Here is a 45679-nt window from a genome sequence, read left to right as displayed (position 1 = left end):
GCCGCGATATTCGAGGCGCCGCAGTCCTTCGATCAGAACCGGGACGATGTTACGTTGCGCAACCGCGCCGACAATGCCGCACATAAATATCAGTTCCTTTGCAGGGGTTGGGTGCCGCGATGGGTAAAAACGCGGCGCGCCGTCAGCTTTTCTTCTTGACCGGACGAACGTAGCCGGTCTTGCCGACCTGCGTCTTCTCGTTCAGCACGAGGAGATTCTCCTCGACGTCTTTCCATACCGTCGTGCCCGCCGCGATCGTGACGCCGCGTCCGACGCGCACCGGCGCGACGAGCTGCGTGTCGGAGCCGACGAACACGTCGTCTTCGATGATCGTGCGGGACTTGTTCGCACCGTCGTAATTGCACGTGATCGTGCCCGCGCCGATATTCACGCGCGCGCCGATATCGGCGTCGCCGATATACGTGAGGTGATTCGCTTTCGAGCCGTGACCGAGCACCGCGTTCTTCACTTCGACAAAGTTGCCGACGTGTGATTCGTCCTTCAGCGTCGCGCCCGGGCGCAGCCGCGCGTACGGTCCGAGCATGACGTTCGCGCCGACGTCCGCACCTTCGATATGCGTGAATGCGTCGACGCGCGTGCCCGCGCCAATCGTCGCGTTACGGATCACGCAGTTCGCCGCGACCGTCACGTTATCGCCCAGCGTGACGGTGCCTTCGAACACGCAGTTCACGTCGATCGAAACGTCGCGGCCGCATTCCAGCGTGCCGCGCACATCGATACGCGCCGGATCGGCCAGCGTGACGCCCGCCACGAGCAGCGCTCCGGCCACGTTGCCCTGATGAATGCGTTCGAGCTGTGCAAGTTGCTGCTTGCTGTTGACGCCGAGCGTTTCCCACTCTTCGTCCGGCTGCGCGGTCACCACGTCGAGACCGCTTTCGATCGCGAGTTCGACCACGTCGGTGAGGTAGTACTCGCCCTGCGCGTTGTCGTTCTTCAGCGATGCAAGCCAGCGCGTGAGTTGCTGCGTCGGCGTGACGATGATGCCGGTGTTGATTTCCGCGATTTCCAACTGCCCGGGTGTCGCGTCTTTCTGTTCGACGATGCGCAGCACCTTGCCGTTCGCATCGCGCACGATGCGGCCGTAGCCGGTGGGATCGTCGAGCGTCACGGTGAGCACGCCGTAGCCGCCCTGACCCGCGCGGTCAGTCAGGCGCTTTAGCGTGCTCGCGCGCGTGAGCGGCACATCGCCGTATAGCACAAGCGTGGGCACGGAAGGATCGAGCAGCGGCAGCGCCTGCTGCACGGCATGCCCCGTGCCGAGCTGCTGCTCCTGCACCGCGAACTGCACGTCGGGCGCCCCGACGGCGCTGCGCACGGCCTCCGCGCCATGACCGATCACGACGACGAGGCGGGTCGGGTCAAGCGTGCGGGCAGTATCGATGACGTGGGACAGAAGCGGCCGGCCGGCCAGTGGATGCAGTACCTTGGGCAGCGCGGAACGCATGCGCTTACCGGTGCCTGCCGCCAAAATGACTATATTCATGGCGCCGACGAGGGATCGAGTTGGAAGCCGTCAATGTTAGCACGCGCATCCCGCTATCGAAGACGCCCCCTGCCCGGCGCGGCCACCGCCGTTGCGCAAAACCCACCGATGCGACGCACCGGGTGATTTCCCTGGCCGGCCAGGTGAATACCGGCTGGCTTTCCGCCATTCACGCATTTCCTTCGGCCGGCATGGCGCACGCACGCCAAGTGCTTGATTTGTATTTGGATGTATCATCTGGGGCTCTGCCCGGTACCGCTTTTCGACGCCTTTTCCCTGCGTCCACGCACCACCGGCAATCTTCACTCTGTTGCGTGCCTGCCATGAAAGCCTCAAACAATTTTTTCCGCCTCGAAACCCGGTTGCAGTCGCAGGTCGGCAAGGCGATCGCCGACTTCAACATGATCGAGGACGGCGACAAAATCCTGACGTGCATGAGCGGCGGCAAAGACTCGTACACGATGCTCTCCGTTCTGCTCGCGCTGCAAAAGCGCGCGCCGATCGACTTCGAGATCATCGCGATGAATCTCGACCAGAAGCATCCCGGCTTTCCCGAGGAAATCCTGCCGCGGTATTTCGAGTCGATCGGCGTGAAATACCGGATCGTCGAAGCGGACACGCATTCGATCGTCAAGGAGAAGGTGCCCGAAGGCAAGACCACCTGCTCGCTGTGCTCGCGTCTGCGTCGCGGCGTGATTTACCGCACGGCGAAAGAGCTGGGCGCCAACAAGATCGCGCTTGGGCACCATCGCGACGACATCGTCGAGACGTTTTTCCTGAACCTGTTCTTTGGTGGAAAGATGAAGGCGATGCCGCCGAAGCTCGCCACCGACGACGGCGCGCACATCGTGATCCGGCCGCTCGCGTACTGCAAGGAATCGGATATCGCGACGTACGCGCGTGCGATGGAATACCCGATCATTCCGTGCGACCTGTGCGGTTCGCAGGAAAATCTTCAGCGCAAGAAAGTGAAGGACATGCTGACGCAATGGGAACGCGACACGCCAGGCCGCGTCGACAACGTGTTCCGCGCGCTGTCCGATGTCGTGCCGTCGCATCTCGCCGACACCAGCCTGTTCGATTTCCGCGCGCTCGCATCGGGTCTCGCGAAGATCGACGAAGCCTCGCTCTTCGGCGATACGTCCTACACGCAGACGGCGCTCGTGTTCTCGCATTCAAGCGAGAACCGCATCGAGTTCGTGCGTCCCGCGGCGCGCGCCGCTGTCCCTGACGTTAGCGCAGCGGCTGGCAATGCAGCCGGCGCTTAATCTTCCCTGATCCGAAAGACTTCGACGCCGACGGCGTCGCAGTCCGGATACACATCCGGCTTTTCTGTCGAAATGCGTGCCGCGCGCACCTGCGGATGCGCGAGCATGGTCTTGACGAGATCATCGCAGAGCGTTTCCTGCAGATGAATGTGGCCCTGTTCGACGCGACGTGCGATGGTCGAGCGCATGAAGTCATAGTCGACGACTTCGCTCAATCTGTCCGCTACGGGCGTGGACAGTGCGAGCGGCACGTATAACTCCACGTTGATCACGACGCGCTGCTCGCCGCGCTTCTCGAAGTCATGCACGCCGATGTTGATATGCACTTCGTAATTGCGCAGAAAGAGCCGGCGACAGTCGGCGAGGCGGGGATGCGAGAGAGCGTCGAGCATGATCGTTCCAGTGTCGATAGAAGCGTGCGGACACGCAAGGAGCGCTTCGTACGGCGAAGGTCTGAAAGCCTTCGCGTGCGTTCAGGCGCCCGTCAAAAACATTACGTCGCGCGGCAGCGGCACGAGATGCTGGCCGCCGTCGACGACCAGCGTCGAACCCGTCACACCCTGCGCATCCGCTAGATACAGCGCAGCCGCGACCAGATCCTCCGGACGCGAAGCCCGGCCAAGCGGTGTGACCGCATGCGACTCGGCGAAACCCTGCGGCGTTTGATCGGCGGATTGCAGCGTAAGCCCTGGCGCGAGCCCGACCACGCGCAGCTTCGGCGCGAGCGCCTGCGCGAGCGCGACGGTTGCTGTCTGCAGCGCCGCCTTCAGCACCGTATATGAAAGATAGTCCGGATTCATGTTGTACAGCTTCTGGTCCAGCACGTTGATGACGCAGCCGCGCAGCGATTCGTCGCTGCACGCGGCTTGCGGCGTCGCTTCATGCAACATGCGCGCCAGCACGAGCGGCGCCGCCAGGTTGATCGCCGTGAGGTGCAGCAACCGTTCATAGCCGACGTCGTTCGCCGCGTCTTCAACAAAGAGCGACGCGTTGTTGATCACACACGCGGGACGCCCGAGCGTGGCAATGCAATCCGGTACCAGCTTCAGGACCTGTGCTTCGTCGGCGAAATCCGCGTGGAGCGCGACCGCACGACGGCCGAGCGCGACGATCTCCTCGACCACTTCATCCGCTTCCTCGCGGGACGCGCCGTAATGCACGGCCACGTCCCAGCCTTTCGACGCGAAGCCGATGGCGAGCGCGCGGCCGATCCGACGGGCGGCGCCGGTGATCAGGACGACGCGCGCGGGGATGCCGTGGGCGCTGCCGACGTGTGAAGTGCTGGAAGAGTCGGTCATTTACAATATGCGGATGAATCCGAAAGCTCACGAACCCGATAGTTTACCTGCTCCTGGCCCGGCTGCGCTTGCGCAATCGGAGGCGCTGGTCGCGCAGATCCGCGCGGAGATCGACGCGAACGGCGGCTGGCTGCCGTTTCAGCGCTACATGGAGCGTGCGCTGTACGCACCGGGTCTTGGCTATTACAGCGGCGGCGCGATGAAGTTTGGGCGCCGCGCAGAGGACGGCAGCGATTTCGTCACCGCGCCCGAACTGTCACCGCTTTTCGCCGCGACGCTCGCACGACCCGTGGCGGAGACGCTGGCCGCAAGCGGCACGCGTGCCGTGATGGAATTCGGCGCCGGCACCGGCAAACTCGCGGCAGGGCTTCTAAATGAACTTGCGGCACAGGACGTCGAATTCGATACGTATTCGATCGTCGATCTGTCGGGCGAGTTGCGTGAGCGTCAGCGCGCGACGATCGAAGCGGAAGCGCCCGCGCTGGCTGCGAAGGTGCGCTGGCTGGATGCATTGCCCGAGCGCTTCGAGGGTGTCGTGATGGGCAACGAAGTGCTCGACGCGATGCCGGTGCGGCTCTTTGCCCGTACCGATGGCGTGTGGCATGAGCGCGGCGTGACCTGGCGCGATGGTGCGTTGACGTTCGAGGACCGGCCGGTTGGCGCGACTGCCGACATGGCCTTTCTCGATTCTCTCGAAGTGGAAGGCGACTACGTTGCTGAAACGCACGAGGCCGCGCTGGCCTTTACGCGGACGATCTGCATGATGCTTGAGCGTGGCGCCGCGTTTTTTATCGACTACGGTTTTCCGCGCCACGAGTATTACCATGCGCAGCGCGCGCAGGGGACGTTGATGTGTCACTACCGGCATCGTGCGCATGGTGATCCGTTTTTGTATCCCGGGTTGCAGGACATTACCGCGCACGTCGAGTTTTCTGGCATCGCTGAAGCGGGTGTCGATACGGGGGCCGATCTGCTTGGGTATACGTCACAGGCGAGGTTTCTGCTGAATGCCGGCATTACCGATGCGCTTGGCGATCTCGATCCTTCGGATATCAAGCGGTATCTGCCTGCGGCGAATGCAGTGCAGAAGCTGCTCTCTGAAGCCGAGATGGGAGAGCTTTTCAAGGTGATCGCGTTTTCGCGCGGCATCGATGAAGGGATTGCCGCGTTTGCGGGCGGCGACCGGTCACATTCGCTTTGAGCGCGATGTCATGATCCGCTGGTTACTCACGACTTTTATTGCTGTAGCCGTTTTGTCCAGGTGCTGGCCGTGGCTCAGGAAGGTTGGCATCGGGAGATTGCCAGGGGATGTCACCCTCAGGTTTGCTGGGAAAGAGTACCCTTTTCCCTTCATGTCTACTTTGGTCCTGAGTTTGGTTTTGTCTTTTATCGTTCGGATGGTTTGAGGTTTTTTTTGCCCCTTTGGCGGGGCGGCATTTTCGCTTTTTCGTGCCGAAGCTGTGTGTTTGCTTTGGCCTTTCCTTGTATTCATGTCGGTCTATTAGCGTCGCCCCTGTGCGGGGCGGCACCTACTTTTCTTTGGCTTGCCAAAGAAAAGTAGGCAAAAGAAAGGCGCTCCGACAACTCATCTTTTCCTGGTGTGTCATCGCCGGGGAATGGCAACCCACGAAGTGTCGCCCCCACACTTCACACGGCATCGGTCCCCGCGCGATTCCGTCCCGCGCGCGGTCCATGTCCGTGACAAAGCAGTCATCCACCCGACTCCGCGCTACGCGCATCGCCGACCGGCATAACGCTCTCCGAGCGTTCGCGCTGGCGCCGGCATCCGCACTCGCACGCGTGCACACATTTGCAAACGCACTCACATCTGCAAACGCACTCACATCTGCAATCGCAATCGCGCGCTCAATCGCGATCGGCGATCTCCGGCCCCTGATGCCGGCGCCATCGAACGGCCATTCCGCGACGCGCGTAGCGCGGAGTGGGATGAATGAGCCCTGTGTCACGGGCGGTGCTGTGCGGGAGATCAGATCGTGCGCGGACCAGCGCGGCCTGGAGCTCGAGGGCGACGCCTCACGGGGTGCCATTCCCGACGAATGACGCACCAGGAAAAGGTGAGTTTTCGAAGCGCCTTTCTTTTGCCTACTTTTCTTTGGCAAGACAAAGAAAAGTAGGTGCCGCCCCGCACAGGGGCAACACTAATAGACCGACATGAATACAAGGAAAGGCCAAAGCAAACACACAGCTTCGGCACGAAAAACCCAAAATGCCGCCCCGCCAAAGGGGCAAAAGCAAACCCCTAAACAGATTCCCCAAGAGCCAAACCAACCCCCTGAACCCTCTCCTGCCGAACGGCATCTTTAATCAGAGAAGGCCGGTCAGCAAACCGGCTGGCAACCGCCCCTCCATCCACAGCTCGCGCAGCAACAAGCGCGATACGCAGCCGCTCAGCCTGCGGATACTCCCGCGTCGCAAACCCCAGCCGACCGCGCGCATCCGCCTCGCATGCCTGCAACGCCTCGGCAAACCGCGCGGGTTTCCTCAACGCATCGCATCGCTCGAACAACCGCACAAGCCCGGCCGGCCCGGTCTCCATCACGCGATGAATATTCCCATGCTCACGCGCCACCAGCACCGCCAGATCGCGACACTCATTCGGCACCCGCAACCGCTCGCACAAAGGCTTCAGCAAATCGACACTACGCCCCTCGTGCCCAATATGCCGCGGCAACACATCCTCAGGCGTCGTCGCCTTGCCAAGATCATGCGTCAACGCGGCAAACCGGACCGTCAACGCGTAACCCTGCGCGGCAGCATGATCCAGAACCATCATCACATGCACGCCCGTATCGACCTCGGGGTGGTAATCCGCGCGCTGCGGCACGCCAAACAGCGCATCGATCTCCGGCAACACGCGCGCCAGCGCGCCGCATTCCCGCAACAGTTCAATCATCCGCGAGGGCTTCTGCTCCATCAATCCGCGTGACACTTCCTGCCACACGCGCTCCGGTACCAGTGCATCCACCTCGCCCGCCACCACCATCCTCTGCATCAGCGCCATCGTCTCCGGCGCAACAGTGAAACCGGCAAAGCGCGCCGCAAACCGCGCAATGCGCAAGATCCGCACCGGGTCCTCAAGAAACGCATCGCTGACATGCCGGAACACGCGATTGCGCACATCAGCCTGTCCGTTGAACGGATCGATCACGGGACCGGCAAGCTCGCCGTCAGGACGCACCTCGCGCGCCATCGCATTGATCGTCAGATCGCGTCGCGCCAGATCCTCCTCAAGCGTCACATCCGGCGCGTAGAAAAACTGGAAGCCGTGGTAACCCGCCGCTGTCTTGCGCTCGGTGCGCGCAAGCGCATATTCCTCATGCGTCTGCGGATGCAGGAACACAGGAAAATCCTTGCCGACAGGTCGAAAACCCTGTGCCACCATCTGCTCGGGCGTCGCGCCAACCACCACGTAATCGCGGTCCTTGACGGGCACGCCCAGCAATTCGTCGCGAATCGCGCCGCCCACGGCGTAGATATTCATGCGCAAACGTCGTAGTGCGGCACGCGATGTGTCTCACGCAACGCGTCATCGATCCACGCGCGTACGGCCGGATGCTCTGTCACGCGGCGCGCGTAAGCAGCGGCACCCGCGGAAAGCGCAGGCTGCCATGTGTTGAAGCGCATCACGACCGGTGCGTACATCGCGTCCGCAATGCTGAAGTCGCCAAACAGGAACGGGCCGCCATGCTGCGCGATGCAGTCGCACCACAGGGCGTCGACGCGTGCGATATCCGCAAGCGCTTCCGGCGTCGCGCCCTTGCCCGGAAACGACGCACGGATGTTCATCCACATCGACGAACGCAGCCCGACAAAACCGGAGTGCATCTCGGCGCTCACGCTGCGCGCCTGGGCACGCGCGGCCGCGTCGCGCGGCCACATCGCGTGCTGCGCAAACTGCTCGGCAAGCGTCTCGCAGATGGCAAGCGAATCCCACACATGTACGTTGTCGTCGGTGATCAGGCACGGCACCTTGCCCGACGGCGAAAGCGCAAGAATCGACGTCGTCGAATCCGCCTCCTGCAATTCGATCGTGCGCTCCTCGAAGGGAACGCCGAAATGCTTCAGCACCAGCCACGGCCGCATCGACCACGACGAATAGTTCTTGTCGCCAATAACGAGTTTCATGCGTCTATCGATAAGTAAAAGTGAGAATCACCGTCCCGCGCTCGCGCGGAACGCATTGAAGCGCGAACGCATCGAGGCGCCCGTCAGATACACCGGTGCAATCGTTTCGATACTCGCGGGCTCGATGTCGAGTTCGGGCGCAAGCGGCCCGCTCAGCACGCTGTCCACTTTCATCGAATCAAGATTGTCGCGCGTGATCACGGGCTCGCCAGGCGCCATTTCGAACGTCATCGCCTGAAGCCGCGCGAGCGCTTCCGGCAAACGGATGATGCGCGCGTGACGCCCAATCACGTCGCCGCAGAATTTCACGAGCGCCTCCAGCGTGTATACGGTCGGCCCGCCAAGCTCGTACGTGCGGCCCGTGGCGGCATCGAGATCGAGCACGTTCGCGATCGCCTTCGCGACGTCGCCGACAAACACGGGCTGAAACTTCGCGTCGGGCATCGCAAGCGGAATCATCGGGAAAACACGCTGCAGGAATGCAAACTTGTTCAGAAACGCATCCTCGGGTCCGAACACGACGGATGGCCGGAACACCGTGGTCGCCAGCGTCGACTGGCGCACGGCCTTCTCGCCGTCGCCCTTCGAGCGCAGATACATGCTCGGCCCTTTCGGGTCGGCGCCGATCGCGCTCATGTGGATCAGGCGATGCACGCCCTTGCCTTCGCAGGCAGTCACGATCTTTGCAGGCAGTTCGACATGCGCTTTCGCGAACGCTTCGCCGTACGGATTCGCGCGGCTCGCGTGCAGGGTGCCCACGAGGTTGATCACGGCGTCGGCGTTTTCAACGAAGCTGGCAAGCTGCACCGGGTCGAATACGTCGACTTCGAGCACATCGACGGGCAACAGCGTGAGATGGCGGGCGTGATTTCGCCGGCGGGTGGCGATGCGCACGTCCTTGCCGAGCTCGACGAGCGCGTTGACGAGGTGGCTGCCGATGAATCCGGAACCGCCGATGATCGCGATGGCTTGATGGCGCATTTTCGACTCCCTGGGTGGAAGCCGCGGCAACGGCTGGTGAAGCGGCCGCCGCGCAGCGAAGCGCGGCGGCGTGGCGCTGGCGTTTTATGGTGCGATGTAGCCCAGACGCACTTTCAGCGATTGCGGACGGCCTTCGAACAGTGCCGCATAGTAGACCGTGTTGGACAGCACATTCTTCACGTAGTCGCGGGTTTCCTGGAACGGGATCGTCTCCGCGAAAATCGCGCCTTCAACGCCCCGTGGCAGATTCTGCTTCCACGCGCGCGGGCGTCCTGGACCGGCGTTGTAACCGGCCGTGGCCAGCACGGCGGACCCGTCGAACTGATTGTAGATCATCGACAGATAGTTGGTGCCGAGCAGGATGTTCGTGTCGATATCGTTCATCTGCGCGCGCGAAATCGTGCCAAGCCCGATCTTCTTCGCAACCAGTTGCGCGGTGCCCGGCATCAGTTGCATCAGGCCGCTCGCGCCGACCTCGGAGCGCGCGTTCATGATGAAACGCGATTCCTGGCGGATCAGCCCGTACGCCCATTCGACGTCGAGCCCCGTGGACTGCGCGTCGCGCTCGACGATATCGCGGAACGGCGACAGGTAACGCAGCGAGAAGTCGTGCTCTGTCTTCGTGCGGTCGGCGGTGTTCACCGCGCGGTCGTACAGTTCGATGCGCCGGGCGTATTCCGCCGCCGCGATGAGCTGGCGGTCGGTCATGGTGCGCAGCGGCCAGTTCCATTCGCGATTGCCTTCAAGACGCAGGTTCAGCGCGTAAAAACGTTGTGCGAGCGCGAAACCCGGCGTCTTGCCGGCCTGCTCGACTTCGGCGTCGGTCACGGTGGTTTTCGGCGGCACGGTGATCTTCTGGCCGAGTTCCTCGGCAGCGAGCTGACCGTAGAAGTTATAGCCCGCCGCGATCTGCTCGAATTCCTGGTTCGCCGCGACCGTGTCGCCGCCCTGCTTCAGCGCGCGCGCGTGCCAGTAGATCCACGAAGGTTGCGCGCGCAGCGAAGCCGGCATCTGCTCGATCGACCAGCGCACCATCGTCCAGTCGCCCGCGAGCAACGCCATGCGGGTGCGCCATTCGTACGCCGGGTTCGAAAGCGGTGCATTCGCCGAGAGCCGGTACCAGTCGACCGCGGCCGGCATCTGCTTCGCTGCCGCCTGATAGGCGATCGTGCCCCAGCCGATCGCGCGCTCGGGCGTGGTGAGCGACGGCGCCACCGTGGCAAACGTCGAAGCCGCCATCGCCGGATCGTTGCGCGCCATGCGCGTGATCGCGAGCAGCGCCAGCTGGTGCGACTGCGGATCCGGCCCGACGCCGCGCGCGAGCAGCAGCGGCGGCGTGCTGGCCGCCTGGCCGAACAGCACCGGATCGGGACGCTGGTTGCCGAGCGCGTCGACGAGCTTCGCGCCCGTGTTCGTGTAGTTCTGCTCGTAGGCGAGACGGATCTGCTGCCACACGTCGTCGGTGGAGAACTGCTGGCTGATCGCAAGCGAGGTGATCAGGTCGACGCAGCCGTCGCCGTACTGTTTCGGATCGACGAGCAGCGCGCGTGCCGCATCGGCGACGTTTTCGCCGCGCGCCGCGCGCGATTCGAGCGCGTAGCACTTCACCTGCGTATCGTCGTTCAGCACGAAACGCGCGTACTGCTGGTCGAAATCGCGCCAGTCGTGACGCGCGCCGAGCACGACGAGATAGTCGTTGCGCATGCGATCGGCAATCGCCTGACCATCGTACTTCTGCAGGAACGACAGCACCGGCGCGTCCGGCGCGTCGATGCGCGCGTGGCCGGACCCGTCGAAGAGCTGCGGCTTCAGCGTGAAGTACTCGAGATACGACGGCGCGGGATAGTCGGGAATCATGCTCGCCAGTTGCGCGGCGCGCGGCGCATCGTTATTGCGCGCTGCTTCGCGAAGCTGGATGAAGGTCTGATCGTCCGGTGTGAGCTGGGTGAAGGCGACAGGTCGGACGGCGGACGCCGTGCCACACGCGACGAGTGCCGCGGCAGCCAGCGCAGAACCGGCCGCGCGATATACTCGAAAGAGGCGTTTGGACATCGTTGTTTCTGGAGCGGAAATTGAAGCCAAGCATAGCACGCAACCCCCACGCGAAATCGAAAAAGGAACTGCGCGCAACACTGCTCAAAGCCCGTCTCGATGCGGCTCGCGAACCCGCGCACGCACTCGCGTTAAAGCATCGGGTGCTGCAGACACTGGAACGATATTCGCCTGCATGTGTGGGGTTCTACTGGCCGCTCGCGGGCGAGTTCGATGCGCGCGAAGCGATCGCCGAATGGCTCGCCGCCGATGCAAAACGCGAGGCCGGCCTGCCCGTGATTCACAGCGTGTATTCGCCGCTCGCGTTTCACGCGTGGACGCCGGACATGGCGATGAAAACGGGCCATCACCGTATTCCCGAGCCGGAGTCGGGCCGCGACGTCACGCCCGACCTGCTGCTGATTCCCTGTGTGGGTTTCGACGAAGACGCGTTCCGGCTCGGCTACGGCGGCGGCTATTACGACCGCACGCTGGCGGCGTGGGCGGGCGCGGTGCGGCCGGTGACGGTCGGCATCGCGTACGAAGCCTGCCGCACGGACACGATCCCGCGCGAGGCGCACGACATCCCGCTCGACGCGGTCATCACGGAGCGCGCCCGCTATCCGGAGCGAACCGCCGCGGACTGATCGCCGCGCGTCAAAGCGAAGCCGCCGCGCGCGCCGCCGTGTCGTAGAGGCCCGATGCATTGCGCAGCAGCTGCGCCGCCTCGCCGATCTGCTCATTCGTCAGACCGCTTTCCTTCAACGTCGAGATCAGGCAGCTCTCGCGCACCTCGCGGTAGTGGAGGCACAGCGCGCGGCCGGCTTCGGTCGCCTCGAAAAACACTTCCTTGCCGGTCTTTTCGCTTTTTACATACCCTCTAGCTACGAGCTTCTTCAGCGCATAGGTCGCGACGTGCGTGTCCTCGATGTTCAGCACGAAGCAGATGTCGGCCAGTTTCTTGCGACGCTCGCGATGGCTCACGTGGTGCAGCAGCGAGACTTCGATGGCGGTCATGTCCTTGTCGCCCGCCGCCGACATGCAGCGCACCATCCAGCGGTTGAACGCGTTGCCCGCCATGATCAGCGCGTATTCGAGCTCGGACAGCTCCGCGCTCGATTCGGAAACGAGGTGTTCCGAGGAGACGATCTTGGTGGGATGACGCGACATGAGGCGATCTCGATACACGCTGGGAAGGTGCCGGAAGTGTACGACGCCCACCTGAAAAAGTGAGCCTGGCACAAACGCTTATTGATAAATTGTAGATAAATTATTGAGAATGTACGCTACTCAACGTGCCGCGCGCCCTCGCGAACGGGTCGGTCGACCTGGTCGCGGCGCTCGTGCAGGGGGGAGCACCCGAATCGAACCAGGTCATTCATGAACCAGCCACGCATCTATTCGTTGGGCGATAACGCACTTGTCTGCGAATCCGCGCCGCCGGCCACGCTCGCCTGCCAGCAGCGCGTCTGGGCAGCCGCCGGGGCCGCGCGCAGCTGGCCGCACGTACTCGAAGTCGTGCCGGGGATGAACAATCTGACGCTCGTCATCAACCCGCTCGACGCCGACCGCGACGCCCTCACCGACCTGCTGCGGAGCGCCTGGGACAGCGCGGCAAACGCGGCGTCCACGGGCCGCGAAATCGAAATCCCGGTGATGTACGGCGGCGAGGCGGGCCCGGATCTGGGCGCCGTCGCGAAGCACACGGGGTTATCGGCGGATGAAGTCGTGAAGCGTCACGCCGCGGGCGACTATGTCGTGTTCTTTCTGGGCTTCCAGCCGGGTTTCGCCTATATGGGCGGTCTCGACGAGAAGCTGCACACGCCGCGCCGCGCCGAGCCGCGGCGCGGCGTGCCGGCCGGCACGGTGGGCATCGGCGGCGAGCAAACCGGGATTTATCCGGCCGTTTCGCCGGGCGGCTGGCAACTGATCGGCCGCACCGGGCTGCCGCTCTTCGATCCGGCGCAAACGCCGCCCACGCTGCTGCAACCGGGCGATCGCGTGCGCTTCACCATCGCGGGGATCGACGCATGATCGACGTCGTCCGCGCAGGTCTTTTGACCACCGTCCAGGATCTCGGCCGTCACGGCCACCGGCATCTCGGCGTCGCGATGGGCGGCGCGCTCGACCGTCTGTCGCTGGAAGTCGGCAACCGGCTCGTCGGTAACCGGCCCGATGCGGCCGGTCTCGAAATCACGTTCGGCCCGACCGTGCTGCGCTTTTCGCGCGCGACGCGCGTGGCGATCACCGGCACGGAGTTCGGCGCGACGCTCGACGGCCGGCCGGTGTATTCGTGGTGGAGCCTGCCGGTGCGGGCCGGCCAGGAACTCACGCTCAACGCGGCGAAGCGCGGCATGCGCGGCTACGTCGCCGTGGCCGGCGGCATCGATGTCCTGCCGATGCTCAGCTCGCGCAGCACCGATCTGGCCGGTGGCTTCGGCGGACTCGGCGGCCGCGCGCTGCGTGACGGCGACCGCTTGCCGCTCGGCGTGCCGTCCGCGCGCCCCGGCTCGTGGTTCAGCCCCGAGGCGCCGGAATTCGGCGTGAAGGCGCCCGCCTGGTGCAAGTTCGTGCTGGTAGACGAACCCGTGCGGCGCGGACGTCATCTGTCGAACGTACCGTGGGCCGTGCCGATCCGCGTGCTGCCCGGGCCGGAATACGAGAGCTTCACCGCCAGCGCGCAGAGCGCGTTCTGGGACGACGAATGGCTCGTCACGCCGAACAGCAACCGGATGGGTTATCGGCTCTCCGGCACGGCGCTCGAACGCCGGCAAAAGGCCGATCTGCTCTCGCACGCGGTGCTGCCGGGCACGATCCAGGTACCGCCGAACGGCCAGCCGATCATTCTGATGGGCGACGCGCAGACCACGGGCGGCTATCCGAAGATCGGCGCCGTGATCCAGGCCGACATGTGGAAGCTCGCGCAGGTGCGCCTGAACGGCGCGATCCGCTTTCTGCCCACGACACTCGAGGAAGCACGCCGCGCGCTGCTCGAAGAACGCACGTATCTGCGGCAGATCGATGCCGCGATCGCCATGCATGAAGAACGCTGCGCGCGCCAGCCGGCGCTGGCGGCCTTGCAGCACAAGTAGGAGAGAACCATGGAAATCGACCTGAACGCCGACCTCGGCGAAGGCTGCAACACCGACGAAGCGTTACTCGATCTCGTCAGCTCGGCCAACATCGCGTGCGGCTGGCACGCTGGCGGCGCCACCGCGATGCACGACTGCGTGCGCTGGGCCGTGCGCAAAGGCGTGTCGATCGGCGCGCATCCGAGCTTCAACGATCCCGGGAACTTCGGTCGCAAGGAGATGGACCTGCCCGCCGGCGATATCTACGCAGGCGTGCTGTATCAACTCGGCGCACTCTCGGCGATCGCGCAGGCGGAAGGCGGGCGCATCGCGCACGTGAAGCCGCACGGCGCGCTCTACAACCAGGCCGCGCGCGATCCGAAAATCGCCGACGCCATCGCTTCCGCGGTGCATGACTTCGATCCTTCCGTCGCGGTATTCGCGCTTGCGAACAGCGGATTCGTGACTGCGGTGCGCGAAGCGGGGTTGACCGCCATCGAAGAAGTGTTCGCCGACCGGGGCTATCGCGCGGACGGCTCGCTCGTGCCGCGCTCGCAGCCGGGCGCACTGCTCGACGACGAGGAGATCGTGCTCGAACGCACGCTCGCGATGGTGCGCGACCAGCGCGTGCAGGCCGTCGACGGCCAGTGGGTGCCGCTCAACGTCCAGACGATCTGCCTGCACGGCGACGGTCCACATGCGCTGGCGTTCGCGCAGCGCATCCGCGCGGCACTCGCGGAGGCCGGCATCGATGTGCATGCGGCCAGCAGCGCGCGAGCCTGACACCAGCCAACGAGACCCACCGACGCCCCGCCTGTTCGCGGGGCGTTTGCCAGATACCGCTGAAACAGCAGTCGCATCACCGTTAGCCGCAGCACCAGCAATACCCGCAAGCCAGCAACAACGACGCAATCGACGCGGCCATCAAGAGTCGCGCAGGGCAGGACGGCGCACGGCACGCCCGCACGCCGCCCGTTATGAGCCGCCACCGGCGGCACCCGGGTTCATTCACACACAACGAACCCAGTTTGGAGATCCAGATGCAGACAACAGTCAGTTTATGGCCGCTCATTGGCGTGGCCGTCATCATCATCGGGTTTGTGCTGCGCTTCAATCCGATGCTGATCGTGGCGGCCGCCGCGATCGCCACGGGGCTCGCCGCGCATTTCCCGCCGGAGAAGATCCTCGCGGCCATCGGTACCGGTTTCATCAAGACCCGCAACATTCCGCTCATCATCCTGCTGCCGCTCGCGGTGATCGGGCTGCTCGAACGACACGGCCTGCGCGAACGCGCGCAGATCTGGATCAGTGGCATCAAGGCGGCGACCGCCGGACGTCTGCTGATCGTCTATCTGCTGGTGCGCGAACTGACCGCCGCGGTCGGCCTGACCGGGCTCGGCGGACATCCGCAGATGGTGCGCCCGCTCCTCGCGCCGATGGCCGAAGGCGCGACCGAAACCCGCTTCGGCAAGCTGAGCGACGCGGTCCGCTATCGCCTGCGCGCGTATTCGGCGGCGACGGACAACGTCGGCCTCTTCTTCGGCGAAGACATCTTCGTCGCGTTCGGCGCGATCGTGCTGATGGTGACGTTCCTGAAGGAAGCGGGCATCGTCGTCGAGCCGATGCATGTGGCGGTGTGGGGTATGCCGACCGCGCTCTGCGCGTTCATCATCCACGGCTTCCGGCTGTGGCTGCTCGATCGCAAGCTCGAGCGCGAACTGCGCGGCAACGCGCCGGAAGGCACGGACGCGGCAACCGCGTCGCCCACACAGACGCACTCGCAGACGGCTTCGGGAGACAACGCATGATCACCATCGACTATCTGTTCTGGCTGCTCGGCATCGTGCTGCTAGTGGTGGGCGGCATGATCATGTCGGACCGGGAGCATCCGCGCCGTTTTCTCGCGGGCGGCTTCTGGATTCTCTATGCGCTGATCTTCCTCGTCGGCGATCGCCTGCCGGCCGATGTGGTCGGCGTGCTGGTGATCGCGATGGCGCTGATCGCGGGCTTCGGCGGCGTCACCGCGGCGAAGCCGAAAGTGCTGTCGGAAGAAACACGGCTTGCCAGCGCGCGGCGCCTCGGCAACAAGCTCTTCATTCCAGCGCTGACGATTCCCGTCGTCACCGTGATCGTGACGCTTACCGCAAAGTATTTCATCGTGGGCGGCATGCCGCTTGTCGAGCTGAAGAACGTCACGCTGATCGGCTTTGGCATCGGTTGCGTGATCGCGCTCGCCGTCGCGTGCGTGATGACGCGCGATACCGTCGGGCAGTCGATGAAGGAAACGCGCCGCCTCGTCGACGCGCTTTCGTGGGCCGCCGTCCTGCCGCAGATGCTGGGCATGCTGGGCCTCGTGTTCTCGGACGCGGGCGTCGGCAAGGCGGTCGCGCATCTGACGATCGCGTACGTGAACCTCGATTACCGGCTCGTCGCGGTGGCCGTGTACTGCATCGGCATGGCGCTCTTCACGATGGTAATGGGCAACGGCTTCGCCGCGTTCCCGGTCATGACGGGCGGCGTGGGTGTGCCGATTCTGGTCGGCGTGTTCCACGGCAATCCGGCTGTGATGGTGGCGATCGGGATGTTCTCGGGCTACTGCGGCACGCTGATGACGCCGATGGCGGCAAACTTCAACATGGTGCCGGCGGCGCTGCTGGAACTGCCGGACAAGAACGCGGTGATCAAGGTGCAGGTGCCGACCGCGCTGGTGCTGCTGGTCGCGAACATCTTCCTGCTGAACACCCTGATGTTTCTTTGAGGCCTGAGCGCACGCCTGGGTGCACGCCTGTTCGCCGCGTCACGTTCGACGCGACGGGCAGGCGTCCGGCGCCCGCGTTGCCGCTCAATTCGCGTCGACGATGAAACCGCGCTGGCGCAGCAATGCCAGCACGCCTTTGGGTCCACCCAGATGCAGCGCGCCGATCGCGACGAATACCGGTTTGTTCGGCGCGGCAATCGCCACCATCCGCGTGACGAAGCGCCGGTTGCGCTCATAAAGGATCTTGTTGTCGATCGACGCGGACAGGCGCGGGTTGCGCGCCAGTTTCTCCGACTTCGCGGTACTCCACGCGGCGATCGCGTCCGCGTCGCCCACGCGCCAGAGCCGATGCAACATACGCACATCGGCGACGTTTTCCTCGGGCGTCTGCACGAGATCCTGCGCGAGCATTTCGCGCTGCTGCGCGAGCGTGAGCCCGGTGAACGCGCGCATCTGCCCGGACAACGTTTCCAGTCCGACGATCTTGCCGCGTGTCTTCAGATAAACGTTCTGCAACTGCGCCTCGGTGCCATATTCGGTCTGCAGGCCGGCGCTCAACGAATCGTAGGTTTCGACCAGCAGCGCCGCGAGCCACGGACGCATTTTCTTGATCTCATCGAGCGCCGCCGGATTGCCGCGCAGACGCTGCGCAAGCCGGCGCCACAGCGGATCCGGCAACAGGCGCGGCAGACATTCGCGCGAACACACGCCGAACTTCGAGACGTCGTCCTGCGATACGAGCAGATCGTCGGGCGACAGTTCGAGCGCGAGCGTCGGCGATGCGGCGAGCGCGGCAAGGATCGGCTTGCGAAACGGCTGATCCGGTGGATAGTCGACAGGGTCGCCGACGTGCAGCGTGCCGAGCACGTAAATCGTCGTGGTGCCGCGCGTCGCGGTATAGAACGGCATGCGCGCGGGCTGCACGCGCACCGCGCCGCTCGCGGAATTGTTCGACGGTGGCGGCGGATTAAAACCTGGCAGGGTTGCACGCGGCGGTGCCGGAAGTAAAGCAGGCGCAGGCGAAACAGGCGCCCCGGAGTGCACCGGCGTATTCGCCGAAGCACCCGCGCCGTACGCTACCGGCGACATTGCCGCGACGACACACGCGCACAGAAACGCACGGGCCAGCGCGGTCCGGCCGGGCACGCCAGATGGCCGCCCGCGTCGCGTCAAAACGCGTGCGGTGACGGTGCGTGGGAGTCGAAGCCGCTGCCAGAGCAACGCATCACGCAACGCACCGACGCAGCCACGAATGCAACCGCAAGCGCACGCAGCGATTGACGTAACAAGAAGCGCGAAGGCGACGCGCAAGCCGCCCTCACGCAGGCGGCGCGCAGCACGACGCGCCGCCGACGGATCAGGCATCCGCCTCCCCTACCTCCTCGGCACGGTGGCACGATACCTGACGGCCATCCACTTCGCGCAGCTTCGGCTCTTCGGTCCGGCACCGGTCGATTGCGTACGGGCAGCGCTGATGGAACGTGCAGCCCGACGGCGGATTGAGCGGTGACGGCATTTCGCCCTGCAGCCTGATCTGGATGCGCCGGTCGGCTTCGAAGATCGACGGTGTCGCGGACATCAGCGCCCGTGTGTACGGATGCCGCGGCCTGCTGAAAACCGTCTTCTTGTCGCCGAGTTCGGCGACGCCGCCGAAGTACATCACCATCACGTCATCCGCGATGTGCTCGACCACCGACAGGTTGTGCGAGATGAACACATAGCTCGTCTTGAACTCTTCCTGGAGGTCCATGAACAGGTTCAGGATCTGCGCCTGGATCGACACATCGAGCGCGGAAACCGGCTCGTCGGCCACGACGATCTGCGGATCGAGAATCATCGCGCGCGCGATCGCGACACGCTGACGCTGCCCGCCCGAGAACATATGCGGATAACGCTTCGCATGCTCGGGGCGCAGGCCGACCGTGCGCATCATCTGCGCGATGCGTTCGGCGCGTTCGCCGGCGGAGAGCTGCGTGTTGATCGCGAGCGGCTCGCCGAGCGTCTGCTCGACTGTCTTGCGCGGATTCAGCGAGGCGAACGGGTTCTGGAACACCATCTGCACACGCCGGCGCAACGCCGCGATTTTCGTGTGATCCGCGCCCGCGACATCTTCACCGTCGATCAACAGACGCCCGGACGTGGGCGCCTCGATCATCGTGAGCTGGCGCGCGAGCGTCGACTTGCCGCAACCGGATTCACCGACCACGGCAAGCGTCCTGCCGCGTTCCAGCGAAAACGACACGCCGTTGAGCGCCTTCACCGTGCCCTGGCCGAACATGCCGCGCTTCACGGCGTAGTGACGCGCGAGCTGGTCGGCGATCAGCACCTTGTCGCCTGCAGGACGCGCCGGTTGCATGCGGCGCGTTTCGGGTACTGCGTTCATCGTGCGCCTCCGCGAGTGTGAATGTTGGCATCGCCAGTCAGGTTCAGCGGCTTGATGCAGCGCACCTGCGCCCCCGCGCCATGCGAGGGCAGCGGCGCGAGCGCCGGGCGTGCCTTCATGCAGTCGTCGACCACATACTTGCAGCGCGGCGCGAAGAGGCACCCGCGCGGCCGGTCGTCGCGCCCCGGTACCATGCCGGGCAACGCGGCGAGCCGCACCGCGCCGACGTTGTGCTCGGGAATCGCCGCCAGCAACGCTTCCGTGTACGGATGATGCGGCGCGGCGAAGATATCGGGCACCTTGTTGGTCTCGATGACCTCGCCCGCGTACATCACGGCCACACGCTGCGCGACTTCCGACACCACGGCGAGATCGTGCGAAATCAGCACGAGCGCCATGCCGCGTTCCTTCTGCAGCTTCACCAGCAGTTCCATGATCTGCGCCTGGATCGTGACGTCGAGCGCGGTGGTCGGCTCGTCGGCGATCAGCAGTTTCGGGTTGCACGCCACCGCCATCGCGATCATCACACGCTGGTTCATGCCGCCCGACATCTGGTGCGGGAACGACGTGATACGGTTTTTCGCGTCTGGAATGCCGACCTGGTCGAGCAGTTCCAGCGCGCGCCGGTGCAACGCATCGCCACGCAGGCCTTCGTGCAGTTTCAGCACTTCCTTGATCTGGTAGCCGACGGTGTAGCTCGGATTCAGGCTCGTCAGCGCGTCCTGAAAGACCATCGCGATGTCCTTGCCGATGATCTTGCGGCGTGCACTCGCCGAGGCCTTCAGCAGATTCGTGCCGTTGAAGGTGATCTCGTCGGCCGTCACCTTGCCGGGGGCGTCGATGAGGCCCATCAGCGCCATCATCGTCACGCTTTTACCCGAACCCGATTCGCCGACGACACCGACCACTTCGCCGGGTTTCACGTCCAGGTTAATCCGGTCGACAGCGGGCGCGCCGCTGAAGTTCACCGCGAGATTGCGGATGGTCAGGAGATTGCTCTGATTGCTCATGTCACGCCATCCGTTTCAGTTTGGGATCGAGCGCATCGCGCAGCCCGTCGCCGAGCAGGTTGATTGCGAGCACCGAAACCAGGATGGAAAGACCGGGCATCGTGACAATCCACCAGGCGCTGTCGATATAGTCGCGCGCCGATGCGAGCATCGCGCCCCACTCCGCCGAAGGCGGCTGCACGCCGAGGCCGAGAAAGCCGAGCGCGGCCGCATCGAGAATCGCCGACGAAAAACCGAGCGTGGCCTGCACGATCAGCGGCGCGGTGCAGTTCGGCAGCACCTGCGAGAACATCAGACGCAGCGTGCTCGCCCCCGCGACGCGCGAAGCCGTCACGTATTCCTTCTGCAGTTCGCCTTGCGCCGACGCGCGCGTCAGGCGCACATAACCCGGCAGCGCGACGATCGCGATCGCGAGCATCGTGTTGATGAGGCCCGGGCCGATGATCGCGACCACGGCGACGGCGAGCAGCAGCGACGGCAGCGCGAGCAGCACGTCCATGATGCGCATGATCGGCGTATCGGCCCACTTTTCGAAGAACGCGGCGATGAGCCCGAGCACGATGCCGGGAATCAGCGCCAGCACCACCGAAACGAAGCCGATCCAGAACGACAGCCGCGCGCCGTACATCAGACGCGAAAGGATGTCGCGGCCCGCCTCGTCGGTACCGAGGATGAACTTCCAGTTGCCGCCCTCGAGCCACGCCGGCGGAATCTTCACGAAGTCGCGGTACTGCTCGATCGGGCTGTGCGGCGAGATCAGCGGCGCGAAAATCGCGATGAAGATCAACACGAGCACGATCGTGCCCGCCACGACCGCGCCGCGATTGCGCGAGAAGTTGGCCCAGAATTCGCGGGCGGCTAACGTGCGGCCGCTCGCGGGGGTGACCGCCGTGGGGACGGTGTTTTGTATGTCTGCCATAGCTCTCTTTACCTCGTATGGCGAATGCGTGGATTCAGCACGCCGTACAACAGATCGACGATCAGGTTCACGAAGATCACCAGTGTGGCGATCATCAGGATGCCGCCCTGCACGACCGGATAGTCGCGCCGGCTGATCGCATCGATGAGCCATTTGCCGATGCCCGGCCACGAGAACAACGTCTCGGTGAGCACCGCGCCCGCGAGCAGCGTGCCGACCTGCAGGCCGATCACGGTCACCACGGGAATCAGCGCGTTGCGCAGCGCATGCACGACGATCACGCGTACGGGCGACAAACCCTTCGCGCGCGCGGTGCGAATGTAATCCTCGCGCAGCACTTCGAGCATCGACGAACGCGTCATGCGCGCGACGACCGCAAGCGGAATCGTGCCGAGCACGATCGAAGGCAGGATCAGATGGCTGACGGCCGAGCGGAACGCGCCTTCGTCGGTGGAGAGCAGCGCGTCGACCAGCATGAAGCCGGTGACGTGCGGAATGTCGTATTCCACTGCGATACGGCCGGAAACCGGCGTCCAGCCGAGGCTGACCGAGAACACCATGATGAGGATCAGCCCCCACCAGAAGATCGGCATCGAGTAACCGGTGAGCGCCGTGCCCATCACGCCATGATCGACCACCGTGCCGCGTTTGAGCGCGGCGAACACGCCGGCGGGCAGACCGATGATCAGCGCGAACAGCATCGCGCAGACCGACAGTTCGATCGTCGCCGGAAAGCGTGCGAGGAATTCATCCATCACGCTCGTATTGGTGATGATCGACATGCCGAGGTCGCCATGCAACGCGCGGCCAACGTAATGGACGTACTGCAGGGGAAGGGACTCGTCGAGCCCGAGGCGGTGCATCGCGGCAGCGTGCATCGCTGGATCGACCCCGCGTTCGCCCATCATGACTTCGATCGGGTCGCCGGGGATCAGGTGAATCAGCGCGAACGCCAGAATGGTGATGCCGATGAACGTCGGTATCACCATGCCGATGCGGCGCAAAACGAATCGGAACATGGTTCGTCCCTATATGCTTGGTGCTTGATGAACAGAAAAAATGCAACCGGCGACGAGGGCTCGTGGCCCCGGTCGCCGGTATATTTTCGACCCGTTTTCCTGTTGTTTTTGAACGTGCTGAAAACCCGGTACGCGAGTTTTACTTCACGCTCACGCCGTCGAAGCGGGCATAACCCAGCGGCTCGATGCGCATGTCCTCAACCTTCTTGCTGACCGGTTGATACACCGTCGAGTGAGCGATCGGCGAGAACGGCAACTGCTGCGCGAAAATCTGCTGCGCTTCCGTGTACGCCTTCGTCCGTGCCGCGATATCCGACGTTTCGCGACCCTTCCTGATCAGGTCGTCGAACGGCTTGTCGCACCACTTCGAGAAGTTGTTGCCGTTCACGGCGTCGCAACCGAGCAGCGTACCGAGCCAGTTGTCCGGATCGCCGTTGTCGCCGGTCCAGCCGATCAGCATCGTGTCGTCTTCGCCTGCGTGGGCGCGCTTGATGTACTCACCCCATTCGTACGTGACAATCTTCGCCTTCACGCCGATCTTCGCCCAGTCAGACTGGATCATTTCGGCCATCAGCTTGCCGTTCGGGTTGTACGGACGTTGCACCGGCATCGCCCACAGCGTGATGTCGAAGCCGTTCGGGTAGCCGGCCTTCGCCAGCAGCGCCTTCGCCTTCTCCGGATCGTACGTCTGCGACTTCAGGTTCTTGTCGTACGACCATTGCGTCGGCGGCATCGGGTTCGTCGCCGCCTGGCCCGCGCCCTGGTACACGGATTCGACGATCGCCTTCTTGTTGATCGCCATGTCGAGCGCCTGACGCACTTCGAGCTTGTCGACCGGCTTGTGCGTCACGTTGTACGCGAGATAGCCCAGGTTGAAGCCCGCCTGCGACGGCATCGAGATGTTCGGTTCCGCCTTCAGCGGCGCGATGTCGGCCGGACGCGGATAGCTCATCACCTGGCATTCGTCGCGCTTCAACTTCTGCACGCGCACGCCGGCGTCCGGCGTGATCGAGAAGATCAGCTTCGAAATCTTGACCGCACCCGGCTTCCAGTAATCCGGATTGCCGTCGAAACGGATCGTCGCGTCTTTCGTGTAGCTGCGGAAAATGAACGGACCCGTGCCCACCGGCTTCTGGTTGATGTCGGCGGCCTTGCCTTCCTTCATCAGTTGATCCGCATATTCGCCCGACAGGATCGACGCGTATTCCATCGCCAGATTCTGGATAAACGGCGCGTTGACTTCCTTCAGCGTGAACTTGACGGTGTACGGATCGACCTTTTCGACCTTGTCGATCAGCTTGTCGAGGCCCATGTCCGTGAAGTACGGGAACTGGACCGGGTAAGCCTTGCGGAACGGCTGGTTCGTATCCAGCATGCGCTGGAACGTGAACACGACGTCGTCCGCGTTGAATTCGCGCGTCGGCTTGAAGTACGACGTGGTCTGGAACTTCACGCCATGACGCAGATGGAACGTATAGGTTTTGCCGTCAGCCGAGACATCCCACTTTTCGGCGAGGCCGGGTTCGACTTTCGTGCCGCCGCGTTCGAATTCGACGAGACGGTTGTAAACGGTGAACGTGTTCGCCGTGAAATCGACACCTGTGGTGTACTGGGCCGGATCGAAGCCCGCGGGACTGCCTTCTGAGCAGTAAACGAGCGTCTTGTTCGGAATCCCGGCAGCGTCCGCGAGACTGGACACCACCATCGACGCCGCTGCGGCTGCGACGAGCGTGGTCAGACGCGCGGCGCGCAACAGATTGTTTTGCTTCATGTTTCCTCCAGGTTCGGAACCGGCTTGCGCCGGCGTAGCGCGATATTACTGACCTTTGCCAGCCCGAACAAGCGGAGGAAATTCCCTTTGTTCACGATCGGAAACTTACTTGACGTGAACGGCCGCGACGCGGCAGGCGGGCGATGCTCTTCTTACAAAACGATTTCTAAAATATCGTCCGCGATTGTTCCAGTTCTGCCGGTTAATGCGGCGAAACGCGGGGACATCCGGATCGACGAGACCAGTCGGGTCGATCTTAAACCCTCCTGGACCCAATCGCGTGTCCGTATCGTGGCAGGGTTCGCCGCGGTGCGCGGACGCGCTCCGCGGCGAACCACCTATCGCGCGCCGAGACGCTCGCAAATGCTTCTGGTCGCTGCCGCACCGTTCAGCGTATAAAAGTGCAGCCCCGGCACTTTCGCATCGACGAGCCGCCGGCACAGGTCGGTCACCACATCGAGGCCGAACGCGCGAATCGATTCGCGATCGTCGCCGAAGCTTTCGAGACGCCGCGCGACCCAGCGCGGCACTTCGGCGCCGCACATATCGGAGAAGCGCATCAGCTGCGAGAAGTTCGTGATCGGCATGATGCCCGGCACGATCGGCACGTCGACGCCGAGCTTCCTCGCATCGTCGACGAAACGGAAATACGCGTCCGCGTTGAAGAAATACTGCGTGATCGCCGAGTTCGCGCCGGCTTTCACCTTGCGCGCGAAGTTTTCCAGATCGGCGCTGGGCGAGCGCGATTGCGGGTGATATTCCGGGTACGCCGCAACTTCGATATTGAACCAGTCGCCGGTTTCGGCACGAATGAACGCGACCAGTTCCGACGCATAACGCAGTTCGCCGACAGAGCCCATGCCCGAAGGCAGATCGCCGCGCAGCGCGACGATGTGACGGATACCGTGCGAGCGGTATTGATTGAGTATCGCGCGCAGGCTTTCCTTCGACGACCCGATGCACGACAGATGAGGCGCGGCTTCGATGCCGTCCTTCGCGATGTCGAGCACGGTATCGAGCGTGCCTTGCTGCGTCGAGCCGCCCGCGCCGAACGTGCAGGACACGAACTTGGGTTTGAGCGGCGCGAGCTGCGCACGCGTGGCGCGCAGCTTGTCGATACCTTCCTGCGTTTTAGGCGGGAAGAATTCGAATGAGAGTTCGATCGGGTTCATGATTCACCATGCTTCGCCCTGACGGGCGCGAGCAGTGCGGCGAGGCGTCAGCCGAAGCTGCGATTGCCGAAAATGAGTGCGGACAGCAGCCACGAAACGATGCTGTACAGGATCGAGCCGAAGAACGCCGACCAGAAACCCGACACTTCGAAACCCTTCAGCAGCGACGCGCACAGCCAGAAGCACAGCGCATTGACCACCAGAATGAAGAGCCCGAGCGTGAGAATCGTGACAGGCAGCGTGAGCAGGATCAGCACTGGCCGCAACACGGCGTTGATGAGCCCGAGTACCAGCGCGACGATCAGTGCGGTGCCGAAGCTGCGGATGTGAATCGACGGCACCAGATACGTGATGATCAGCAGGGCAAGCGCATTAACGAACCAGGTCAGCAGCACAGTCATGTAAAGCTCCTTGTGGGCGTGAAGTCCGGGAATGAGGCCACGCGGGCAACGCAGTGCATGGAAGCGGCGCGATGCAGAAGCTGCACCGCGCCGCCCGCATTCATCTGCATCGCCGCATGAGGATCGGCACCTTCGCCCGCGCATTGCATGGGGACCATGCAGGCACGCGGACGAAGGCGACCGCCTTAATAGCGGTAGTGGTTCGGCTTGAACGGACCGTTCTTGTCGACGCCGATGTAGCCAGCCTGATCGTCCGACAGCACCGTCAGGTTAGCGCCGATGCGCGCCAGATGCAGGCGTGCGACCTTTTCGTCGAGCTGTTTCGGCAGCACGTACACCTTGTTTTCGTACTTGGCACCGTCGACGAACAGTTCGATCTGCGCGAGCGTCTGGTTCGTGAACGAGTTCGACATCACGAACGACGGATGGCCCGTTGCGCAACCGAGATTCACGAGGCGGCCTTCAGCCAGCAGGATGACGCGCTTGCCGTCCGGGAAAATGATGTGGTCGACCTGCGGCTTGATGTTGTCCCACTGGTACTGGCGCGTGGACGCGACGTCGATTTCCGAATCGAAGTGACCGATATTGCAGACGATCGCGTTGTGACGCATCGCCTTCATGTGATCGTGGCCGATCACGTGGAAGTTGCCGGTGGCCGTCACGAAGATGTCGGCCTTGTCGGCGGCGTATTCCATCGTCACGACGCGGTAGCCTTCCATCGCCGCCTGCAGTGCGCAGATCGGATCGATTTCGGTAACCCACACGGTTGCGCCCAGGCCGCGCAGCGACTGCGCGCAGCCCTTGCCCACGTCGCCGTAACCGGCAACCACGGCGATCTTGCCCGCGATCATCACGTCGGTCGCGCGCTTGATGCCGTCGACGAGCGACTCGCGGCAGCCGTACAGGTTGTCGAACTTCGACTTCGTGACCGAATCGTTCACGTTGATGGCCGGGAACGGCAGACGCCCTTCCTTTTCCATCTGATACAGGCGGTGCACGCCGGTCGTGGTTTCTTCGGTCACGCCCTTGATGTGCACGAGGCGCTTCGAGTACCACGTCGGGTCCACGTCCAGATGCGCGGCGATCGACTTGTAGAGCGCGGTTTCTTCTTCGTTGGTCGGCTTCGAGATGACCGAGCGGTCCTTCTCGGCCTTCGAACCGAGGATCAGCAGCAGCGTTGCGTCGCCGCCGTCGTCGAGGATCATGTTGGCGAATTCGCCGTTCGGCCATTCGAAGATGCGGTGCGAGTATTCCCAGTATTCGTCGAGCGACTCGCCCTTGTACGCGAACACCGGCGTGCCGCCCTTCGCGATGGCGGCGGCTGCGTGATCCTGCGTCGAGAAGATGTTGCACGATGCCCAGCGCACGTCGGCGCCCAGCGCCGTCAGCGTTTCGATCAGCACGCCGGTCTGGATCGTCATGTGCAGCGAGCCGGCGATGCGCGCGCCCTTCAGCGGCTGCGTGGCCTTGTATTCTTCGCGCGTCTGCACGAGGCCCGGCATTTCCGTTTCGGCGATGTTGAGTTCCTTGCGGCCCCAGTCGGCCAGCGACAGGTCGGCAACAACGTAATCTTTTGAATCTTTGGAATCGTAAACTGCGGCGTTCATCACGCCCTCCTTTCTAAAAATTGACTAGAAATTTGACGTGAGCGCGGTTCGATGCGGTGGGTAAAAGGCGCGTGGCGCATTCTAGCCGTCCGATTGAAGCCTCCGAGCCTGGCGGGCAGCGCGCGAATGAAAATTCACGGTACCCGTCGCAACGCTCCTCGAAGACGAACGGCGATTGTAGCAAATCGAGATGAATTAGGGACCAACGAAATACGCCCGAATCCGGGCGTTTCCTGCTCAGTTGCGCAACCACCGGGCAATGTACCCGTGCCTCGGGTGCGCAATACAACGCTCCGTCATGACGGAGACACTGTCAGAAAGGCAGAACGCCCAGCGCCGGCGCCAGCAGCACCATGACGACGCCCGCGATCATCATCGTCAGGCTCGCGACGACGCCCTCTTCGCTGCCGAGTTCGCGCGCCTTTGCCGTGCCGACGCCGTGCGCGGCCGCGCCGAACAGCGCGCCGCGCGCGAGGCGCGTGCGCAGCGGCACGAGCGCCAGCACGATTTCACCGAACAGCATGCCGCACACGCCCGTGGCGATCACGAAGAGCGCGGTCAGGTCTTTGGGCGCGCCGATCCTGTCGGAGACCGCGAGCGCGAACGGCGTGGAAACGGAGCGGGTCATCAGGCTGCGCTGCAGTTCCGGGGACAGATGCAGCAGCTTCGCGAGCACCAGCGAGCCGCCCACCGCGACGATGATTCCAACCGTCACGCCGACGGTGAGCGAAATCCAGTGACGCTTCAGCAGATCGCGGTATTCGTAGATCGGCACCGCGAACGCGACGGTCGCCGGGCCGAGCAGCCACATCAGCCAGCGCGTGTCCTGAAAGTAGACCGGATACGGAATATGCGCGACCAGCACGATCACGGCGAGCACGACCGGCACCGAGACGAGCGGCGTGAGCCAGGGGCTCCTGAAGCGCGCGTACAAATACTTCGACGCGAAATACAGCGCGACGGTCGTCACGAAACAGCCGGCGGCGATGAGCCGTGCGGCGTCGTCGGCGAACAGGGATGCGTAGAAGGCGTTCATGGCTTCAGCTTCGTTTTCGACATGGTTTTCGCGACGCTTCGCGCGGCTTCAGCGATGTGAGCGCGCGACGCTGGGTTCACACACGCGCGGCGTGACGCGTCATCCGCACGCGGCGCAGCGCGAGACGCCGTTCGAGGCGCGCGGCCCGTTCCACTGCGAAGGCGACCGCCACCATCACCATCAACGTGCCAGCGACAACGACGAGCGCGAGGCGCCAGCCGTCTTCCCTGAAAAGGCCGCCGTACTGGACGGCCGCGACGGCCGCCGGGATGAAGAACAGCAGCATGTCGGACAGAAGCCAGTCGGCACCGGACTTGATCCAGTGCGCCGGCAGGCCGCCGCTGAACAGCAGCGCCAGCATCGCGACGAGGCCAACCACGCCGCCCGGCACCGGCAATCCGAGGCGACGCACGATGAAATCGGCCACATACCATACGGCGGCCAGCGCAGCGCTTTGCACGACAATCCGGGCGAACCGCGCGACAGGGCGGGCGCTGGCCGGCAGCGCCTGCATGGATAAAGAGGGTGTTGTCATGGCAATCCCTGGGTGACTTCCGGATGAAAGTCAGTATAGGGACCCTGATTTCATAAATATAATGACTTAACATCATCAACTTCATTCCAATCTGGAATCCGGAGACCCAAAACGTGGAATTGCGCGCGCTTCGCTACTTCGTCGAGGTGGTCCGCCAGCAGAGCTTCACCGTCGCGGCCGAACAGATGTTCGTCACGCAGCCGACGATCAGCAAGATGGTGAAGGCGCTGGAAGACGAAACCGGCTCGCCGCTTCTGCTGCGCGACGGCCGTCAGATGGTGCTCACCGACGCCGGCCGCATCGTCTATCAGCGCGGTCAGGATGTGCTCGCCGCGCACGCCCAGTTACAGGCGGAGCTGAAGGATCTCGACACGCTCGGCAGCGGCGAGCTGACCATCGGCATTCCGCCGATGGGCGGTTCGCTCTTCACACCGGCCATCGCCGCGTTCCGGCAGCGCTATCCGAAGATCGACCTGAAGCTCTTCGAACAGGGCTCACGCGGGATCGAATCGGCGCTGATCTCGGGCGAACTCGAACTGGGCGGCGTGCTGCTGCCCGTCGACCCGGAAATGATCGAAGTACTGCCCATGACGCGCCAGCTGTTGTGGCTCGTCACGCGTCGCGGCTCACGTTGGGACGACGTCCAGCAGGTGGCGCTCACCGATCTCACAGCAGAGCCGTTCGTGTTCTACGGCGAAAGCCTCGCCTTGAACGACGTCGTGCTGAACGCGTGCCGGGAAGCGGGTTTCTCGCCGACGATCGTCGGGCGCAGCGGCCATTGGGATTTCATGGCGGCGCTGGTGCTGGCCGGCGTCGGCATCGCGCTGCTGCCGGAGCCGTATTGCCGGCGGCTCGATTCGACGCAGTTCAGCTGCCGGCCCGTGGTGGCGCCGGAGATTCCATGGGAAATGGCGATCGGCTGGCGACGCAACGGTTATCTGTCGCACGCGGCGCGCGCCTGGCTGGAAGTCGCGCGCGAAAATCTGCCCGGCCAGGACGGCGACGATTTCATGCACGTGCCCACGCCCGGGATCACGCGCACACCACCTTCGAAATAAGACTTCACGCGGCGGTGACGGTGGCGGCCTCCACTTGCCCGCCACGCCGCGTGGCCGCGATGAAACCGGCGGCGCGCTCGCCGATCATCACGGTCGGCGCGTTCGTATTGCCGCCAATCAGCGCCGGCATCACCGATGCGTCCACCACGCGCAAACCCGTCACGCCCCGCACCCGCAGTTGCGCATCGACGACCGAGCGCGCGTCGCCGCCCATCCGGCAGGTTCCGACCGGATGATAGATCGTGTCGGCATGCTCGACGATGGTCGCGCGCAGTTCTGCTTCGCTGTGTCCGGGATGCGTGTACAGCTCGTGGCCGCCGAAGATCGCGAGCGATGGCGCATCGAGAATGCGGCGCGAAATGCGCGCGCCTTCGACGAGCAGATCGAGATCGCGTGAATCGTCCAGAAACCGCGGATCGATCACCGGCGCGACGCGCGCATCGCTGCCCGCCAGCGTGACGCTGCCACGGCTATGCGGACGCAGCACGCACGCATGCAGTGAATAGCCGTGCCCCCAGTGCATGTGGCGGTTGTGATCGTCGACGAGCGCCGCGCAGAAGTGCAATTGCAGATCCGGCCGGTCGAGCGTCGGCCGGCTCTTGATAAAGCCGCCCGCCTCCGCGATGTTGCTCGACAGCATGCCCCGCCCGTGCCGCATGAAGTCGACGAACTGCGGCCCCATCCGCGCGATGCCGCGTAGCGAGAAGCCGGTCGGCTCGATCGAGCGCGTGCGCTTGCTGATCGTGAAATCGATGTGATCGATCAGGTTCTGGCCGACGTCCGGCGCATCGTGCACGACCCGCACGCCCACCGATTGCAGATGCGCCGCCGGTCCGACGCCGGAGCACATCAGCAGTTGCGGCGAATTGAACGCGCCCGCTGCGAGCACGACTTCGGCGCGCGCTTCGAGCATTTCGGTGCGGCCGCCGCGCACCACTTCGACGCCGCTCGCCCGCTTGCCGGCGAACGTCACGCGCAGCACGGTGGCATCAGCAATCGTGTGGAGATTGAAGCGCGGCCGGTCGTACACGTACGCGCGCGCGACGCTGCAGCGACGGCCGTCGCGCTGCGTCACCTGGTAAAAGCCGACGCCTTCCTGCTCGGGGCCGTTGAAGTCGTCGTCAGGGCGGAAACCCGCTTCGATCGCCGCGCGTACGAAGCGCTCCGAAAATGAATTGCGAAAGCGCAGATCGGAGACGGTGAGCGGGCCATCGGCGCCATGCCATGCATCGGCGCCGCGTTCGTTGCCTTCGGCGCGCCGGAAATACGGCAGCACGTCCTGCCACGACCAGCCGTCGCAGCCCATGTGCGCCCATTCGTCGTAATCGAGCGGATGGCCGCGCGTGTAGACCATCGCGTTGATGGCACTCGATCCGCCGAAGCCGCGCCCACGCGGTTGATAGCCGCGCCGGCCACCGAGGCCCGGTTGCGGCGCCGTCTCGTAGCCGTAGTTGGTTTTCAGCTTGTGCGGCACGATGGCCGCGACGCCGACCGGCATGTTGACGAGCAGGTTGCGTGCCGTGTGAGGGCCGGCTTCGATGAGCGCGATCGACGCGTCCGGACAGCTATCCGCAAGCCGGCCCGCGAGTGCGCAACCGCCAGAGCCCGCACCGACGATGATGTAGTCGTATTGCATCGGTTCCTCCTGATGGGCCGCGTTGCCCGCGGCACCTGTCTCGTGCACACTTGTCCACGTGTGTTTCCGCGCATTGTAGGGAGGCTGCCGGGCGAGCGGCGCGCTCGTGTCAGAGCGATCCCTCTAAACGAAACGCCGCCCGCGCCCCTATGATGAAAAGCTGCCGCCGGCGCGGGTCACCACGGCGGCGCGACATTCAAACGCGTCAGGCAACGCGCCGCCTCTCGCGATGCAGCACTGCACGCATCGATCGAACGTCGATCCAGAAACGGACCCGGGCATGCATCCGGTGAACGGAGACAGCAGATGGAACTGCACAGCCTCGGCAAGACCCACGACGTGACCAATCAGGTCCCGCCGCTCGCAAACTACAACCTCTTCGAAAGCGACGCCGCGCTCACGGCCGCCGTCGATCGCGAAGGCGCGGCGTGGCATCGCGATGCGCTGCGGCGTCACGGCGCGGCGTTGTCCGCGCCCGAGGTGCTCGCGCTCGCTGAAGTCGCGAACCGTCATACGCCCGAACTCTTTACGTTTTCGCCGCGCGGCGAGCGCATCGACGCGCTGGAATTTCATCCGTCGTGGCACAGCCTGCTCGCCCTGCTGCGTCGCGAAGGCCTGCACGCGCTGCCGTTTTCCGATCCACAAAAAGGCGCGATGGTCGCGCGCTGCGCCGGTTATTTCCTGCACGCGCAGCTCGAATCCGGCTCGCTGTGTCCGCTGACGATGACGTTCGCCAGCATCCCCGTGCTGCAACGCGAACCTGCGCTGTTCGACACGCTGCGCGAGCAGTTGTACACCCGCGAGCACGATCCGCGCGACATCCCGCTCGCGCAGAAGAAGTCGATGATGATCGGCATGGGCATGACCGAGAAACAGGGCGGCTCGGATGTGCGCAGCAACCAGACACGCGCGTTCGCGCAGCCGGGCGGTGCGGGCCGCGGCGCCGCTTACCGGCTCGTCGGACACAAATGGTTTTTCTCCGCGCCGCAGTGCGATGCGCATCTCGTGCTCGCGCGCACAGGCGATCACGCGGGGCTGTCGTGCTTCTACGTGCCGCGTTTCGCCCCCGACGGCAGCAAGAACGCCGTGCAGATCCAGCGCCTGAAAGACAAGCTCGGCAACCGCTCGAACGCGAGCAGCGAAGTCGAATTCGTCGACGCATACGGCGTCATGATCGGCGACGAAGGACGCGGCGTGCCGACCATCATCGAAATGGCGAACTACACGCGGCTCGACTGCGTGATCGGCAGCGCCGCATTGATGCGCGCCGCGCTCGTGCAGGCGATTCACCACGCGCGGCATCGCAGCGCGTTCGGCAAACACCTCGTCGACCAGCCGCTGATGCGCAACGTGCTCGCCGATCTCGCGCTCGAATCCGAAGCGGCGACGGTGCTGTTCATGCGCCTCGCGCGCGCGTTCGAGGACACCGACAACACGCCCGAAGAACGCGCGTGGCGACGCATCGTCACGCCGGCGGCGAAGTTCTGGGTCTGCAAGCGCGCACTCGAATTCACCGGCGAGGCGATGGAAGTCTGGGGCGGCAACGGTTATGTCGAAGAAGGCCCGATGGCGCGCTTTTATCGCGAAGCGCCGGTCAATTCGATCTGGGAAGGCTCGGGCAACGTGATGTGCCTCGACGTGCTGCGCGCGCTGGAGCGCGAGCCGGAAGCCGCGCAGGCGCTGCTGGCCGCATGGCGCACGACGGCGCAGCATGGTCACCCCGCGCTCGGGGCGGCGCTGGAGCGGCTCGTCGCGACGCTGGGCGCGGCGCCGGAACGACGCGAAGCCAGTGCACGCCGGATCGCGCAGCAGATCGTGCTCGCCGCGCAGGCGACGCTGCTCGTACAGCACGCGCCCGCCGCGCTCGCCGACGCGTTCATCGCCACACGTCTGGCCGACGGTTGCGGCGACAGCGGACGCGTCTACGGCACGTTGCCTGCGGACGTGGATCACGCAGCGATCATCGGACGCGCATTTCAGATCTAGCGGATAGCCGGATTCATCCCGCTTCAGTACATAAAAAGGGACGACCACACGTGGACCGTCTCACGGAAATCCAGGGAGAAACACCATGAAAAACGATCTGCCCGACGTCGCGGCGCTCGAAGCGCTGCTGCGCGAACAGCGTCACGCGTATTTGCGCGCGCCGTACCCGTCGTGGGAAACGCGGGCGACGCATCTGAAGACGCTACGCGCGATGCTGCTGGACAATCGCGACGCGCTCGCCGGAGCGATGAGCGCCGACTTCGGCAATCGCGCGAAACAGGAAGTGCTGCTCGCGGAATTCCTGCTCCTGAAAGGTGAAATCGACGGCGCGCTGCGACACGGCAGGCGCTGGATGAAAGCGCGGCGGCGCAGCACGAACAAATGGCTGCTGCCCGCGCGCGTGAAGGTCGTGCCGCAGCCGCTCGGGGTCGTCGGGATCATCGCGCCGTGGAACTATCCGGTCCTGCTGGCGGCCGGGCCGCTCATCAGCGCGTTGTGCGCCGGCAACCGCGCGATCATCAAGATGTCCGAGGTGACGCCGCGTACGTCGGCGCTCTTCGAGCAGCTGATCGCGCAGACGTTCCAGCGCGACCACGTGGCCGTCGTAAACGGCGACGCCGCGTTCGCCGCAGCGTTCAGCGCGCAGCCATTCGATCACCTGCTGTTCACCGGTTCGACGCAGGTCGGCCGTCACGTGATGCGCGCCGCCGCCGGCAACCTCACGCCTGTCACGCTGGAACTCGGCGGCAAGTCGCCCGCGATCGTCGGTCCGCACGCGCGTTTCGACTATGCGGTCGACAGCCTCGTCGCCGGCAAGACGCTCAATGCCGGGCAAACCTGCGTCGCGCCCGATTACGTGCTGGTGCCGCGCGGCAGCGAGGCGGCGTTCGTCGCCCGCGCCCGCGTGCGGATGGCGAAGCTCTACCCCGACTTCGCGCGCAACCGCGACTACACGACGATCATCTCAGCGCGTCATTTCGAGCGTCTGCAACGCTTCGTCGACGAAGCAGCGGCAGGCGGCGCGCAATTGCACGAACTCACCGACACGCCCGGCGACGCTGCGTCACGCCGTTTTCCGCTCGTCGCGGTCACGAACGCGCCGGATGAATCCGCGCTGATGCAGGAAGAGATATTCGGACCGCTGCTGCCCATCGTCCCGTACGACACGCTCGACGACGCCATCGCGTACATCAACGCACGTCCACGGCCGCTTTCGCTGTATCTCTACGATGACGATGCCGCGACAATCGAACGCGTCACGCATGAAACGATCGCGGGCGGGATGGCGGTGAACGAAACGCTGATGCATCTGGCGTGCGAGAGCCTGCCGTTTGGCGGCGTCGGGGCGAGCGGCATGGGCGCGTATCACGGCTACGAAGGTTTCGTGACCTTCTCGAAGATGAAGCCGGTGTTGCAGCAGGCGCGGCTGAACGCGCGCGCCCTCGTCGCGCCGCCCTACGGACGGCTCTTCAACATGCTGATGAGCGTGATGATGCGGTTCTAGCGCGAAGGCGTGAACGGCGTGAACGGCGCGGCCGGGTCCGCGGGCGAAGACGGCGCGACGGCGGTGCCGGGCGCGTCGTCGGCGGCGCCGCTCTCGAGCCGGTGCAGCCACGCGAGCAGTTCCGCGACGGCCTGGTACAGCTGCGGCGGAATGCGCGTGTCGAGGTCGACCTGCATGAGCAGCGACACCATTTCGGGTGCCTCGTGTACATACAGACCGGCTTCCTTCGCGCGCTGCACGATCATCTCGGCGACGAGACCGTATCCCTTCGCGATCACGCGCGGCGATGCGTCGCCGCTGTTGGCGTCATAACGGAGCGCCGCCGCGCTCCTGCGATGCGTGCGGCTCATGCGAGATCCCAGTCGTAGTCCGCATCCGGTGGCGCGGCGCGTGCGTTCGTGCCCGCACCCGAAGCGGGACTGGCCCCGGCGGCACGCGCCGCCGCGCCGGCTTCCTCGCCGGCTGCCGCGGCCGAGCGCGCGTACGCGCTCGTTGCCTGCGCGGCACTCGCGGCATCGCTGCCGCTGTTCACCCCGCCCACTGCCGCGCCGCCGATCTCACGGATCGACAGCGCGCTGAGATCGATACCGGCCGCCGCGAGGCGCTGGCGAAACAGCTCACCCTGCGCGGCAAGACGCGCGGCGCCGTTCGGGCTCGCCTGAACCCGCACCATCAGTTGCGTGCCGTTCAACGTCAGATCGGCATCGATGGTGCCAAGCGAAGGCAGCGACAGCGTGAGTCGCGTGCGCCACGGATACGGCTCGTCGCCTTCCGCGCCGCCGCCGCTGCGTTGCCATTCGTCGCCGTCCTGTTCGATAGTCCAGTCGAGCCGCGCGCCCGGCCATGCCTCGCCGGTCCAGCGAAACTGCCCGGTCGCCAGCAGATCGAGTTGCTGGCGCACGAGTGGAATCGTCGCGGGATGAATCGATGCGGCGAGTTGCTGCGATGTAGTGGCTGAATTCGCGCTGGACGCCGCGTCGCCCGGCGACGTATGCAGCAGCGAGCGCAGCGACTGCGAGGAATCCGGGAACGCGTCGTCGGCGGCGAGTTCGAGCGCGACAAAGCGGGCCGCCTGCATCTGCGAAGCGTCGGGCCCGCCGCGTGACGTGGCCGCGCTGCCGTTCGGGTTCAGCGTGGCGGCCGTCGCGCGGGCCTGGGCGGCGGCGCCAGACGCCCACGGCTGCGCTGCAGCATTGGCGTCCGTGCTCCAGTCGAGCGGAAGCTGGGCGGCCGCGTCGGCGAGCCGGTTCTGCGGTTCGCCGGCAAGCGACGCGGGCGTGCGCTGCCCCGAGAGCCACTGCGCAAGATGCGATTCGTAGAAAAGACCGCTTTCGGCGACCGTGCGCTGAAGCGCCGCGACGAGCGCGGCAACCGGCAACGGTGATGCGACCACGCTCGCCGCGGCTGCGCCCGTCGCGGCGGCGGCGCCTGTATTCGCCGCGGCCCCGCCGGCCGCAGCCGATCCCGAGCCCGTCGCTGCCGGCGTATCGAACAGCGGCAAGAGCATGCCTTCGATGGCGACGTCGATCGCGGGCGCGGCGGCCCACACCGGCATCTGGCCGACGACAGCGGGTGTCGCGTCGCCGCCCGAGCGGGCGATCGCGTCGAGCGTGAGGGCGACAGCGGATAGCGCGGTCTGCGCGGAAGCTTGAGGAGTAGCGGGTGCGGCGGGCAACGCGCCGCCAGGCGTAACCGGTGTCTCGACGGTAAGCGCGGAGGCGCCCGTCTGCGATGTGGCGGCGTCGGCCCGCGAGCCGATCGAAAGGAGGCTGTCGACGCGGCTTGCCAGCAGCGAAGCCACAGCCGTGTCGATTCCGTTCATGCCGGTTCCTCTCGCGCGCCCCTGGCGCGTGGTCATCGGCGGCCATGCGCCCCGACGACGGTACGGGTCGATAAAAGCGCGCTCAGCGCGCCTGGTAAAGTTCCTTCAGCACGCTGGCCGGGCAGGTCGCGGCGAACAGCGCCGACAGTTTTGCCATGCGCGGGTTCGCGAGATCGCGGATCGTGGCGTCGTCGGCGAGGATGCGGCGGATCAGCTCGAATTTACGCGAGCGCTCAGCATCGTCGAGCTTCACGCCTTCTTCTGCGTGCTTCAGCCCGTCAACAAGCCGACGATATTCTTCCTGCAACACCACGAGGTCATTCCAGAGCGCGTGGCGCGCCGCCGTCAACATCCGGTTGGAAATCGCTGCGATCGCCTCGTAGCGGGCGAAATATTCTGCGTTCGATGTCATCTCATGCTTTCAGCGGACGACTGTGTCGCCATCCGCGCGATCTCCGGGGCAATCCCGATCCAGGCTTCTTCGAGCGTGGCCAGCAAGCCGTCGACTTCGACGAGCATGGCTTCGCTCTGCTTGATATTCGCGTCGAGTAAACGTCGCGCCATGTACGTGTACAGCCCGTCGAGCCGCTCCGCGATTTCGCCGCCGGCTTCCAGATTGAGCGACTGCTGCAATCCGCTGCCGATGATCTCGATCGCCTTGCCGATCGCCTCCCCACGCGCCGCGACATTGCCCTGCTGCAGGTGCATGCGGGCCTGCGCGATTGCCTGGCGCGCCCCCTGGTACAGCATGACGATCAGGCGGTGCGGGCTCGCGCCCATCACCCCCGTTTCGACGCCGACACGCGCATAGGCATTGGCTCCAGCCTGTCCTGGGGAAAACATCGGCGCTCCTCCTGTGTGATGCAGATTGCGGATAGCTGGCGGATTGTCACGAAGCGTCGCCGCCCGCAATCCGTCATCCCTGTAACCGGGTTATCGGATTACACGCGTAAAGCTTTAGCCCACAGGGGACCGGGAGATGGCTCAAACAGCGGTTTGCATGATGTCGTTGTAGGCCGAAACCAGCTTGTTACGGACCTGCAGGCCGAACTGGAAGCCCAGATTGGCTTTTTGCATGTCGACCATCACATCGTTCAGCGAAACGTTCGGCGCACCGATTTCGAAGGCATGCGCCTCGCTGATCGAGCTCTGCTGGTCGCTGCTGATCTTGTCGATCGACGCCTTCAGCGCCGCGGCGAAGTTACCGGGCGTGGCCGCGCCGGACCCGGAAGCAGCCGGGGCGGTGCCACCGGCTGCCTGCGCGGCCATCGACTGCATCTGCTGTAGCGCCGACAAAAGTGGGCTCACGGGCAATGTCATGTTCTCTCCAGAAGAAGGAAAACCGGCGTGCCTGGGCGTGCCGATCTGGAATGAAGCATAGCAGCGGCCCTTTTGCCACAGACGCGAAAGTAGGGGGGAAACCCGGCTCTATTCGGCCAATCAGGTTGCATGCCGGTGGGGATAATCCCTAACGTGAAAGTGTCTGCCCCTGCGCCCGTCAAGCCCGACGCGGCGGGCCGGAGCAGGACTCAAGGCATCCCGGAGATACCCGACGCATGGATTCGTCAGCCAACTCTTTGATCAACCCCGACGCCCGCATGGGCCTCGCTGGCGCACAGGCCGGAGCCGGCGGCGCGGGCCAGGCAGGCGCCGCGGACCTCGGTGGCGGTCTGGGCGGCAATTTTTCGCAGCGCCTGCCGTTCCCGACCTCGCTCTCGCAGATGCGCGGCAATCCGCGCGCGCCGCTGATCTTCGCGGTCGCGCTGCTGATCGCCATCGTCGCGGGCCTCGTGATGTGGTCGCAGGCGCCGGACTACAAGGTGCTCTACAGCAATCTGTCCGACCGCGATGGCGGCGCGATCATCAACGCGCTCCAGACGGCGAACATCCCCTACAAGTTCAGCGAAACCGGCGGCGCGATCCTCGTGCCGGCCGAGCAGGTCCACGAAATGCGCCTGCGCCTCGCCTCGCAGGGCCTGCCGAAGGGCGGCTCGGTGGGCTTCGAACTGATGGACAACCAGAAATTCGGCATCAGCCAGTTCGCCGAACAGGTCAATTACCAGCGCGCCCTTGAAGGCGAGCTTGAGCAGACCATCGAATCGATCTCGTCGGTGAAGTCTTCACGGGTGCATCTGGCGATTCCGAAACCTTCCGTGTTCGTGCGCGATCACGAGGCGCCATCGGCTTCGGTGCTCGTCAACCTGTATCCGGGTCGCATGCTCGACGAAGGCCAGGTCGTGGCGATCACGCATATGGTGTCGTCGGCGGTGCCGGACCTGCCGGTGCGCAACGTGACGATTGTCGACCAGGACGGCAACCTGCTCACGCAGCCCGCCTCCGGCACCGGCCTCGACGCGACGCAGCTCAAGTACGTCCAGCAGATCGAGCGCAACACGCAGCAGCGCATCGACGCGATCCTCGCGCCGCTGTTCGGCTCCGGCAACGCGCATTCGCAGGTCAGCGCCGACGTCGACTTCTCGAAGGTCGAACAGACCTCCGAGAACTACGGCCCGAACGGCAACCCGCAGCAGGCCGCCGTGCGCAGCCAGCAGTCGAGCACGGCGACGGAAATGACCCAGAGCGGCGCGTCGGGCGTGCCGGGGGCGCTGTCGAACCAGCCGCCGCAGCCGGCGTCCGCGCCGATCACCGCGAGCGCGAACGCCGCAAGCGGCGTGACGACGACACCGATCAGCGATCACAAGGACACCACGACCAACTACGAGCTCGACAAGACCGTGCGCCACTACGAGCAGCCGATGGGCAGCGTGAAGCGCCTGTCGGTGGCGGTGGTGGTCAACTATCTGCGCAGCGTCGACGCGAAGGGCCACGTCACGATGCAGCCGCTAACCGCCGACAGGCTCGATCAGGTGAACCAGCTGGTGAAGGACGCGATGGGTTACGACGCGAAGCGCGGCGACTCGGTGAACGTCGTGAACAGCGCGTTCCTGACGGAAATCGATCCGAACGCGAACCTGCCGTGGTGGCGTACGCCGGATATGATCGCGCTCGCGAAGCAGATCGCGACGTACGCAGGAATCGGTCTGGTGGCACTCGTGCTGTACTTCATGATGGTGCGTCCGGCGCTGCGCCGCGCGTTCCCACCGCCGGAGCCGGTCGTCGCCTCTCTGCCCTCGCAGGACGAGCCGATGCTGCTCGACGGCCTGCCGGTGCAGGAAAAGACCGTCGTGACCGAAGAGGACGAGGAATCCAGCATGCTCACGTCCGAACACGAGAAACGCAGATATGAACGCCACCTGGATTACGCTCGCAACATCGCGCGCCAGGACCCGAAAATCGTAGCAACCGTTGTCAAGAGCTGGGTGTCCGATGAGCGCTGAAGGCGTAGTGAAGAGCGCCCTCCTGCTGATGTCGATCGGCGAGGAAGAGGCTGCGCAGGTGTTCAGGTTCCTCGGACCGCGCGAGGTGCAAAAGATTGGCGTCGCGATGGCGTCGCTGAAAAACATCACGCGCGAACAGATCGACGAGGTGCTGCAGGAGTTCGCCAAAGAAGCAGAACAGCACACCGCGCTGTCGCTCGATTCGAGCGAGTACATCCGCTCGGTGCTGACCAAGGCGCTCGGCGACGACAAGGCCGGCGCGATCATCGACCGGATCCTGCAGGGCAGCGACACGAGCGGTATCGAAGGCCTCAAATGGATGGATTCGTCCGCCGTGGCCGAACTCATCAAGAACGAGCATCCGCAGATCATCGCGACGATCCTCGTCCACCTGGACCGCGATCAGGCGTCGGAAATCGTCGCGTGCTTCACGGAGCGCCTGCGCAACGACGTGCTGCTGCGGATCGCGACGCTCGACGGCATCCAGCCGACCGCGCTGCGCGAACTCGACGACGTGCTGACGGGCCTGCTCTCGGGCAGCGACAACCTGAAGCGCAGCCCGATGGGCGGCATCCGCACGGCGGCGGAAATTCTCAACTTCATGTCGGCCAACCACGAGGAAGGCGTGCTGGAAAACGTGCGCCAGTACGACGCGGAGCTCGCGGAGAAGATCATCGACCAGATGTTCGTCTTCGAAAACCTGCTCGACCTCGAAGACCGCGCGATCCAGCTGCTGCTCAAGGAAGTCGAGTCCGAATCGCTCATCATCTCGCTCAAGGGCGCGCCGCCCGCGCTGCGCCAGAAGTTCCTGTCGAACATGTCGCAACGTGCCGCGGAACTGCTCGCGGAAGACCTCGATGCACGCGGTCCGGTGCGCGTCTCGGACGTCGAAACGCAGCAGCGCCGCATCCTGCAGGTCGTGCGCAACCTGGCGGAAAGCGGTCAGATCGTGATCGGCGGCAAGGCGGAAGATGCTTATGTCTGATCAGGATCCCATGCGCAAGGAAAGCCTCTCGGCCTACCAGCGCTGGGAGATGGCCTCGTTCGACCCGGTGCCGGAACCGGAACCGGTCGACGACGGCGCCTTCGAAGCCGAACTGCAGCGCCTGCGCGACGCCGCCCATGCACACGGCGTCGCATCGGGCCATGTCGCCGGCCAGGCGCTCGGCTATCAGGCCGGCTACGAACAGGGCTATGCGCAGGGTCTCGAACAGGGCCGCGTCGAATCGCACGCGGAAGCCGTGCGCCTCACGGCAATCGCCGACACGTTCAACGCCGCCCTCGCCGGCGCGCGCGGCGAAATCGCCGATACCCTCGTCGCGCTTGCGCTCGACATCGCGCAGCAAGTCGTGCGCCAGCACGTGCAACACGACCCGGCCGCGCTGATCGCCGCCGCCCGCGAAGTGCTGGCGATGGAACCCGCGCTCGTCGGCGCGCCGAGCCTGATCGTGAGCCCGGCGGATCTGCCGGTGGTCGAGGCGTATCTGCTCGAGGAACTTCAGACGCGCGGCTGGACCGTGCGCACCGATCCTTCGGTGGAACGCGGCGGCTGCCGTGCGCACGCGAACACGGGCGAAGTCGATGCCGGTATCGGCACCCGCTGGGAACGCGTCGCGGCGGCGTTGGGCAAGGTCAGCACATGGTAAAGCCGACGCTCGCCGAGATCGAATCCAGCGATCTGACGGAGCTCGAACGCGAGCTCGCGCTGGCGTCGTTCGGCGCGCCCGAATCGAAACGCGCCGCGGTGACTGCGCCCGCTGCGGGCGCCAGGACCGCGGCGAGCCGCGCTCCGCGTGCCGCCGCTCCGGCCGCGCCCGCGTTCGTGCCGGACCCGGCGCTTGCGGAGAACCCGCATTTCCAGGCCTGGCGCGCCCAGCTCGACAGCCTGCGCGCCCGCAACGCGATCGCGCGACCGCTGCGCGCCTGCGGTCGTCTTACCCGCGCCGCCGGTCTCGTGCTCGAAGCAGTCGGATTGCGCCTGTCGGTGGGTTCGGAAGTGATGATCGAGCTGCCTGCCGGCAGCCCGATCGCGTTCGCCGAAGCGGAAGTTGTCGGTTTTGCCGCCGACAAGCTGTTCCTGATGCCGACCACCGAAGTCCACGGCCTGTTGCCTGGCGCGCGCGTCTATCCGCTCGAAAGCGCGCCGATCGCCGATCCGATGGCGGGCGCGAAGCGTCTGCCGGTCGGCTGGGAGCTGCTCGGGCGGGTCGTCGATGCGTCGGGCCGTCCGCTCGACAGTCTCGGCCCGCTTGGCGCGGCGAACGACGCGCCGCTGTCCGCGCCGTCGATCAACCCGCTGAATCGCGAGCCGATTCACAAGGTGCTGGACGTCGGCGTGCGCGCGATCAATGCGCTCCTGACCGTCGGACGCGGCCAGCGCATGGGGCTCTTCGCCGGCTCGGGCGTCGGTAAATCGGTGCTGCTCGGCCAGATGGCGCGCTACACGAGCGCCGAAGTGATCGTGATCGGCCTGATCGGCGAACGCGGCCGCGAAGTGAAGGAATTCATCGAACAGATTCTCGGCGACGAAGGGCGCGCGCGTTCCGTCGTCGTCGCCGCGCCGGCCGACGTTTCGCCGCTGCTGCGGATGCAGGGCGCCGCCTACGCGACCTCGCTCGCCGAATATTTCCGCGATCAGGGCAAGCACGTGCTGCTGCTGATGGATTCGCTCACCCGTTACGCGATGGCGCAGCGCGAGATCGCGCTGGCGGTCGGCGAACCGCCGGCGACCAAGGGTTATCCGCCTTCGGTGTTCGCGAAGCTGCCGTCGCTCGTCGAGCGCACCGGCAACGGCCCGGAAGGCGGCGGTTCGATTACCGCGTTCTATACCGTGCTGACCGAAGGCGACGACCAGCAGGACCCGATCGCCGATTCCGCGCGCGCGATTCTCGACGGCCACATCGTGCTGTCGCGCCAGCTCGCCGAGTCCGGCCACTATCCGGCGATCGATATCGAAGCGTCGATCAGCCGCGCGATGACCGCGCTGATCGACGACGCGCATCTCGATCGCACCCGTCTTTTCAAGCAGATGCTTTCGCGCTACCAGCGCAACCGCGATCTGATCAACGTCGGCGCTTATTCGAGCGGGCGCGACCAGGTCCTCGACCGGGCCATCGCGCTGTATCCGCGCATGGAAGCGTTTCTGCAACAGGGTTATCGCGAAAGCGCCGGCTTCGAGCCGAGTCTTGCGATGCTCGACGCACTGTTCGAATAGGGAGAACGTCGATGTCGAAACATTTTCCGATCAAGACGCTGATTGGTCTCGCGCAGGACGACGTCGACGCCGCCGCGCAACGGCTTGGCCGCGTGCAGCGCGAACGCGGCGAGGTCGAGGCGCAGCTCGACTCACTCGTGCAGTATCGCGACGAATATCACCGTCGTTTCACAGCGACGGCGCAATCTGGCATGCCTGCCGGCAACATGCGCAATTTTCAGGCGTTCATCGACACGCTCGACGCCGCGATCGCGCAGCAGCGCGGGCTGCTCGCCACCGCGACCGCACGCGTCGAGGCGGCGAAGCCCGACTGGCAGCGCCAGAAGCAGAAACTCGGTTCCTACGAAGTCCTGAAGGCGCGCGGCGACGCCGCCGAGGCAACGCAGAGCGCGCGCCGCGAACAACGCGACGCCGACGAACACGCAGCACGCATTCTCCGGATGCGCGTGGAAGGCGCCTGACGCCCACGCACCCTGACTGACACGAACACACGGGATCACGCATGACGTCACTCTCACTCCTCAATTCGTTGATCGGCGCGACCACTGGCGCGGCATCGGGCGGATCGTCGTCCGCGTCGGGCGGCAGCACGCCGCCGTTCTCGCAGACGCTGCAGCAGAGCATCGACTCGCAGAACAGCGCGGCGAAGGCGCCGGTCAGCCAGCCGTCATCGCAATCGTCCCAGTCATCGCAATCGTCGTCATCGTCGGGTTCGACGACGGCTTCGGCGGGTTCGTCATCGTCCGCATCGTCTTCGACGTCGGGCGTGCATGACACGTCGACGCCGGCGAATGCATCGAAGGACAGCAGCACGAGCGCGACCGACGGCAAGCAGGACACGGACAGCACGACGAAGGCCGACGCCTCTTCGACGGACCACCAGACCACGGCGGCCAGCGGGAAGGGCAAGCCCACCGGCGCGGGCACGAAGTCGCACCAGCACGCGGGCGCATCGGACACACCGGCAACGGCCGCCGCCCTGGCGGCAGCAGCCGCTGCGGCAGCGGCGGACGCGCAGGCACAGGCGAGCGCCGCGATGGACGCAGCGGCGTCGAAAGCTGCGGATGCGCTTCCGGCCGACGGCACTGCTGCGACGACGACTGCTGCTGCGAGCACGCTGGCGTCGAGCGTGACGACCATTGGCAAGAAGCTCGCATCGCTCGATCCCAAGTCCGTGCAGGACGCATTGCAGGCGGCGCTTTCCGCGCTGGCCAACGGTCAGGGTGCGATTGCCGCGCCGGCCACGAAGACGGGCGCGGGCGCGGCTGGCACGGGTTCGGCCACCGACGCCGATGCTGGCACGCGTGGCGTGGGCAAGGGTCTGGCGGCGGGGGCATCGTTTGCCGGCGGCGGCAAGGGCGCGAAGGGTGAAGGCGCGAAACAGGGTGTGGCGAACGCTGCGACGGCTGCGACGCCGGACGCGCTGGCGGCGCGCAATGCCGCTGAAGCGACGGCGGCTGCGGGCGCGGGGAACGCACAGGACAGCTTTGCCGCGCTGAAGAGTACGGCTGACGCGGCGAGTGCGGGCCTGGCGGCGACCCAGGCTGCGACGGCCGCTGCGGCTTCGGGCGCGGCGACGCAGACCTTGAATCCGAACGCCGTGGCGGCGGCGGGCGCCGCGCTGGCGCCGCAGGTTGGGACGCCTGACTGGGAGGACGCGTTGGGGCAGAAGGTGGTGTTCCTGTCGAATGCTCACCAGCAGAGTGCGGAGCTCACGCTCAACCCGAAAGATCTGGGACCGCTTCAGGTCGTGCTGCAGGTTGCCGATAACCATGCACATGCGTTGTTTGTTTCACAGCACCAGCAGGTTCGGGAAGCGGTGGAAGCCGCGCTGCCTAAATTGCGCGAGGCGATGGAGCAAGGGGGGATCGGGCTGGGCAGTGCGAGTGTGAGTGATGGGTTCGGGTTTGCGGGGCAACAGCAGCAGCAGGGGCAAGAGGGTTCTCGTGGGCGTGGCTCGTCCTCTGGTGGTTCTTTTGCCTCCGGCGGTAGTGGCGAGGTTCAGGTTTCTTCTGTCGCTGCTTCGCCTGTCCGGCGGAGTGTGGGGATTGTGGATACGTTTGTCTGATTTTTTTGTTTTTTTCTGGCTTTTTGGCCTTTCCTTGTTGCTTTGGCCTTTCCTTGAATTCATGTCGGTCTATTGGCGTTGCCCCTGTGCGGGGCGGCACCTACTTTTCTTTGTCCTTGCCAAAGAAAAGTAGGCAAAAGAAA

General features: G+C 64.9%; 43 protein-coding genes and 1 riboswitch. Of the genes, 18 read left to right on the top strand and 25 right to left on the bottom strand.

The features are described from left to right. Nucleotides 1-142: 142 nt before the first annotated feature. On the bottom strand, nucleotides 143-1504 hold the full coding sequence (gene glmU, locus LPA37_RS24475) for a bifunctional UDP-N-acetylglucosamine diphosphorylase/glucosamine-1-phosphate N-acetyltransferase GlmU (protein ID WP_229013941.1): 1362 nt from the start codon (nucleotides 1502-1504) through the stop codon (nucleotides 143-145). A 323-nt stretch (nucleotides 1505-1827) separates the two neighbouring features. On the opposite strand from glmU, the gene ttcA reads away from it, so the two are divergent. Then, nucleotides 1828-2772, top strand: a complete 945-nt coding sequence (gene ttcA / locus LPA37_RS24470; RefSeq protein WP_228979797.1) for a tRNA 2-thiocytidine(32) synthetase TtcA — start codon at nucleotides 1828-1830, stop codon at nucleotides 2770-2772. Here the strand turns inward: ttcA and LPA37_RS24465 are convergent. Together LPA37_RS24465 and LPA37_RS24460 are read right to left on the bottom strand one after the other, a co-directional pair. Continuing rightward, nucleotides 2769-3164, bottom strand: coding sequence for a dihydroneopterin aldolase (locus LPA37_RS24465; protein ID WP_228979799.1), 396 nt, complete (start codon nucleotides 3162-3164; stop codon nucleotides 2769-2771). The genes ttcA and LPA37_RS24465 overlap by 4 nt on opposite strands. Nucleotides 3165-3245: 81 nt before the next feature. Beyond that, complete coding sequence (locus LPA37_RS24460; RefSeq protein WP_228979801.1) at nucleotides 3246-4070, bottom strand: SDR family oxidoreductase; 825 nt, start codon at nucleotides 4068-4070, stop codon at nucleotides 3246-3248. A 13-nt stretch (nucleotides 4071-4083) separates the two neighbouring features. Here LPA37_RS24460 and LPA37_RS24455 point away from each other — a divergent pair, with 13 nt between their 5' ends. Further along, nucleotides 4084-5271 carry a class I SAM-dependent methyltransferase gene (locus LPA37_RS24455; RefSeq protein WP_229013940.1) on the top strand — a complete coding sequence of 396 codons (1188 nt, stop codon included), beginning with the start codon at nucleotides 4084-4086 and terminating at the stop codon, nucleotides 5269-5271. A 10-nt stretch (nucleotides 5272-5281) separates the two neighbouring features. Further along, nucleotides 5282-5476, top strand: a complete 195-nt coding sequence (locus LPA37_RS24450) for a DUF2905 domain-containing protein (RefSeq protein ID WP_228979811.1) — start codon at nucleotides 5282-5284, stop codon at nucleotides 5474-5476. Nucleotides 5477-6330: 854 nt separating this feature from the next. Here the strand turns inward: LPA37_RS24450 and LPA37_RS24445 are convergent. The 4 genes from LPA37_RS24445 to LPA37_RS24430 form a co-directional block, all read right to left on the bottom strand. After that, nucleotides 6331-7572, bottom strand: coding sequence for a multifunctional CCA addition/repair protein (locus LPA37_RS24445; protein ID WP_229013939.1), 1242 nt, complete (start codon nucleotides 7570-7572; stop codon nucleotides 6331-6333). Continuing rightward, complete coding sequence (locus LPA37_RS24440) at nucleotides 7569-8216, bottom strand: glutathione S-transferase family protein (protein ID WP_229013938.1); 648 nt, start codon at nucleotides 8214-8216, stop codon at nucleotides 7569-7571. Before LPA37_RS24440 ends, LPA37_RS24445 begins: the two co-directional genes overlap by 4 nt. 27 nt (nucleotides 8217-8243) lie before the next feature. Beyond that, nucleotides 8244-9197 carry a complex I NDUFA9 subunit family protein gene (locus tag LPA37_RS24435; RefSeq protein ID WP_228979817.1) on the bottom strand — a complete coding sequence of 318 codons (954 nt, stop codon included), beginning with the start codon at nucleotides 9195-9197 and terminating at the stop codon, nucleotides 8244-8246. Nucleotides 9198-9281: 84 nt separating this feature from the next. Beyond that, nucleotides 9282-11249, bottom strand: a complete 1968-nt coding sequence (locus tag LPA37_RS24430) for a lytic transglycosylase domain-containing protein (RefSeq protein WP_228979819.1) — start codon at nucleotides 11247-11249, stop codon at nucleotides 9282-9284. A 20-nt stretch (nucleotides 11250-11269) separates the two neighbouring features. Here LPA37_RS24430 and LPA37_RS24425 point away from each other — a divergent pair, with 20 nt between their 5' ends. Then, entirely contained in the window at nucleotides 11270-11875 is a 606-nt protein-coding gene (locus tag LPA37_RS24425) for a 5-formyltetrahydrofolate cyclo-ligase (protein WP_228979821.1), read from the top strand. Nucleotides 11876-11885: 10 nt separating this feature from the next. On the opposite strand, the gene LPA37_RS24420 is transcribed toward LPA37_RS24425, so the two are convergent. Further along, complete coding sequence (locus LPA37_RS24420) at nucleotides 11886-12398, bottom strand: winged helix DNA-binding protein (protein ID WP_228979823.1); 513 nt, start codon at nucleotides 12396-12398, stop codon at nucleotides 11886-11888. A 210-nt stretch (nucleotides 12399-12608) separates the two neighbouring features. Here LPA37_RS24420 and pxpB point away from each other — a divergent pair, with 210 nt between their 5' ends. From pxpB to LPA37_RS24395, 5 genes are all read left to right on the top strand, one after another. Next, nucleotides 12609-13262 carry a 5-oxoprolinase subunit PxpB gene (pxpB, locus tag LPA37_RS24415; RefSeq protein WP_229013937.1) on the top strand — a complete coding sequence of 218 codons (654 nt, stop codon included), beginning with the start codon at nucleotides 12609-12611 and terminating at the stop codon, nucleotides 13260-13262. Then, a complete protein-coding gene (locus LPA37_RS24410) occupies nucleotides 13259-14320 on the top strand; it encodes a 5-oxoprolinase subunit C family protein (protein WP_229013936.1) in 1062 nt (353 codons plus the stop codon). Before pxpB ends, LPA37_RS24410 begins: the two co-directional genes overlap by 4 nt. A 9-nt stretch (nucleotides 14321-14329) precedes the next feature. Next, nucleotides 14330-15082, top strand: coding sequence for a 5-oxoprolinase subunit PxpA (pxpA, locus tag LPA37_RS24405; RefSeq protein ID WP_228979828.1), 753 nt, complete (start codon nucleotides 14330-14332; stop codon nucleotides 15080-15082). A 257-nt stretch (nucleotides 15083-15339) separates the two neighbouring features. Further along, on the top strand, nucleotides 15340-16107 hold the full coding sequence (locus LPA37_RS24400; protein WP_228979830.1) for a DUF969 domain-containing protein: 768 nt from the start codon (nucleotides 15340-15342) through the stop codon (nucleotides 16105-16107). Continuing rightward, nucleotides 16104-17057 (top strand): DUF979 domain-containing protein, encoded by a 954-nt coding sequence (locus tag LPA37_RS24395; protein ID WP_228979832.1) that lies wholly within the window; start codon nucleotides 16104-16106, stop codon nucleotides 17055-17057. Before LPA37_RS24400 ends, LPA37_RS24395 begins: the two co-directional genes overlap by 4 nt. 84 nt (nucleotides 17058-17141) lie before the next feature. On the opposite strand, the gene LPA37_RS24390 is transcribed toward LPA37_RS24395, so the two are convergent. The 11 genes from LPA37_RS24390 to LPA37_RS24340 all read right to left on the bottom strand — a co-directional run bounded on the left by LPA37_RS24390 (nucleotide 17142) and on the right by LPA37_RS24340 (nucleotide 28910). Further along, entirely contained in the window at nucleotides 17142-18422 is a 1281-nt protein-coding gene (locus LPA37_RS24390; RefSeq protein ID WP_228979834.1) for a TraB/GumN family protein, read from the bottom strand. Next, entirely contained in the window at nucleotides 18415-19440 is a 1026-nt protein-coding gene (locus LPA37_RS24385) for a peptide ABC transporter ATP-binding protein (protein ID WP_228979836.1), read from the bottom strand. Before LPA37_RS24385 ends, LPA37_RS24390 begins: the two co-directional genes overlap by 8 nt. Continuing rightward, the gene (locus LPA37_RS24380) at nucleotides 19437-20450 is read right to left on the bottom strand and encodes an ABC transporter ATP-binding protein (protein WP_229013935.1); all 1014 of its coding nucleotides are present in this window, start codon (nucleotides 20448-20450) and stop codon (nucleotides 19437-19439) included. The genes LPA37_RS24385 and LPA37_RS24380 overlap by 4 nt, the downstream gene beginning before the upstream one ends. Nucleotide 20451: 1 nt before the next feature. After that, a complete protein-coding gene (locus LPA37_RS24375; RefSeq protein WP_228979844.1) occupies nucleotides 20452-21369 on the bottom strand; it encodes an ABC transporter permease subunit in 918 nt (305 codons plus the stop codon). 8 nt (nucleotides 21370-21377) lie between these two features. Further along, nucleotides 21378-22388: an ABC transporter permease subunit gene (locus LPA37_RS24370; RefSeq protein ID WP_228979847.1), complete on the bottom strand. Its 1011-nt coding sequence runs from the start codon at nucleotides 22386-22388 to the stop codon at nucleotides 21378-21380. Between the two features lie 139 nt (nucleotides 22389-22527). Beyond that, nucleotides 22528-24159 (bottom strand): ABC transporter substrate-binding protein, encoded by a 1632-nt coding sequence (locus tag LPA37_RS24365; RefSeq protein ID WP_229013934.1) that lies wholly within the window; start codon nucleotides 24157-24159, stop codon nucleotides 22528-22530. Nucleotides 24160-24497: 338 nt separating this feature from the next. Then, nucleotides 24498-25331, bottom strand: coding sequence for a methylenetetrahydrofolate reductase [NAD(P)H] (gene metF, locus LPA37_RS24360; RefSeq protein WP_228979851.1), 834 nt, complete (start codon nucleotides 25329-25331; stop codon nucleotides 24498-24500). 47 nt (nucleotides 25332-25378) lie between these two features. Further along, complete coding sequence (locus LPA37_RS24355) at nucleotides 25379-25732, bottom strand: phage holin family protein (RefSeq protein WP_090535209.1); 354 nt, start codon at nucleotides 25730-25732, stop codon at nucleotides 25379-25381. 185 nt (nucleotides 25733-25917) lie between these two features. Beyond that, nucleotides 25918-27339: an adenosylhomocysteinase gene (ahcY, locus tag LPA37_RS24350; RefSeq protein ID WP_228979854.1), complete on the bottom strand. Its 1422-nt coding sequence runs from the start codon at nucleotides 27337-27339 to the stop codon at nucleotides 25918-25920. A 32-nt stretch (nucleotides 27340-27371) separates the two neighbouring features. Then, nucleotides 27372-27505: riboswitch (S-adenosyl-L-homocysteine riboswitch) on the bottom strand. A 147-nt stretch (nucleotides 27506-27652) separates the two neighbouring features. Beyond that, nucleotides 27653-28375: an LrgB family protein gene (locus LPA37_RS24345; protein WP_229013933.1), complete on the bottom strand. Its 723-nt coding sequence runs from the start codon at nucleotides 28373-28375 to the stop codon at nucleotides 27653-27655. Nucleotides 28376-28451: 76 nt separating this feature from the next. After that, nucleotides 28452-28910 (bottom strand): CidA/LrgA family protein, encoded by a 459-nt coding sequence (locus tag LPA37_RS24340; protein WP_229013932.1) that lies wholly within the window; start codon nucleotides 28908-28910, stop codon nucleotides 28452-28454. Between the two features lie 113 nt (nucleotides 28911-29023). Here LPA37_RS24340 and LPA37_RS24335 point away from each other — a divergent pair, with 113 nt between their 5' ends. Then, nucleotides 29024-29968, top strand: coding sequence for a LysR family transcriptional regulator (locus LPA37_RS24335; RefSeq protein WP_228979861.1), 945 nt, complete (start codon nucleotides 29024-29026; stop codon nucleotides 29966-29968). A gap of 4 nt (nucleotides 29969-29972) precedes the next feature. Here LPA37_RS24335 and LPA37_RS24330 read toward each other — a convergent pair whose 3' ends face one another. Beyond that, complete coding sequence (locus LPA37_RS24330) at nucleotides 29973-31604, bottom strand: GMC family oxidoreductase (protein ID WP_229013931.1); 1632 nt, start codon at nucleotides 31602-31604, stop codon at nucleotides 29973-29975. Between the two features lie 306 nt (nucleotides 31605-31910). Here LPA37_RS24330 and LPA37_RS24325 point away from each other — a divergent pair, with 306 nt between their 5' ends. After that, nucleotides 31911-33590 carry an isovaleryl-CoA dehydrogenase gene (locus LPA37_RS24325; protein ID WP_229013930.1) on the top strand — a complete coding sequence of 560 codons (1680 nt, stop codon included), beginning with the start codon at nucleotides 31911-31913 and terminating at the stop codon, nucleotides 33588-33590. An 85-nt stretch (nucleotides 33591-33675) separates the two neighbouring features. Continuing rightward, nucleotides 33676-35094 carry a coniferyl aldehyde dehydrogenase gene (locus LPA37_RS24320; protein WP_229013929.1) on the top strand — a complete coding sequence of 473 codons (1419 nt, stop codon included), beginning with the start codon at nucleotides 33676-33678 and terminating at the stop codon, nucleotides 35092-35094. Here the strand turns inward: LPA37_RS24320 and LPA37_RS24315 are convergent. The 5 genes from LPA37_RS24315 to fliE all read right to left on the bottom strand — a co-directional run bounded on the left by LPA37_RS24315 (nucleotide 35091) and on the right by fliE (nucleotide 38236). Further along, nucleotides 35091-35444, bottom strand: coding sequence for an EscU/YscU/HrcU family type III secretion system export apparatus switch protein (locus LPA37_RS24315; protein WP_229013928.1), 354 nt, complete (start codon nucleotides 35442-35444; stop codon nucleotides 35091-35093). The genes LPA37_RS24320 and LPA37_RS24315 overlap by 4 nt on opposite strands. Beyond that, nucleotides 35441-36916 (bottom strand): flagellar hook-length control protein FliK, encoded by a 1476-nt coding sequence (gene fliK, locus LPA37_RS24310; protein ID WP_228979870.1) that lies wholly within the window; start codon nucleotides 36914-36916, stop codon nucleotides 35441-35443. The genes LPA37_RS24315 and fliK overlap by 4 nt, the downstream gene beginning before the upstream one ends. Nucleotides 36917-36998: 82 nt before the next feature. Then, on the bottom strand, nucleotides 36999-37328 hold the full coding sequence (locus LPA37_RS24305; protein WP_228979872.1) for a flagellar protein FliT: 330 nt from the start codon (nucleotides 37326-37328) through the stop codon (nucleotides 36999-37001). Continuing rightward, nucleotides 37325-37759, bottom strand: coding sequence for a flagellar export chaperone FliS (gene fliS, locus LPA37_RS24300; RefSeq protein WP_090535200.1), 435 nt, complete (start codon nucleotides 37757-37759; stop codon nucleotides 37325-37327). The genes LPA37_RS24305 and fliS overlap by 4 nt, the downstream gene beginning before the upstream one ends. Nucleotides 37760-37900: 141 nt before the next feature. Beyond that, the gene (gene fliE, locus LPA37_RS24295; RefSeq protein WP_228979878.1) at nucleotides 37901-38236 is read right to left on the bottom strand and encodes a flagellar hook-basal body complex protein FliE; all 336 of its coding nucleotides are present in this window, start codon (nucleotides 38234-38236) and stop codon (nucleotides 37901-37903) included. A 236-nt stretch (nucleotides 38237-38472) separates the two neighbouring features. Here fliE and fliF point away from each other — a divergent pair, with 236 nt between their 5' ends. The 6 genes from fliF to LPA37_RS24265 are packed head-to-tail and all read left to right on the top strand — an operon-like array spanning nucleotide 38473 to nucleotide 45536. Beyond that, nucleotides 38473-40254, top strand: coding sequence for a flagellar basal-body MS-ring/collar protein FliF (gene fliF / locus LPA37_RS24290; protein ID WP_228979883.1), 1782 nt, complete (start codon nucleotides 38473-38475; stop codon nucleotides 40252-40254). Continuing rightward, nucleotides 40244-41239 carry a flagellar motor switch protein FliG gene (gene fliG, locus LPA37_RS24285; RefSeq protein WP_228979885.1) on the top strand — a complete coding sequence of 332 codons (996 nt, stop codon included), beginning with the start codon at nucleotides 40244-40246 and terminating at the stop codon, nucleotides 41237-41239. The genes fliF and fliG overlap by 11 nt, the downstream gene beginning before the upstream one ends. Next, a complete protein-coding gene (gene fliH, locus LPA37_RS24280; RefSeq protein WP_228979887.1) occupies nucleotides 41226-41900 on the top strand; it encodes a flagellar assembly protein FliH in 675 nt (224 codons plus the stop codon). The genes fliG and fliH overlap by 14 nt, the downstream gene beginning before the upstream one ends. Beyond that, nucleotides 41894-43468 (top strand): flagellar protein export ATPase FliI, encoded by a 1575-nt coding sequence (fliI, locus tag LPA37_RS24275; protein ID WP_228979889.1) that lies wholly within the window; start codon nucleotides 41894-41896, stop codon nucleotides 43466-43468. The genes fliH and fliI overlap by 7 nt, the downstream gene beginning before the upstream one ends. Nucleotides 43469-43479: 11 nt before the next feature. Then, nucleotides 43480-43929, top strand: a complete 450-nt coding sequence (fliJ, locus tag LPA37_RS24270) for a flagellar export protein FliJ (protein WP_229013927.1) — start codon at nucleotides 43480-43482, stop codon at nucleotides 43927-43929. Between the two features lie 41 nt (nucleotides 43930-43970). Further along, nucleotides 43971-45536, top strand: a complete 1566-nt coding sequence (locus tag LPA37_RS24265; protein WP_229013926.1) for a flagellar hook-length control protein FliK — start codon at nucleotides 43971-43973, stop codon at nucleotides 45534-45536. The last annotated feature ends 143 nt before the right edge of the window (nucleotides 45537-45679 follow it).

Origin of the sequence: Paraburkholderia gardini, assembly GCF_907164545.1 — a bacterium.
In the GTDB taxonomy this organism is placed as follows: domain Bacteria; phylum Pseudomonadota; class Gammaproteobacteria; order Burkholderiales; family Burkholderiaceae; genus Paraburkholderia; species Paraburkholderia gardini.
Note: the sequence above shows the minus strand (reverse complement) of the source record. Positions and strands in the feature narration are given on the sequence as shown.

Excerpts from the sequence above, each read along its gene's own strand:
- glmU (WP_229013941.1), bottom strand. The coding sequence starts at position 1,504 with ATGAATATAGTCATTTTGGCGGCAGGCACCGGTAAGCGCATGCGTTCC.
- ttcA (WP_228979797.1), top strand. The coding sequence starts at position 1,828 with ATGAAAGCCTCAAACAATTTTTTCCGCCTCGAAACCCGGTTGCAGTCG.
- LPA37_RS24465 (WP_228979799.1), bottom strand. The coding sequence starts at position 3,164 with ATGCTCGACGCTCTCTCGCATCCCCGCCTCGCCGACTGTCGCCGGCTC.
- LPA37_RS24460 (WP_228979801.1), bottom strand. The coding sequence starts at position 4,070 with ATGACCGACTCTTCCAGCACTTCACACGTCGGCAGCGCCCACGGCATC.
- LPA37_RS24455 (WP_229013940.1), top strand. The coding sequence starts at position 4,084 with ATGAATCCGAAAGCTCACGAACCCGATAGTTTACCTGCTCCTGGCCCG.
- LPA37_RS24450 (WP_228979811.1), top strand. The coding sequence starts at position 5,282 with ATGATCCGCTGGTTACTCACGACTTTTATTGCTGTAGCCGTTTTGTCC.
- LPA37_RS24445 (WP_229013939.1), bottom strand. The coding sequence starts at position 7,572 with ATGAATATCTACGCCGTGGGCGGCGCGATTCGCGACGAATTGCTGGGC.
- LPA37_RS24440 (WP_229013938.1), bottom strand. The coding sequence starts at position 8,216 with ATGAAACTCGTTATTGGCGACAAGAACTATTCGTCGTGGTCGATGCGG.
- LPA37_RS24435 (WP_228979817.1), bottom strand. The coding sequence starts at position 9,197 with ATGCGCCATCAAGCCATCGCGATCATCGGCGGTTCCGGATTCATCGGC.
- LPA37_RS24430 (WP_228979819.1), bottom strand. The coding sequence starts at position 11,249 with ATGTCCAAACGCCTCTTTCGAGTATATCGCGCGGCCGGTTCTGCGCTG.
- LPA37_RS24420 (WP_228979823.1), bottom strand. The coding sequence starts at position 12,398 with ATGTCGCGTCATCCCACCAAGATCGTCTCCTCGGAACACCTCGTTTCC.
- pxpB (WP_229013937.1), top strand. The coding sequence starts at position 12,609 with ATGAACCAGCCACGCATCTATTCGTTGGGCGATAACGCACTTGTCTGC.
- LPA37_RS24410 (WP_229013936.1), top strand. The coding sequence starts at position 13,259 with ATGATCGACGTCGTCCGCGCAGGTCTTTTGACCACCGTCCAGGATCTC.
- pxpA (WP_228979828.1), top strand. The coding sequence starts at position 14,330 with ATGGAAATCGACCTGAACGCCGACCTCGGCGAAGGCTGCAACACCGAC.
- LPA37_RS24400 (WP_228979830.1), top strand. The coding sequence starts at position 15,340 with ATGCAGACAACAGTCAGTTTATGGCCGCTCATTGGCGTGGCCGTCATC.
- LPA37_RS24395 (WP_228979832.1), top strand. The coding sequence starts at position 16,104 with ATGATCACCATCGACTATCTGTTCTGGCTGCTCGGCATCGTGCTGCTA.
- LPA37_RS24390 (WP_228979834.1), bottom strand. The coding sequence starts at position 18,422 with ATGCCTGATCCGTCGGCGGCGCGTCGTGCTGCGCGCCGCCTGCGTGAG.
- LPA37_RS24385 (WP_228979836.1), bottom strand. The coding sequence starts at position 19,440 with ATGAACGCAGTACCCGAAACGCGCCGCATGCAACCGGCGCGTCCTGCA.
- LPA37_RS24380 (WP_229013935.1), bottom strand. The coding sequence starts at position 20,450 with ATGAGCAATCAGAGCAATCTCCTGACCATCCGCAATCTCGCGGTGAAC.
- LPA37_RS24375 (WP_228979844.1), bottom strand. The coding sequence starts at position 21,369 with ATGGCAGACATACAAAACACCGTCCCCACGGCGGTCACCCCCGCGAGC.
- LPA37_RS24370 (WP_228979847.1), bottom strand. The coding sequence starts at position 22,388 with ATGTTCCGATTCGTTTTGCGCCGCATCGGCATGGTGATACCGACGTTC.
- LPA37_RS24365 (WP_229013934.1), bottom strand. The coding sequence starts at position 24,159 with ATGAAGCAAAACAATCTGTTGCGCGCCGCGCGTCTGACCACGCTCGTC.
- metF (WP_228979851.1), bottom strand. The coding sequence starts at position 25,331 with ATGAACCCGATCGAACTCTCATTCGAATTCTTCCCGCCTAAAACGCAG.
- LPA37_RS24355 (WP_090535209.1), bottom strand. The coding sequence starts at position 25,732 with ATGACTGTGCTGCTGACCTGGTTCGTTAATGCGCTTGCCCTGCTGATC.
- ahcY (WP_228979854.1), bottom strand. The coding sequence starts at position 27,339 with ATGAACGCCGCAGTTTACGATTCCAAAGATTCAAAAGATTACGTTGTT.
- LPA37_RS24345 (WP_229013933.1), bottom strand. The coding sequence starts at position 28,375 with ATGAACGCCTTCTACGCATCCCTGTTCGCCGACGACGCCGCACGGCTC.
- LPA37_RS24340 (WP_229013932.1), bottom strand. The coding sequence starts at position 28,910 with ATGACAACACCCTCTTTATCCATGCAGGCGCTGCCGGCCAGCGCCCGC.
- LPA37_RS24330 (WP_229013931.1), bottom strand. The coding sequence starts at position 31,604 with ATGCAATACGACTACATCATCGTCGGTGCGGGCTCTGGCGGTTGCGCA.
- LPA37_RS24325 (WP_229013930.1), top strand. The coding sequence starts at position 31,911 with ATGGAACTGCACAGCCTCGGCAAGACCCACGACGTGACCAATCAGGTC.
- LPA37_RS24320 (WP_229013929.1), top strand. The coding sequence starts at position 33,676 with ATGAAAAACGATCTGCCCGACGTCGCGGCGCTCGAAGCGCTGCTGCGC.
- LPA37_RS24315 (WP_229013928.1), bottom strand. The coding sequence starts at position 35,444 with ATGAGCCGCACGCATCGCAGGAGCGCGGCGGCGCTCCGTTATGACGCC.
- fliK (WP_228979870.1), bottom strand. The coding sequence starts at position 36,916 with ATGAACGGAATCGACACGGCTGTGGCTTCGCTGCTGGCAAGCCGCGTC.
- LPA37_RS24305 (WP_228979872.1), bottom strand. The coding sequence starts at position 37,328 with ATGACATCGAACGCAGAATATTTCGCCCGCTACGAGGCGATCGCAGCG.
- fliS (WP_090535200.1), bottom strand. The coding sequence starts at position 37,759 with ATGTTTTCCCCAGGACAGGCTGGAGCCAATGCCTATGCGCGTGTCGGC.
- fliE (WP_228979878.1), bottom strand. The coding sequence starts at position 38,236 with ATGACATTGCCCGTGAGCCCACTTTTGTCGGCGCTACAGCAGATGCAG.
- fliF (WP_228979883.1), top strand. The coding sequence starts at position 38,473 with ATGGATTCGTCAGCCAACTCTTTGATCAACCCCGACGCCCGCATGGGC.
- fliG (WP_228979885.1), top strand. The coding sequence starts at position 40,244 with ATGAGCGCTGAAGGCGTAGTGAAGAGCGCCCTCCTGCTGATGTCGATC.
- fliH (WP_228979887.1), top strand. The coding sequence starts at position 41,226 with ATGCTTATGTCTGATCAGGATCCCATGCGCAAGGAAAGCCTCTCGGCC.
- fliI (WP_228979889.1), top strand. The coding sequence starts at position 41,894 with ATGGTAAAGCCGACGCTCGCCGAGATCGAATCCAGCGATCTGACGGAG.
- fliJ (WP_229013927.1), top strand. The coding sequence starts at position 43,480 with ATGTCGAAACATTTTCCGATCAAGACGCTGATTGGTCTCGCGCAGGAC.
- LPA37_RS24265 (WP_229013926.1), top strand. The coding sequence starts at position 43,971 with ATGACGTCACTCTCACTCCTCAATTCGTTGATCGGCGCGACCACTGGC.